General features: G+C 40.9%; 45 protein-coding genes and 1 pseudogene. 23 read left to right on the top strand and 23 right to left on the bottom strand.

Annotation, left to right across the window (positions count from 1 at the left end):
- Positions 1-1,961 (bottom strand): PAS domain-containing protein (locus AB5542_RS12750; protein WP_368243105.1); only part of this gene is annotated, 1,961 nt, incomplete at its 3' end.
- Positions 1,962-2,233: 272 nt separating this feature from the next.
- Between AB5542_RS12750 and AB5542_RS12745 the strand changes: the two genes are divergently transcribed.
- The 6 genes from AB5542_RS12745 (at position 2,234) to AB5542_RS12720 (ending at position 8,973) form a co-directional block, all read left to right on the top strand.
- Positions 2,234-2,551: a TusE/DsrC/DsvC family sulfur relay protein gene (locus tag AB5542_RS12745; protein WP_087420736.1), complete on the top strand. Its 318-nt coding sequence runs from the start codon at positions 2,234-2,236 to the stop codon at positions 2,549-2,551.
- Between the two features lie 11 nt (positions 2,552-2,562).
- The gene (locus AB5542_RS12740; protein ID WP_168044491.1) at positions 2,563-3,225 is read left to right on the top strand and encodes a hypothetical protein; all 663 of its coding nucleotides are present in this window, start codon (positions 2,563-2,565) and stop codon (positions 3,223-3,225) included.
- Positions 3,215-4,516 (top strand): (Fe-S)-binding protein, encoded by a 1,302-nt coding sequence (locus tag AB5542_RS12735; RefSeq protein WP_087420734.1) that lies wholly within the window; start codon positions 3,215-3,217, stop codon positions 4,514-4,516. Before AB5542_RS12740 ends, AB5542_RS12735 begins: the two co-directional genes overlap by 11 nt.
- A 188-nt stretch (positions 4,517-4,704) precedes the next feature.
- A complete protein-coding gene (locus AB5542_RS12730) occupies positions 4,705-5,868 on the top strand; it encodes an aminotransferase class V-fold PLP-dependent enzyme (protein ID WP_087420733.1) in 1,164 nt (387 codons plus the stop codon).
- 343 nt (positions 5,869-6,211) lie between these two features.
- Positions 6,212-7,402, top strand: coding sequence for a glycine C-acetyltransferase (gene kbl / locus AB5542_RS12725; RefSeq protein ID WP_087420732.1), 1,191 nt, complete (start codon positions 6,212-6,214; stop codon positions 7,400-7,402).
- 275 nt (positions 7,403-7,677) lie between these two features.
- Positions 7,678-8,973: an LruC domain-containing protein gene (locus AB5542_RS12720; RefSeq protein ID WP_087420731.1), complete on the top strand. Its 1,296-nt coding sequence runs from the start codon at positions 7,678-7,680 to the stop codon at positions 8,971-8,973.
- A 432-nt stretch (positions 8,974-9,405) separates the two neighbouring features.
- Here the strand turns inward: AB5542_RS12720 and AB5542_RS12715 are convergent, their stop codons facing one another.
- Both AB5542_RS12715 and AB5542_RS12710 read right to left on the bottom strand, forming a co-directional pair.
- Positions 9,406-10,083, bottom strand: a complete 678-nt coding sequence (locus AB5542_RS12715; RefSeq protein ID WP_279040175.1) for a hypothetical protein — start codon at positions 10,081-10,083, stop codon at positions 9,406-9,408.
- 84 nt (positions 10,084-10,167) lie between these two features.
- Positions 10,168-11,070, bottom strand: coding sequence for a helix-turn-helix domain-containing protein (locus tag AB5542_RS12710; RefSeq protein ID WP_168044494.1), 903 nt, complete (start codon positions 11,068-11,070; stop codon positions 10,168-10,170).
- 211 nt (positions 11,071-11,281) lie between these two features.
- Here AB5542_RS12710 and AB5542_RS12705 point away from each other — a divergent pair, with 211 nt between their 5' ends.
- The 17 genes from AB5542_RS12705 (at position 11,282) to AB5542_RS12625 (ending at position 28,643) form a co-directional block, all read left to right on the top strand.
- On the top strand, positions 11,282-11,809 hold the full coding sequence (locus tag AB5542_RS12705) for a flavodoxin (protein ID WP_270543865.1): 528 nt from the start codon (positions 11,282-11,284) through the stop codon (positions 11,807-11,809).
- Positions 11,810-11,974: 165 nt separating this feature from the next.
- Positions 11,975-12,889, top strand: a complete 915-nt coding sequence (locus AB5542_RS12700; RefSeq protein WP_270543868.1) for a helix-turn-helix domain-containing protein — start codon at positions 11,975-11,977, stop codon at positions 12,887-12,889.
- Positions 12,890-13,165: 276 nt separating this feature from the next.
- The gene (locus AB5542_RS12695; protein ID WP_087420727.1) at positions 13,166-13,813 is read left to right on the top strand and encodes a CoA transferase subunit A; all 648 of its coding nucleotides are present in this window, start codon (positions 13,166-13,168) and stop codon (positions 13,811-13,813) included.
- Positions 13,814-13,864: 51 nt separating this feature from the next.
- Complete coding sequence (locus tag AB5542_RS12690) at positions 13,865-14,251, top strand: hotdog domain-containing protein (RefSeq protein WP_279040178.1); 387 nt, start codon at positions 13,865-13,867, stop codon at positions 14,249-14,251.
- A gap of 14 nt (positions 14,252-14,265) precedes the next feature.
- A complete protein-coding gene (locus tag AB5542_RS12685) occupies positions 14,266-15,093 on the top strand; it encodes a 3-keto-5-aminohexanoate cleavage protein (protein ID WP_087420725.1) in 828 nt (275 codons plus the stop codon).
- Between the two features lie 32 nt (positions 15,094-15,125).
- On the top strand, positions 15,126-16,169 hold the full coding sequence (locus AB5542_RS12680) for a zinc-binding dehydrogenase (RefSeq protein ID WP_027201907.1): 1,044 nt from the start codon (positions 15,126-15,128) through the stop codon (positions 16,167-16,169).
- A gap of 87 nt (positions 16,170-16,256) precedes the next feature.
- A complete protein-coding gene (locus AB5542_RS12675; protein WP_118305607.1) occupies positions 16,257-17,294 on the top strand; it encodes a zinc-binding dehydrogenase in 1,038 nt (345 codons plus the stop codon).
- A 67-nt stretch (positions 17,295-17,361) separates the two neighbouring features.
- Entirely contained in the window at positions 17,362-18,606 is a 1,245-nt protein-coding gene (gene ablA / locus AB5542_RS12670) for a lysine 2,3-aminomutase (protein ID WP_087420723.1), read from the top strand.
- Between the two features lie 93 nt (positions 18,607-18,699).
- Entirely contained in the window at positions 18,700-19,710 is a 1,011-nt protein-coding gene (locus tag AB5542_RS12665; protein ID WP_279040182.1) for a hypothetical protein, read from the top strand.
- 80 nt (positions 19,711-19,790) lie between these two features.
- Positions 19,791-21,206, top strand: a complete 1,416-nt coding sequence (locus tag AB5542_RS12660; RefSeq protein WP_279040184.1) for a MutS-related protein — start codon at positions 19,791-19,793, stop codon at positions 21,204-21,206.
- Between the two features lie 15 nt (positions 21,207-21,221).
- A complete protein-coding gene (locus tag AB5542_RS12655; RefSeq protein WP_270543873.1) occupies positions 21,222-22,778 on the top strand; it encodes a lysine 5,6-aminomutase subunit alpha in 1,557 nt (518 codons plus the stop codon).
- A gap of 133 nt (positions 22,779-22,911) precedes the next feature.
- Complete coding sequence (locus AB5542_RS12650; protein ID WP_087420720.1) at positions 22,912-23,700, top strand: OAM dimerization domain-containing protein; 789 nt, start codon at positions 22,912-22,914, stop codon at positions 23,698-23,700.
- Positions 23,701-23,792: 92 nt separating this feature from the next.
- Positions 23,793-24,452, top strand: coding sequence for a 3-oxoacid CoA-transferase subunit B (locus tag AB5542_RS12645; protein ID WP_087420719.1), 660 nt, complete (start codon positions 23,793-23,795; stop codon positions 24,450-24,452).
- On the top strand, positions 24,449-25,654 hold the full coding sequence (locus AB5542_RS12640; RefSeq protein ID WP_087420718.1) for an acetyl-CoA C-acetyltransferase: 1,206 nt from the start codon (positions 24,449-24,451) through the stop codon (positions 25,652-25,654). The genes AB5542_RS12645 and AB5542_RS12640 overlap by 4 nt, the downstream gene beginning before the upstream one ends.
- Positions 25,655-25,700: 46 nt before the next feature.
- On the top strand, positions 25,701-26,840 hold the full coding sequence (locus tag AB5542_RS12635; protein ID WP_118305611.1) for an acyl-CoA dehydrogenase: 1,140 nt from the start codon (positions 25,701-25,703) through the stop codon (positions 26,838-26,840).
- A gap of 12 nt (positions 26,841-26,852) precedes the next feature.
- Positions 26,853-27,635 carry an electron transfer flavoprotein subunit beta/FixA family protein gene (locus AB5542_RS12630; RefSeq protein WP_087420716.1) on the top strand — a complete coding sequence of 261 codons (783 nt, stop codon included), beginning with the start codon at positions 26,853-26,855 and terminating at the stop codon, positions 27,633-27,635.
- Positions 27,636-27,650: 15 nt separating this feature from the next.
- The gene (locus AB5542_RS12625) at positions 27,651-28,643 is read left to right on the top strand and encodes an electron transfer flavoprotein subunit alpha/FixB family protein (RefSeq protein ID WP_118305612.1); all 993 of its coding nucleotides are present in this window, start codon (positions 27,651-27,653) and stop codon (positions 28,641-28,643) included.
- Positions 28,644-28,678: 35 nt separating this feature from the next.
- Here the strand turns inward: AB5542_RS12625 and AB5542_RS12620 are convergent, their stop codons facing one another.
- The 20 genes and pseudogenes from AB5542_RS12620 to AB5542_RS12525 all read right to left on the bottom strand — a co-directional run.
- Positions 28,679-29,881 carry an ATP-binding protein gene (locus AB5542_RS12620; RefSeq protein WP_410518820.1) on the bottom strand — a complete coding sequence of 401 codons (1,203 nt, stop codon included), beginning with the start codon at positions 29,879-29,881 and terminating at the stop codon, positions 28,679-28,681.
- A 147-nt stretch (positions 29,882-30,028) separates the two neighbouring features.
- A complete protein-coding gene (locus AB5542_RS12615) occupies positions 30,029-30,205 on the bottom strand; it encodes a hypothetical protein (protein ID WP_158572071.1) in 177 nt (58 codons plus the stop codon).
- Positions 30,202-30,831, bottom strand: a complete 630-nt coding sequence (locus AB5542_RS12610) for a hypothetical protein (protein ID WP_279040190.1) — start codon at positions 30,829-30,831, stop codon at positions 30,202-30,204. Before AB5542_RS12610 ends, AB5542_RS12615 begins: the two co-directional genes overlap by 4 nt.
- Before the next feature lie 209 nt (positions 30,832-31,040).
- Positions 31,041-31,646 carry an N-acetylmuramoyl-L-alanine amidase gene (locus AB5542_RS12605; protein WP_279040191.1) on the bottom strand — a complete coding sequence of 202 codons (606 nt, stop codon included), beginning with the start codon at positions 31,644-31,646 and terminating at the stop codon, positions 31,041-31,043.
- Between the two features lie 10 nt (positions 31,647-31,656).
- A complete protein-coding gene (locus AB5542_RS12600) occupies positions 31,657-32,040 on the bottom strand; it encodes a 3TM-type holin (RefSeq protein WP_279040193.1) in 384 nt (127 codons plus the stop codon).
- 7 nt (positions 32,041-32,047) lie between these two features.
- Positions 32,048-32,671, bottom strand: coding sequence for a DUF6266 family protein (locus AB5542_RS12595; protein WP_279040195.1), 624 nt, complete (start codon positions 32,669-32,671; stop codon positions 32,048-32,050).
- A 268-nt stretch (positions 32,672-32,939) separates the two neighbouring features.
- A complete protein-coding gene (locus AB5542_RS12590) occupies positions 32,940-33,341 on the bottom strand; it encodes a hypothetical protein (RefSeq protein WP_140402571.1) in 402 nt (133 codons plus the stop codon).
- Positions 33,277-33,555, bottom strand: coding sequence for a hypothetical protein (locus AB5542_RS12585; RefSeq protein WP_168044502.1), 279 nt, complete (start codon positions 33,553-33,555; stop codon positions 33,277-33,279). Before AB5542_RS12585 ends, AB5542_RS12590 begins: the two co-directional genes overlap by 65 nt.
- A 165-nt stretch (positions 33,556-33,720) precedes the next feature.
- Entirely contained in the window at positions 33,721-34,860 is a 1,140-nt protein-coding gene (locus AB5542_RS12580) for a DegT/DnrJ/EryC1/StrS family aminotransferase (RefSeq protein WP_279040198.1), read from the bottom strand.
- A 196-nt stretch (positions 34,861-35,056) separates the two neighbouring features.
- The gene (locus AB5542_RS12575; protein ID WP_279040199.1) at positions 35,057-36,151 is read right to left on the bottom strand and encodes a hypothetical protein; all 1,095 of its coding nucleotides are present in this window, start codon (positions 36,149-36,151) and stop codon (positions 35,057-35,059) included.
- A gap of 310 nt (positions 36,152-36,461) precedes the next feature.
- Positions 36,462-37,667 (bottom strand): NAD/NADP octopine/nopaline dehydrogenase family protein, encoded by a 1,206-nt coding sequence (locus tag AB5542_RS12570; RefSeq protein ID WP_279040200.1) that lies wholly within the window; start codon positions 37,665-37,667, stop codon positions 36,462-36,464.
- Positions 37,668-37,864: 197 nt separating this feature from the next.
- Positions 37,865-38,734 carry a sugar-transfer associated ATP-grasp domain-containing protein gene (locus AB5542_RS12565; protein WP_279040201.1) on the bottom strand — a complete coding sequence of 290 codons (870 nt, stop codon included), beginning with the start codon at positions 38,732-38,734 and terminating at the stop codon, positions 37,865-37,867.
- A 238-nt stretch (positions 38,735-38,972) separates the two neighbouring features.
- Positions 38,973-40,265 (bottom strand): ATP-grasp domain-containing protein, encoded by a 1,293-nt coding sequence (locus tag AB5542_RS12560; protein ID WP_279040204.1) that lies wholly within the window; start codon positions 40,263-40,265, stop codon positions 38,973-38,975.
- A gap of 103 nt (positions 40,266-40,368) precedes the next feature.
- Positions 40,369-41,436, bottom strand: a complete 1,068-nt coding sequence (locus AB5542_RS12555; protein ID WP_279040206.1) for a hypothetical protein — start codon at positions 41,434-41,436, stop codon at positions 40,369-40,371.
- Positions 41,433-42,521 carry a hypothetical protein gene (locus tag AB5542_RS12550; protein WP_279040208.1) on the bottom strand — a complete coding sequence of 363 codons (1,089 nt, stop codon included), beginning with the start codon at positions 42,519-42,521 and terminating at the stop codon, positions 41,433-41,435. Before AB5542_RS12550 ends, AB5542_RS12555 begins: the two co-directional genes overlap by 4 nt.
- Positions 42,502-43,170: a sugar transferase gene (locus AB5542_RS12545; protein WP_279040209.1), complete on the bottom strand. Its 669-nt coding sequence runs from the start codon at positions 43,168-43,170 to the stop codon at positions 42,502-42,504. The genes AB5542_RS12550 and AB5542_RS12545 overlap by 20 nt, the downstream gene beginning before the upstream one ends.
- A 2-nt stretch (positions 43,171-43,172) precedes the next feature.
- Positions 43,173-44,369, bottom strand: a complete 1,197-nt coding sequence (locus AB5542_RS12540) for a glycosyltransferase family 4 protein (RefSeq protein WP_279040211.1) — start codon at positions 44,367-44,369, stop codon at positions 43,173-43,175.
- Positions 44,370-44,440: 71 nt separating this feature from the next.
- Positions 44,441-45,691, bottom strand: coding sequence for an O-antigen ligase family protein (locus tag AB5542_RS12535; RefSeq protein ID WP_279040212.1), 1,251 nt, complete (start codon positions 45,689-45,691; stop codon positions 44,441-44,443).
- The gene (locus tag AB5542_RS12530) at positions 45,678-46,976 is read right to left on the bottom strand and encodes an oligosaccharide flippase family protein (RefSeq protein WP_279040213.1); all 1,299 of its coding nucleotides are present in this window, start codon (positions 46,974-46,976) and stop codon (positions 45,678-45,680) included. The genes AB5542_RS12535 and AB5542_RS12530 overlap by 14 nt, the downstream gene beginning before the upstream one ends.
- Positions 46,977-47,252: 276 nt before the next feature.
- Positions 47,253-47,585, bottom strand: a pseudogene (locus AB5542_RS12525) (hypothetical protein); the annotation flags it as partial.

Raw genomic sequence — 47,585 nt, 5'->3', positions numbered from 1 at the left:
TCCTCTGCCTTGCGCATTGCTATCGCCATTTCTTCCTCCACGATCTTGTAACGATTAATATCTATCCCCATTCCATACACGTATTTCGCCTTCCGCCCATTACTCATTTCCACGGTTTCAACAATTCCACGATTCTCCAACCAGCGATACTCCCCGGGGCACAAGTAATCCACTCGAAAAACAACAACAAACTCTTTCAGTTCATCCTTGGCAATCCCTTCCAGACAGACCGATAACTCCCTCCGGTCATCCGGATGAATATGAGACATATATTTCTCAATCGTACTCAAATCCCGATTTAAAGTCTCATCCTTCGGGAAACCCTCCCCGACCGTCATGATATTATTATCCACGTCATAACACCAAGAGTAAGCTCGCAAGGCATTTATCGAAATACGTAAGAAGGTTTGTTGCTGCCACTCTCGAGTAACATCACGCAACATAATGACTGCACCGTTCACCTCCCCGCTTTCATTCAACAAGGGAGAAACACTCCCTGTCACTTGCTGCACGGGAGCCCCGCACGAGATTAAGACCGTGTTCAACGCCAAGTCCCGACGCTTTCTCTCCCTCATCACCTTCTGCACGAAATCTTCAATTCCTTCCCCAACCCGATTCCGGTTGATCTCGCAAACCTCCTTCAAGGGTTTACCAATCACATCTCCTTCACATCCCAAACCGACCACCGAGGCATGGTTTAACTCGATCACCCGCAATTTCTTATCCACCACCAAAATACCTTCACTCATTGACGACAATGTATTAGACAATATTTCTGTCTTTTTCTTCAACATCTCGGCCATCTGCTGTGCCGCTTTCTCTAAAAAGATACTTCGATGCAGCATTTTCCGGTATCTCAAATGAGATAACACCAGAAACAGGACAAGTAACAATAATAATATAAAGGCAATTCCCGCAATCAGAATATAATTTCCGTAAGTCCGCCAAAAAGCATCCCGTTCATTAACGATCAAACTTTTAGCCGGAAGGTTCTTACGTTCTACCCGCCAACGTTTCAATTGATTTTCATCAAAAACCGGAATAGGATGAACCGTATCTATCGGTATGACTTTCGCCTGCTCGCCATTCAAAATTCTCACCCCGATTTTTCCGGCTTTTGACCCCATCTGATCGGCAAACGTCACAATTCCCCCAAAAATTCCCTTTCCCAAACCGTTATCCATCACCGTTAAAATCGGAACCGGACATTCATGAGCATACATGGAATAATAAATATCCGGATCGAGATACACTCCCTGTTTACCTTGTTGCCAAGTGGTCAAGATAACAAAAGAAAGCGGATAAACCTCTTGCAACTCCTTTAAAAAACTATTCACGCCCGAGATCGTGTCGCCTGCAAAAACAACCGGGAAACGATCCTTATATTTGGCTAATTGCCGCCGAGCCAAAACCTCATGTGCCTGCCCCGCTCCCGATTGATCCGAAAACACGTAAACTTTTCGAGCCTCCGGGAATAATTTCCGCCCCAACAGAAACACTTTTTCATAATCAACATCACAAATAACTCCCGTCACCTGATCAAAGCCAAGTTTCTTCGAATATCGCATAACTCCACAAAACACGATAGGCGTTTCCTTTACCAAAGGTATATCCAGGGAGAAAAGGGCGTTATTGGCCTCTTCATCCGAAACAATAATCAAATCTAACTTTCCCTTAACCTCCCGCAACTGTGTTTCCAACAAGGAATTCCTCACCTCCGTATTTGTCAGTCGTTTGGAATCCAGATAAATCACCCTCAAATCCACATTAAACCCCGCTCGGTCAAGCTGTTTTCTCACCCCATTCAACACCTTGCGTCCCCAGATTTGCTCCGAATGATACGAGCTGACAAACAAAACCTGCCTGATCTCGGGAGGTGTACCAGTCTCCCCTTCAGCATGTTGAACATATCCCAACACCCCGCTCAAAAAGAATAATATAAATAATAAAAAGACTTTCATACGCCAATATATTTTTCCGGGACCCTACGCATATTTTCAAATGTAAAGATAATATTTTTATCACAAAACACGCATAAATACAACTATTTTGCAATATTTACACCTAAAATACATCCAATATTCAAATATAATTCCCGAATCATTCCTCCAACCCCTTACTCCCACGCGGGAAAGCCCCCTATCGCATATATTTCTTCAATCCACAACAAAAATCATTGTTGTTTTTTCAAATATTTATTATATTGCAAATCAATCTAAAACCAATAAACATTATGGCAACACTAGAAATTCAAGGAAAGACGTTCGAAGTGGACGGAGACGGTTTCCTCACCGATCCTTCAATCTGGAATGAAGACGTGGCAAAACTCTTTGCCGAGGCAGATGGAATCACAGAATTAAATGACAAACATTGGGCTATTATCAAAATCATTCGTGATAATTTTGAAGAAAAGGGAAATGCCCCGATGGTTCGTACCATCTGCAAAGAGACCGGATTAAAATTGAAAGACATTTATGAATTGTTCCCATTAGGACCAGCCCGAGGAGCGTGTCGGGTGGCCGGGTTACCGAAACCCGACGGGTGCGTCTAATACCCACGACCATGTCTTGGTATATTTGGACCTCGTTAGCTGCACTTCTTTTTTGTGTAGTACTACTGGGGGGATATTTTGTACGACTTTTAAAACACGGTTCTCCCAAGGACCTTTCGCAAAAGTCAGGGAATATTGCCCAAGCAGTCTGTTACTCTTGTATTGGAGCTATGTCACCTATGCAAAAAGAATCAGCATACTTACACCTGCCCACTTACACGGCAGGTATATTTTTTCATATAGGAAACTTCCTGGCAATAGCCGTGTACCTTCTTTTCACGCTTGCGGTTATTTTCAACTTTCAAATTCCTATTGAAAACGCAACAAACCTCATCGTCATGATCTTGGCTGCAATCATCTTTATTGCTGCCGTTTGCGGGTTGGCTTTATTCATTAAGCGACTAGCCAAAAAAGAGTTGAGAGACTTATCGTGCGCGGATGATTACATTTCTAATCTTCTCTGCACCATCATGCTCTTCCTGACGACTTATTCTCTGCTGACCTTACAATTCGGGGCAGCGTATTATATTATAATGGCACTTCTTTTCGTGTGGATGCCCTTGGGCAAAATCAAACACGTGCTTTACTTTTTCTTTGCCAGGTATCATTTGGGCTTTTTCTACGGCTGGCGTGGAACATGGCCTCCTAAAAAAGCGATTCAATATGACAAATAATATCACGAACGAACAAAAAGCCAAAGCCCTCGCCATCATTTCAAACACGAATGACAGCAAGCTGGAAACCCATCTAAACGCTTGTGTACGTTGTGGTTTGTGTGCATCGAGTTGCATGTACTACCTCACGATGAAAGAGGGGAAATACATCCCGGCACGAAAGGTAGACCTCGTCAGTTCCATTTACCGACGCTACAAGACCTGGCAGGGAGCCATGTTCCCATCGTTATTCCATGCCCGGGAGTTAAACCAAGAGACATGCGACGAGATGGTCGACTCCCTGTTCGGAGCCTGCACCATGTGCGGACGCTGCGTGAAACATTGCTCGATCGGGGTCGACATTCCCTTCCTTGTGAAAAAAGGACGTGAAATGCTTGCCGTCATGGGCCTCGTTCCTAAAACCCTCCAAGCAACTGTCGACGCGGCAGTCAACACCGGAAACAACATGGGTATTCCCACGGAAGAGTTTGTTGACACGATCCAATGGATGGAAGAGGAACTCCAAGACGAACTGGAAGACGAGAAAGCCGGAATCTTTCTTGATCAACCAGACAAGAACGTTTTTTACACCTTGAACCCCCGGGAGCCGAAATTCTTCCCGCTTTCCATCTCTGCCATGGCAAAAGTATTCTATGCCGCGGGAGAAGAGTGGACCCTCTCGTCTAAATACTACGACGTGACCAACTACGGGTATTTCAACGGTAATAATGAAGAGGCGACTCAAATCGCCCGGAATCTTTACGATGAGATTCACCGCCTGCACGGCAAACGCCTCGTACTCGGTGAATGTGGCCACGGTTCGAGAGCCATGCGCTGGGAAGGCCCCAATTATCTCAAAACACAGTATGATTTTGACACACTCACGGTGGTTGAACTCATCGGGGAATATATCCGGAGCGGAAGAATAAAACTCGACAAAACGCTGAATAGCAAGGTTGTTACCATACATGACCCATGTAACTTGGTTCGAAACGGGGGACTTCTCAATGAAATCCGTTTCGTGGTCAATGCCGCAGCAGCAAACGTAGTGGAAATGACACCCTACGGCACGGACAACTTCTGTTGCGGTGGCGGTGGCGGAGCCCTCGCAATGAGCGAGTACAACGAACGTCGTCTCAAAATCGGCAAAATCAAAGCCGACCAAATCACCGCAACGAAAGCCGAGATCGTCGTGACCCCGTGCCACAATTGCGTGGACCAGCTAACTCAAATTAATCACACGTACAAACTGGGTATCACCATAAAGACAGTGGCGGAATTGGTCGCTGATGCCCTGGTAATTGAAAATTAATAATGAAAAAGTTTATAAAGTCCATAAAGTTCATAAGGTCCATAAAGTCTATGGACCCTTGCGGGGCTTTGTTCATGACAGCAGAGCTGTCGATAAATTTTGTCCAAAAATCTCCCGTGAATTCAACCTTATAAACTTTACGAACCTTACAAACTTTATAAACTTAAAACCTAAAATTTATAAATCTTATGAGCAAATTAATCTACCTAGACAATTCAGCAACCAGCTTTCCGAAGCCGGATGTAGTTTATGATTTCATGAACGACTTTTATCGCAAACATGGTGTAAATCCCGGACGTTCAGGATTTGATGCTGCCGTCGAGACAGAGGAAGTCGTGAACTCAACCCGTAAAATGTTAACCAAGCTATTCAACGGCGGGAATGATCACAACAGATTAACGTTCAGCTATAATGCCACGGACTCCTTGAACCTGATCATCAACGGATTGGTAGAGAAAGGGATTCATGTGGTATCTACCATGTTGGAACACAATTCCGTGTTGCGCCCGCTTAACATGCACCACCAAAACGGAACCATAGATTTAACTTACGTGCCTTTTGACGAACATGGCTATGTACACCCCGACGACATAAAGAATGCCATCCGTCCGAACACGAAATTTGTTGTCGTAACCCATTGTTCCAACGTGCTGGGAACGATTCAGCCACTGACCGAAATCGGGAAAATCTGTAAAGAGAAAGGCGTGATCTTCGTGGTTGATGGTAGTCAGGGTGCCGGAGCCGTAGACTTGGATATGCAAGCATCCGGAATCGACGTGTATTGTTTCACTGGTCACAAATGCCTCATGGGACCGACGGGAATCGGTGGTTCGTATGTACGCGAAGGTATCGAAATCAAACATACCCGTGCCGGGGGGACTGGAGTTCGCTCCGCTTATCCCGTACATCTGGATGAATATCCTTACCGCTTGGAATACGGGACCCTCAACTTGTTAGGTGTTGCCGGGTTAAACGCCGGGGTTAAATGGATTCAGGAACAAGGGATCATGAACATCCATCACCGGGAAATCCAACTCTGGGATAAACTTCGTAAAGCCTTACAAGACATCGAGGGTGTAACTACCTATTGCGCCAGCAGCATAGAAAACCAGAATCCGGTATTAAGTTTCAACATCAACGGATTCGATTCCGGAGACGTGGGAACCATGCTTGACGTGGATTACAACATCGCCGTACGTACGGGACTACAATGCGCTCCGAAAGTACACGAGGTCATCGGCACATTCGATATTCATGGAACCGTCCGTATGAGCATCGGCGCTTTCACGACGGAAGAAGACGTGAATACTGCTATCGAAGCCGTGAAAGAAATCGCTGCCATTAGAAATTGATCGACGAGGGGCTATCAAAAAGTCATTTATTTCAGAAACTCCTCCGTCACTTCGTGCCACCTCCTCTATAAACAGAGGAGGAGCTGGTGACTCTTCCCGAAGACAGGGAGTATTTCAGCTCTCCCTCTGTTTATAGAGGGAGTACCCCGAAGGGGGGGAGGGAGTTTGAAAAATGACTTTTTAGATAGCCCCAATTTATAAAGAATTCTAAGTTTTTATCCCCAAATAATAATACTTCAAAACTTATTTACCAAATAAAACACGATATATTCATTTTCGAGTACGCCATAATCAAAAAATCATTACTTTTGAGGCCATTAAAACAAACAAAAAAATTAGTTATATGTACGGAAAATTTCAAGACTTTTTAAAGACTGAATTGCAGTCCATAAAAGACGCCGGCTTATACAAGAGCGAAAGAATTATCGTTACCCCGCAAGATGCTGAAATCAAACTTGCCACGGGAGAAACTGTATTAAACTTTTGTGCAAACAACTACTTAGGACTTTCTTCTAACCCGACGGTAATCGAAGGAGCAAAGAAAGCATTGGACAGCCGTGGATACGGAATGTCTTCAGTGCGTTTCATCTGTGGAACCCAAGATATTCATAAAGAACTGGAAGCTAAAATCTCTCAATTCTTCGGAACGGAAGATACCATTCTTTACGCCGCTTGTTTCGATGCTAACGGTGGTGTATTCGAACCGTTATTCGGTCAGGAAGATGCCATCATCTCTGATGAACTGAATCACGCTTCTATCATTGACGGTGTTCGTCTTTGTAAAGCCGTACGCTACAGATACAAACACGCCAACATGGCTGACCTCGAAGAACAATTGAAGATTTCTCAAGCTCAACGTTACCGGATCATCGTTACCGATGGAGTATTCTCCATGGACGGGGATATCGCCAAGATGAACGAAATCTGTGACCTAGCTGAAAAATACAACGCATTGGTAATGGTTGACGATAGCCATGCTGCCGGATTTATCGGTAAAACCGGTCGTGGTTCTGCCGAACATCACCACTGCATGGATCGTGTGGACATTTTCACTGGTACTCTAGGTAAAGCTCTTGGTGGAGCCATGGGTGGTTACACGACTGGTAAAAAAGAAGTGATCGATATGTTGCGTCAACGTTCAAGACCTTACTTGTTCTCCAACTCCTTGTCTCCGGCAATCTGCGGTGCGTCTATCGCTGTATTCGACATGCTGTCAAAGAGCACTGAATTAAGAGACCGTGTCATGGATAATGCCAACTATTTCCGTGCAAAATTAACCGAGGCCGGATTCGATCTGAAACCGTCAGAATCAGCAATCTGTGCCTTGATGCTTTACGATGCAGTTCTTTCTCAACAATTCGCCGCCGAATTACAGAAAGAAAACATCTACGTTACCGGATTCTATTACCCGGTTGTACCGAAAGGACAAGCTCGTATCCGTATCCAATTGTCTGCCGCTCACACGCGTGAACAACTGGATCGTGCATTGGCCGCCTTTATCAAGATTGGTAAAAAATTGGGCGTTATCAAATAAAGAAGATAACACCTACATCATACAAAACAGTTTGGGAGCAATCTCAAACTGTTTTTTTTATTTCTCCCCTCACCACATTTTTTAATCTTCCGGCAACACGGCAAGCACTTGTTTCAAACCAAGATTATTCGTCTCTATCAAATAAAAAAACATAAATTTGACACATTAATTGCTAAATAGTTTGAATTTCGAAAAATAGACCATACCTTTACACCAACATTATAGCAATATAATACAATAACGGCGTCTAGTTGCAATAACAAAAAAATCTAATCATGAAAACAAAGGCTTTAATTTTGGCCCTATTTTTCTTATCCACAATTATAAGTAGTTGTGCCAAGAAAGATATTGAGCACAAGGAAAAGGAAACAACAGGATTCACGGAATTAGTCGTTCCTGCTGATTTCGATTGGAAAATGTCCGAAAACGTGACTTGTAATTTCACTTCGGAACACGTTTCTAAAGTGTACGTTTCCACGGGAGCAGACACGGCTCCTTTTGCCTCGTTCTATGTCGGACAGGATGTAGACCAAGTCAAATTGAACATACCAACTTACATTAACACGCTTTACGTCAAATACGAAACGGAAGCAGGATTATCAGCAGCCAAAGCTCTTGATATAAACAATAATACCGTGACTTATGTAGTTCCCTCTGACAGTGAAAAAGTGGAAACAGCTCTTGCTTACTCGGCAAAAACAAACTTGAGCAGAGGAAATGATCAAGCTGTTATATTTTACCCCGCCCGGGAAAATGGTTGGGGAACTTTGATGTTCGAAGACCTTTGGCCTGCCTATGGGGATTACGACTTTAATGACTTAGTTGTAAACTATAAAATGCAGCTTTATCCCAATAACAAAAACATGGTAAAGGAAATGATCCTCGGAATTCGAGTCAAAGCCATTGGAGGCTCGCTACCTTATGATTTATGCCTTGCCATAAAAGGGATAAAGGCAGGAGAAATAGACGAGTTCGAAAAACAAGAATCGAACAATGCTTTAGAAAATGCCGATATGGAATTACTTAACCCAGGCAATAGTGAGAAAAATCCTCCTATATTCAGGTTCAATAACATTAGAACCAACACGAAGGCTCCCAAAGGTTTCGCATTCCTTAATACAGATCCTGATAAAAAAGCACGAATACAAGAGGGCGATATGGTAAATATTACTTTTTACATTACATTCCGCAATTCAATACCTCAAGCAGATCTTACCCTTGATGCATTTGACTTTTTCATAGCCAAACCCATAAAGGAAAAAGCCGCCCAATGGCAAGAAATTCACACGAGAGGATACGCTCCGACAGAAGAATTCGGACAAACCGTTTACGAACAAACAAAAGAAGGGAATTCCTATATCGGGAAAAGTAGTATTTATTACACCTCCAACTCCAACCTAATATGGGCTATCAATGTTCCGACAGACATTCCCCATACTTACGAAAAAGCAGACTTTTTGGAGGCTTATCCTCATTTCAAAGACTGGGCTACTTCAGGCGGGAATCAAAACAAAGACTGGTACGAGAACTCAACAGGAAATCGCAACGATAGCTACCTGATCAAACAATGACTTCAACAATAAAAACTAAAGAGACTTTTGGGCATATCAAAAGTCTCTTTAGTTTTATTACTGATCTAATCTCTCCCTTAAACTCTTTAGCCACTCTCTATTCCTTTTTTCAAACAAGAGTGTACCCCACCCGATAGCTAATATACTACACGACACACCCGACTTGCAAATATAACCGTATCAAAAATTAATTTTATCGAAGATAAATGCAAGATGAATGCTTGTTGAATACTCCTTGGTCTAAATGAACTATCAGGAAACTATTGGGAGAATGACAAGTCGACATAACCTAAAGCTAGGGCAAAGCCAGCCTTTTCCCAGAGCAATCATCTCCCATAACCCTTTCACCTCTCATTCATCGCCCTTTCATCGCCCTTCGCCAATATACGAACAAGAACGAAAGAAACTTGTTACAAAGATGGCAGGAGATTACTACTCCGGCTCTTCGGTTACATCACCTTGGGATAACCCATAATACTTACAATGCTTATTTAGAACGCACTCCCCGCACAACGGATTCCGGCTTTTACACACCAATGCCGCATAATCCAGAATAGCCCAATTCAATTCCTTGCATCGACGCACCTCGATAATATCATTTGCCAACTCCTGAATCTCCTTATCATGACGCACGTCAATAAAATCTCCCGGTTTAAAATAACGTTTCAGCAACCGGGACATATTCACGTCTAAAAGCGGTTTGCGATTCCTCAAGATAAACAATTCAAAAGCATTGGTCACGTATAACCCGATAAAACCGGAATCCCTCAACTCGTTCTCGTTTCCCGGAATCCTCCCACCCCGTCGGCGAATATCTTCCCCCAGCTTATACAACCGTCGAGCCCGGTGACGATATAATCCCAAAGGTTTCATAATCTCTTCCAACTCTTCAAGCGAAGCATTAGCCAAAGCGTTCCAATCGGGAAATTTAAAGAAAAAAGTATCGTAGTACTTTGCCACCGTCTCCGCTTTCGTGCGCTGCAACAGGATTTCAGAAACAATTTGCTGGTACTTCGTCGCCCGATCTTCCCGCCACGGAAATATCCTCTGGTTCTCGTCAAACCACTTCAACAAACGATGTTGCAGATATTGAACCATGACTTCCCGCATAAATCTCAATTTATTCCGACCTCTTTACCTTTTACCCCAATATATCTATTATGACAAAGATAGCGCAAATCGTTTCTTCACCATCTAGTAATTCAATGCCACCCTGTACTCATTAGGAGAACACCCCTCCATTTTCTTAAACAAGCGGCTCAAATGATGAGGATATTTGAATCCCATCTCATAGGCAATTTCACTCACGGACTTGGACGAATCGGCAAAACGTTCCTTAACTTTCTCGATAATGGTGAATTGGATATACTCCTGAGCCGATTTTCCCGTTTCCTTCTTTATCAGATCCCCGAAATAATTCGCGGAAAGATTAAGTTTATCCGCACAAAAAGCAACAGAAGGTAAACCATAAGAAACCGGGGCATCCGACTCGAAATAACCGTTCAACAAATCTTCAAACCGGGTAAGAATATCCTTATTCACATCCTTACGAGTGATAAATTGCCGATCGTAAAAGCGGACACAATGATTCAAAAATACTTCAATATTAGCGGTAATGATGGATCGACTATGTTTATCGATAGCGTGTTCCAACTCCTCCCGGATCTCTTGAAAACAATTAATCACGATCTCTCGTTCCCGGTCAGACATATGAAGAGCCTCGTTCGCCTCGTAAGAAAAAAAAGAATAGTCCTTCATCTTGCGCCCCAAAGACGTCCCCAATAATAAATCGGGATGGAAAAGCAACGCCCATCCTTTCACCTGTACCCTAGTTCCATTATCATCATCCCCTACGATTTGACCGGGTGCGATAAAAACTAAAGTACCTTCCTGGTAATCGTACATCTTGCGTCCATAACGAAGATCCCCGCACTTGACATCTTTCAGAAAGACCGTGTAAAAACCAAAATTCTTACGAGCTAAACGAACCGGAGGCACTTCCGACAGGTCAATCACGCTCACCAAAGGATGCAAAGTCTTTACTCCTAAAAATTCATGATAATCATGAATCGTATTCATTTTCAATATTTCACCCATAACATTCAAGGCTTTTGTTTGAAACAAAAATAATAATTCTCGCTTAAGTTTTTTCACCGGATATTCAAAATCAGTAAAAATGGTACACATATCTGTAATTTATCTACACACAATCCCCGCCATACCCTATATATTTGTATCACAAAATAAATGGACAATTTTATAATATATCATGATGAAAACAATGTATTTTTTAATAATTGCAACAGTTATGGCAACATTTAGCATGAATGTAGAAGCACAAAAAACTTCTAACGGGAAGAAAGTACTGGTCGCTTATTTTTCACGTAGCGGAAACACCAAAGCGATAGCGAATCATATCAAAGAGCTGACAGGCGGAGATTTATTCGAAATACAGACAGCAAAACCGTACCCGGCAGATTATCACGCTTGCACGGAAGTAGCCAAAAAAGAAAGAAATGACAACGCCCGCCCCGAATTAAAAGAGAAGGTGAGGAACATGGAAGAGTATGATATTATCTTTATCGGCTTCCCAAACTGGTGGGGAACAATGCCCATGCCGATCTTGACATTCCTAGAGAGCTACAAGCTAGAAGGTAAAATCGTGATCCCGTTCTGCACACACGGTGGAGGTGGTGAACAAAACTGTTTTAAGGATTTCGTGAAAAACACAAGCAAGGCCACGAATAAAAAAGGATTCATCACCAGTGGCGGATCAGCAAGTTCAGCCCGCCCGCAAGTAGAAAAATGGCTGAAAGAAATTGATATTATAAAATAAAAAATCATTTTAAACTCCCTCTATAAACAGAGAGAGAGTTGGAATACTCACCATCTTCGGGAAGAGTTACCAGCTCCTCCTCCGTTTATAGAGGAGGTGGCCGAAGGCCGGAGGAGTTTATCTAGCGACAAGCTAAGTTTTACCGACTTTACGAACCATATCATTATGGCCAACCACGCGCAGAAAATAGAATCTATCAGTCAGCTAAACACACTAATCGGACAAAAGACATTACACCCGCTCCTAAGTGTTATTGACCTAGCCGAAGCCACACGCCTCGGTCAACTCTCTATTTCCGGCGATTTCTACGCTCTATTCTTCAAACAAGTACAATGTGGTGATTTCAGATACGGTCGCAGGTGTCATGATTTTCAATCCTGCACGTTAGTATTCAAAGCTCCCGAACAAACTATTGACATCACCCAGCACGACGCTCCGGAACAGACCAGCATTTTAGGCATCGCGTTCCACCCCAAAGTTTTCAACGAAACATCATTGGTCTGTAAGAAATCCGAATACTCGTTCTTCTCCTACCAAGAAAACGAATCCCTTCATTTATCCGAACGGGAAAAACAAATTATCCTGGGATGCATAAGTAATTTTCAGAAAGAATTACAAAGAGACATTGACCGGTTCAGCCTCCGGTTACTAGCCGTACATCTCGAATTACTCCTAGATTACTGCCTGCGATTTTACGAACGTCAATTCATCACCCGATGCAATATAAATAATGATATTTTGGCGTATTTCAATCAACTTTTGGAACAATATCTCCAAGCGGAACACGGGACAAAAACGGAATTACGCTCGATCGAGTACGTTCATGAAAGGATCCCCCAATCTCTTGCCTATCTCAATGATCTCGTACGGGTAGAAACCGGAAAAACACTCCGGGAATACGTGCGTCTGAAAAAAATAGACATGGCGAAATACCTCGTAACAAGCTCGAATAAAACAATTTCAGAAATTGCTCTCGCATTAGGCTTTCCCAATACCCAAACATTTCTCTGCCTGTTTAAAAAATTCGTAGGTTGCTCTCCAAACGAATACAGACAACAATGGAACAATAAACCCAATTAGTCCCTTCACGCTCTCTTTAAAATTGATTCTCAGAGAAATAATCATATCTTTTTTGACCAAGCCGTTGGTTTTTATCTTAAAATTTCATAATTTAATACCGCAAATTCAGAGGCGGTGACAGATATTTATTTTCGACTACGTAAAATGATTCTCAATAAAGAATTATTTCCGTTTTTGTGTTGAAAATATTTCATTTATTGCCCCAAATGATATAAATTTGACAAATCAATGCGAATGTGTTAAATATTTAACTGAAACAATATAAAAATGCTTCCTATGAGTAAATTTATTTCTATCGAAGAGGCTGTATCAAAAGTAAAAGATGGTATGACCATCATGGTAGGCGGATTCCTCGCAAACGGGACCCCTAACAAAATCGTTGATGCGTTAGCGAAATCAGGCGTTAAGAACCTGACGTTGATCTGTAATGACACGGCTTACCCGGACAAAGGAGTGGGTCAATTGATTGCCAACAAACAAGTAAAGAAACTTTTCGTGTCACATATCGGGACGAACCCGCACACGAGCGAACAAATGAATAGCGGAGAACTTGAAATCGAATTCTGCCCGCAAGGTTCATTGGCAGAGCGTGTACGTGCCGGCGGTTGCGGGCTGGGAGGAATCCTGACTCAAACCGGAATGGGTACCATCGTGGCCGAAGGAAAACAGATCGTCAACGTGGATGGCAAAGACTACTTGTTGGAAAAACCGTTGAGAGCCGACATCGCGTTGGTTGGCGCCAGCCTTGGAGATAAAGCAGGAAATCTGGTTTACCGGGGAACATCTCAAAACTTCAACCCGTTAATGGCTTCTGCCGCTGATTTGGTAATTGCCGAAATTAACGAACTGGTTGAAGTCGGTGAAATCGCCGCAGAGAACGTGAAGACTCCGTCAATCATGGTGGACTTCATAATTGAAAATTGAAAATGGGTTCTCAATTTAAAATCTAAAATCTAAAATTTAAAATCAACAAGCATGGAAAAATCAATGATAAGATTAAGAATGAGTGCAAAAGACGCTCATTACGGTGGTAATTTGGTTGACGGGGCTCATATGGTACATTTGTTCGGAGACGTGGCCACGGAATTATTAATCATGCATGACGGTGACGAAGGGTTGTTCGTGGCTTATGACAACGTGGAGTTTTTGGCACCTGTTTATGCCGGAGATTATATCGAGGCTACCGGAGAGATCGTGAAAGTAGGAAACACTTCTCGGAAAATGGTTTTCGAGGCAAAGAAAGTAATCGCATCCAGACCTGACATTTCGGCTTCGGCAGCAGATATACTGGAAGAACCGATCGTAGTTTGCCGTGCAAGCGGAACCTGCGTGGTGAAAAAAGAAGACCAGAGAAAGAAATAATCTAAATTATTATTATGGAGAAATTAATTATCACAGCAGCCATTTGCGGGGCAGAAGTTACCAAAGAACAAAACCCCGCCGTTCCTTATACAGTAGAAGAGATCGTGAGAGAAGCGAAATCCGCTGTAGACGCAGGTGCAGCTATTGTCCACCTTCACGTTCGTGAAGATGACGGTACCCCGACTCAAAGCAAAGCACGCTTCAAAGAGTGTATCGACGCTATTTATAAGGTATGCCCGGACGTGATCTTGATCCCCTCTACCGGAGGAGCCGTGGGAATGACCGCAGAAGAACGTCTTCAGCCGACAGAACTATTCCCCGAAATGGCCACGCTGGATTGTGGTACCTGTAACTTCGGAGACGAGGTGTTCGAGAATACCATGCCGATGATGAGAGACTTCGGAAAGAGAATGATCGAAAACAATATCAAACCGGAATACGAATGTTTCGAAATGGGACATCTTGACACCGTATTAACCATGGCTAAAAAAGGTCAGGTTCCCGGAGCCCCGATGCAATTCAACTTCGTTCTCGGTGTTCCCGGATGTACTCCTGCCACGGTACCGAATCTTTGCTGGCTTGTAAACGCAATTCCCGCAGGTTCTACGTGGACAGCAACCGGGATCGGTCGTCATGCTTTCACGCTTGCAGCTCCCGCTATCGCGATGGGTGGTAACGTGAGAGTTGGTTTTGAAGACAATCTTTATCTGGAAAGAGGCGTGTTGGCTAAATCTAATGGTGAATTAGTTGCCAAAGTGGTTCGTATCGCCAAAGAATTAGGTCGTCCAATCGCCACCTCCGCAGAAGCAAGAGAAATTTTAGGATTAAAACCTTTAAAATAATCGATTTATAAATTTTCAAATTTAATTATACTATGCAAAAGAAAGGAAATAAATACGGAACCCACCGTGTAATCGAACCAAAGGGAGTATTACCACAACCCGCCAACAAGATTGACAACAACATGGACGAGATTTACGACAACGAAATCTTGATCGACGTTCAGACTTTAAATATCGACTCAGCTAGTTTCACTCAGATCGAGCAACAAGCTGGTGGTGATAAAGCAAAGATCGCTGAAATCATGATGGACATTGTTGCAAAACAAGGAAAACATCGTAACCCGGTAACCGGATCAGGCGGTATGTTGTTAGGTACGGTTGAAAAAATCGGTGATGCATTGAAAGGTAAAATCGATTTGAAAGAAGGTGATAAGATTGCCACTTTGGTTTCTCTTTCTTTAACCCCGCTTCGCATTGACAAGATCAAAGATATTCGCCCGGACATCGACCAAGTAGACATCGACGGTAAAGCTATCCTTTTCGAGAGTGGTATCTACGCCAAGATCCCGGCTGATCTTCCTGAAAACTTGGCCTTGTCTGCATTGGACGTAGCCGGAGCTCCCGCTCAAACCGCTAAATTGGTTAAACCGGGCGACACCGTGTTAATCATTGGTGCTGGTGGTAAATCAGGAATGTTGTGCTGTTACGAGGCTAAAAAACGTGCAGGCGTTACTGGTAAAGTAATCGGTTTGTGCCACAGCCAAAAGAGTACCGAACGTTTACAGAAACTTGGTTTCTGCGACTATGTATTCTCTGCCGACGCAACTCAACCCGTTCCGGTAATGGAGAAAATCGAGGAATTGACCAATGGCGAAATGTGCGACGTTACGATCAATAACGTGAACATCACCGATACGGAAATGACTTCTATCCTTTGTACGAAGAACACGGGAGTTGTTTACTTCTTCTCTATGGCAACCAGCTTCACGAAAGCAGCTCTTGGAGCAGAAGGTGTTGGTAGCGACGTGACCATGATCGTTGGTAACGGTTACACGAAAGGACACGCAGAGATCACTCTTCAAGAACTGAGAGAAAGCGAAGCTTTGAGAAAGATCTTTACTGAACTTTACGCTTAATAATTTAAGATTTATGATTTACGATTGGAGATTTTCAATCGTAAATCATAATCTAAAATCACAAATCATTAAATCGAAAATCATTTGATGGACAAGGGTTGTAGATACGGAACACACAGGGTAATTACTCCGGAAGGTACACTTCCGCAACCGGCATTAAAGCTGGATAACACGATGAGCATTTATGACAACGAATTGCTGATAGATGTGCAAACATTAAACATTGATTCGGCCAGTTACACGCAGATTAAAAGCGCTTGTAACGGGGATGCGGACAAAATGAAAGAGATGATTCTTTCTATCGTGGCAGAGAGAGGTAAAATGCAAAATCCTGTTACCGGATCGGGTGGTATGCTCATTGGAACAGTGAAAGAGATCGGGCCTAATTTCCCGGACAAATCACTGAAGGTCGGAGATAAAATTGCCACACTGGTTTCCTTATCCCTGACCCCATTAAAAATAAACAAGATCAAGCATCTTGACCCGGCATCAGATCAGGTTGACGTGGACGCACAAGCGATCCTGTTTGAAAGTGGCTTATATGCCGTGCTACCGAATGATATTCCGGAAAAACTGGCATTAGCTGTGTTGGACGTGGCTGGGGCCCCGGCTCAAGTGGCTCGTCTGGTAAAAGAAGGAGATACTGTATGTATCATCGGAGGGGGTGGAAAGTCTGGAGTACTTTGTTGCTACCAGGCCATGAAAAACGTTGGACCTTACGGAAAGGTCATCGTGGTGGAATACTCGGAAGAGAACGCCCGAAGAATTAAAGAGATGAATCTCGCCACTCACGTTATTGTTGCCGATGCGACAAAAGTGATGGACGTGTATAAAAAAGTGACTGCCATTGCAGGGGAAAGAGGTTGCGAGGTAACAATTAACAATGTAAATGTTCCCTCGACAGAAATGACCTCGATTCTCGTCACAAAAGGACAAGGATGCGTTTATTTCTTCTCCATGGCGACCAGCTTTACGAAAGCGGCATTGGGAGCCGAAGGAGTAGGAAAAGATATAAATTTAATCGTGGGGAACGGATACGCCAAAGGACACGCCGAACTGACATTGAGTATCATTCGGGAGTCTGAGGAGATTCGGGAACTATTTAATAGACTATACGTGAAATAAAATCGCGATGCGATTTTATAGATAAAAGATAAAAATTAAAAGATAAATCTAAAATAAATAAACTGAGATGGCTGAAAGCAGACGAAAAGAATTTTTTCCGGAAGTAACAGATGAACAATGGAACGACTGGAAATGGCAAGTGAAAAACAGAATCGAGACTGTGGATCAATTAAAAAAATATCTTGATCTGGATCCCAGCGAAGAAGAGGGTATTCGTAAAGCATTACAAATGCTGAGAATGGCGATCACCCCGTATTATTTAAGTTTAATCGACAAGAACGACCCGCATTGCCCAATACGCAAACAAGCCGTTCCTTCTGCATTGGAGTTACACAAAGCCAGCGCAGACTTGGAAGACCCGTTACACGAAGACAGCGATTCTCCCGTACCGGGATTAACTCACCGTTATCCGGACCGAGTGTTGTTCCTGATCACGGACCAATGTTCCATGTACTGCCGTCACTGTACCCGCAGACGTTTTGCAGGACAAAAAGACAGTGCCTCCCCGACCGAACGTATTGACAGATGTATCGAGTACATCGCTAAGACTCCGCAAGTAAGAGACGTGCTGTTGTCCGGTGGTGACGCATTGTTGGTAAGCGACGATCGCTTGGAATACATCATCAGCCGCTTGAGAGCTATTCCTCACGTAGAAATCATCCGTATCGGTAGCCGAACCCCGGTAGTATGCCCGCAAAGAATTACCCCGGAGTTAGTGAATATGCTGAAAAAATATCACCCGATCTGGTTAAATACCCACTTCAATCACCCGAGCGAAATCACGGAAGAATCAGCTGCCGCTTGCGCTCGCCTAGCTGATGCAGGTATTCCGTTAGGAAACCAGACCGTGTTACTGAGAGGAATCAACGATTGTACCTACGTGATGAAGAAATTGATGCACGGATTGGTAAAAATGCGTGTTCGTCCGTACTACATCTATCAATGTGACCTTTCCATGGGTATCGAACACTTCCGTACTCCGGTTTCCAAAGGTATCGAGATCATCGAGAACTTACGCGGACACACTTCCGGATATGCTGTTCCCACGTTCGTGGTTGACGCACCCGGTGGTGGTGGTAAGACCCCGGTAATGCCGAACTACGTGATCTCTCAATCTCCGAACCGGGTTGTATTGAGAAACTACGAAGGTGTTATCACGACCTACACGGAACCGACAGATTACAAGGAAGAGTGCCACTGCCCGGAATGTGAGCGAGCTCGCAAAGAAGGTGTTGCCGCTCTGTTAAATGGCGATATGCTCTCCATCGAACCGAAACATTTGGCTCGTAACGAGAGAAATCATCACGAATAAAATAATTAAGTGATTCCGTGATTTCCGATTAAGTGATTTAGTCTCTTCTCTGGAAATCACAGAATCACTTAATCAATAAATTATCAATAACCGATGTTTATCGAGGAGATTCTAAAATACAATAGTATAGCAATCGTGGGTCTGGCAAAAAATGCCGGAAAAACGGAATGTCTGAACTATATTCTTCGGAAAGTGAAGAATACGGGAAAGCGTTTCGCCCTTACCTCAATAGGCATCGACGGGGAAAACAGGGATCAGGTTTGCCAAACGCCCAAGCCGGAAATTGAAATCTTTGAAGACATGATATTCATCACGTCGGAGATGCATTACCGATCTAAACGTCTGGTGGCAGAGATCATGGATGTCAGCACACAACAAACCTCGTTAGGACGTCTGGTAACCGCCAGAGCTGTCAGTTCGGGAAAAGCCTTGTTATCAGGGCCTGCCGACACGGGATCATTGAAAGCCCTCATCCAAGGGATGAAACGTTTTGACGTGGATACCACCATCGTCGACGGGGCTCTCTCCCGCCTCAGTCTCAGCTCTCCGGCTGTGACGGAAGCCATGGTGTTAGCCACGGGAGCCGCGGTATCCTGTAATATTCCTCAACTGGTTAGAAAAACAAAATACGTGTATGACCTCATTTGCTTGGAGAAAGCAGAGCCGGAAATCATCCGGCAACTGATTGACATCGAGCAAGGAATGTGGTCCATTGACGAAAACGGGAAAGTTCACGATCTGAACATACCTTCCGTGTTTATGCTTGAAAATAACAAAGACGAAGTTTTCAAGTACGGGAACACGTTATACGTGGCAGGTGCCATCAGTGACAAATTATTGCAATTCCTACGGCAGCAGAAACAAATCAAGGAGATCACATTGATCATCCGTGATTTTACTAAAATGTTTGCCTCCATGGAAACATACTACGCCTTCCTTAAAAAAGGCGGTATCATGAAGGTATTGCAAAAAAGTAAACTACTGGCCGTTTGCATCAATCCCCAATCTCCGGAAGGCTATTGTCTGGATTCCGACGAACTGAGAGTTGCCATGCAAGAGAGTTTGGGTATTCCTGTTTATGACGTCAAAAGAATTGAAAGTTGAAAATTGAAAATGAATTTAGAAGCGACGGCCCGTGCGGCTGAAATCTAAAATCGTAAATCATTAAATCTAAAATTAACAAGGTGTTTTTAAGAAGTGCCATAGAAGAAATTAACGGATTCAGATTCATGATCGACAAACTGGAAATTCAATCCGGTCTGGCGAAACGGATCTTGAACACATTACCTTATTTGCGTACCCCGGAAGCAATTGCCCAGGAATTGGACAAAACCGAGGTCATGCGCAACATTCTACAAACCTCCGAACTAACAGACACCATTACCAAGATCAAAGTCAAACTGATGCAAGTGAAGGATGTCCGGGGAACAGCGAACCGGGTGACGGAATCACAGATACTGGATGACATTGAACTATTTGAATTAAAAGCTTTTTCTTTGCTGGTCGTGGAGATGCGGGAATTGCTCCTATCAGCAAATATCACGGTTGTTTCACTCCCGGACTTGGAACCGGTAGTAAACATTCTAGATCCCGAAAAGATGCGTATTCCTCATTTTTACGTGTACGATGCCTATTCCCCGGAACTGGCAGCCCTGCGGGCAAAAATGAAGACGCTCAAAATGGATGAAAAAACAGAAGAACGAGTACTGGATCAACTTCAATTCGAACACACGGAATTAGAAGACCAAATCCGGGAAAAGTTATCCGAACAGATTCATCCCTATAAAAAAGAAATTAATGAAGCCCTGACAAACACGGCAACTTTAGATATCTTGTTGGCAAAAGCCCAACAGACCATTGATATGCAGTTGTGCAAACCGGAAATTTCCTCTGGCACAACTCGCTATATAAAAATATTCAACCCACAAGTAAAAGAGGTTCTTTGGCAGGAAGGCAAGAAATTCCAGGCAATTGACATTGACATCGAGCAAGGAGCCTGTTTAATTACCGGAGCCAATATGGCCGGGAAAAGCGTTATCCTGAAAACCGTAGCACTGGCACAAACTCTATTCCAATTCGGTTTTTACGTTCCGGCAGAACAAGCCGAGATTGCCTTGGTTGACGAAGTTCTCCTTTGCATCGGGGACGAGCAGTCCGAATTAAGCGGTCTGTCCTCGTATGCCTCGGAAATGCTACGGGTAAATGCCATCGTTCAAGACGTGAAAGCAGGTAAAAACGCCTTGATCTTGATTGATGAACTGGCAAGAACCACCAACCCCACGGAAGGAAAAGCAATCGTGAATGCCATGCTCGATTTCCTAACGGATAAAAAGGCCCGTTCCTTGATTACCAGTCATTACAGCGGGATCAAAGCCCATTGCAAAAAGATGCGGGTAAAAGGATTTGTAAAAGAACACGTGAAAGGTCAATTGACCATCAACAATATAAACGAGTTCATCGATTACTCGCTGATCGAAGATACTCACGACTCCGTGCCGCAAGAAGCCATGCGCATCGCCCGTATTCTGGGCGTTGACGAAGAATTGTTGGACAAAGCAGAGGAGTTTTTGGATGACGAAGAGAAGAAGAACAGAAATTAATAACAGAACAAAGATATGCAGAACAGTAAACTAGGGCTTGATTTCACCAAAGTGGCACACGCGAAGGACGTGGCCCGGAAGATAGCCGACGATGTACAGAAATTCGTGGAACAATACTCTACCGTTGCCGTTGAGCGTACGTTATGCCGTTTGCTCGGTATTGACGGGGTTGACGCTAACACCGTACCCCTACCCAACGTGCTGGTAGACGAGATCAAAGACAAAGGCGTGTTAGGTGAAGGTATTCTATTCTTCCTCGGAAACGCTATCGTGGAAACCGGTATGAACCCGCAACAAATAGCAGAGAAGGTTGCAGAGGGGACACTGGACATCACCACGTTACCCGTTCACCCGACAGATGAGATTAAAGCCGCACTGAAACCGCACGTTGACGCAAGTATCAAACGGATCAGTGATCGTCGTGCCAAGAAAGAAAACTACTTGAACACGATCGGGGAAGGTCCGAAACCTTACCTCTACGTGATCGTGGCTACCGGAAACATCTACGAAGACGTGGTACAGGCACAGGCTGCCGCACGTCAGGGGGCTGACATCATTGCCGTAATCCGTACAACAGGGCAGAGCTTGTTGGATTACGTGCCTTATGGAGCTACCACGGAAGGATTCGGGGGAACATTCGCTACACAAGAAAACTTCCGCATCATGCGTAAGGCTTTGGATGAAGTGGGCGAAGAAGTAGGCCGTTACATTCGCTTGTGTAACTATTGCTCCGGCCTGTGTATGCCGGAAATCGCAGCAATGGGAGCCTTGGAAGGTTTGGACGTGATGTTGAACGACGCTCTTTACGGGATCTTGTTCCGGGATATTAATATGCAACGTACACTGGTTGACCAGTTCATGTCAAGGGTAATCAACGGATTCGCCGGGGTGATCATCAACACCGGAGAGGACAACTACCTGACAACCGCTGATGCCGTGGAACAGGCACACACCGTGCTGGCATCCGACTTGATCAACGAGCAATTAGCCTTGATCGCCGGACTGAAAGAAGAACAAATGGGATTAGGACACGCTTTCGAAATGGACCCGTCTCTTGAAAACGGTTTCTTACTGGAATTGTCTCAGGCTCAAATGACCCGTGAGATTTTCCCGAAAGCCACTTTAAAATATATGCCTCCAACCAAATTCATGACGGGAAATATTTTCCGCGGACACATTCAGGATGCACTTTTCAACATGATCGGAATCTGGACTTCACAAGGAATCCAATTATTGGGTATGCCGACAGAAGCTATCCACACACCGTTCATGTCCGACCGTTATCTTTCTATCGAGAACGCCAAGTATATCTTCGGTAACATGAAGAATATCGGTGACGAGGTAGAGTTCAAAAAGGACGGTATCATCCAAAGTCGTGCCAAGGAAGTATTGAACAACGCTATCGCATTACTTGAGAACATTGAACGTGAAGGTCTTTTCACCGCTTTGGAAAAAGGAATCTTCGGTGACGTGAAACGTCCGAAGAATGGCGGTAAAGGACTTGACGGAGTTGCAGCCAAAGGTGCCAATTATTACAATCCGTTTATCGAGTTAATGCTGAAAGGCAATTGAAAATTGAAAATTGAGAATTGAAAATGACGACTTGTCATTTTTAGTTCCAAGTTTCAAGAGAATGAATAAAAATAAAATTTAAACCGATGCGATTGATAATTTTCAATTTTGCATTTTCAATTTTCAATTCATTATGAGTGGAGGATTATATTCTACCGAAAAAAATGATTTCGACCAGACGCTGGATCTGAAAAAAATAAAACCCTACGGGGACACGATGAACGACGGGAAAACTCAATTGAGTTTCACGTTGCCCGTGCCTGCCGGGGATGAGGCTATCGAAGCTGCAAAACAATTATTGAAAAAAATGGGTTTTGAAAACCCGCAAGTAGTATTCCACAAAGAGTTGACCGAGGGCTACACCTTCTTCAACTGTTACGGAAGCTGCACGCACACCGTGGATTTCACGAGTATTCATGTTCCGAAAGTAGAAGGAACGAAATGGGATATGCACGAAACTGACGAGTTCATCCGTGAAAATATCGGACGTCCTTTGATTGTTGTAGGTGCAAGTACCGGAACCGACGCTCACACCGTGGGTATCGACGCCATCATGAACATGAAAGGATTTGCCGGACACTACGGACTGGAACGTTACGACATGATCGAGGCTCACAACTTGGGAAGTCAGGTGCCCAATGAAGAGTTTATTGCCAAAGCTATCGAGCTGAAAGCCGACGCTCTTCTGGTATCCCAGACCGTCACCCAGAAAGATGTTCACATCAAGAACCTGATCGAACTCGTGGAAATGCTGGAGGCAGAAGGCTTGCGGGATAAAGTAATCTTGGCTTGTGGTGGTCCTCGTATCTCCCACGAGCTGGCAAAAGAGCTGGGTTACGATGCAGGCTTCGGCATGAACACCTATGCAGATGACGTGGCGTCATTTGTTGCACAAGAATTTGTTAGAAGAAAAAATAAATAGCATTTTAAATTTTAGATTTTAAATTTTAAATTACAGGACTCATCGGTAATCAATTTACAATCTAAAATTTACAATTTAAAATTGAAAACGGTATGGATAAAGATCAAGTAAGAGAAGTTATCGCAAAACGGGTAGCTCTCGAATTAAAAGACGGCGACGTGGTAAACTTGGGAATCGGACTGCCAACGATGGTACCGAACTACTTGCCCAAAAACGTACACGTGATCCTACAATCCGAAAACGGATTATTAGGTATGGGTCCGAAACCGGAAGAAGGTAAAGAAAATCCGGAATTGACGGATGCCGGTGGTGGCTACATCACGGCGATCGAAGGCGCCTGCAGCTTTGACAGCGCAACCTCTTTCGGACTTATCCGCGGTGGACACGTGGATGTCACCATTCTTGGTGCTTTACAGGTAGACGAGAAAGGAAACTTGGCAAACTGGATCATCCCCGGTAAGAAAGCCCCGGGTATGGGTGGAGCCATGGACCTGTTGGTAGGTGCTAAAAAAGTGATCCTTGCCATGGAACACACGGCAAAAGGCAATCACAAGATTTTAAAAGAATGCACGCTACCGTTAACCGCTGCCGGGGAAGTTGACATGATTATCACCGAAATGGGTGTTATGAACATCACCCCTGCCGGAATCGAACTGGTAGAATTAAACCCTGAATTTACTTTAGATGACATCAAAGCAGCTACAGGCTGTGAATTAATAATTTCCAAAAACTTAAAAGCAATGCCTCAATGACAAAAACCTATATCGTAGCAGCAAAAAGAACTGCGATCGGCAAATTTTTAGGAACAACTCTTTCAATGACAGCAGCAGACTTGGGTGCCGCCGTAATAAAAAACATTATCGCGGAAACCGGAGTCAATCCCGCCAATATTGATGAAGTGATAGTCGGCAACGTACTATCCGCCGGACAGGGTCAAGGTGTAGCCCGTCAGGCATCCATCAAAGGGGGGATCCCACAAGAAGTTCCGGCTTACGGAATCAACATGATATGCGGGAGCGGTATGAAAGCCGTGCTCAATGGTGTAACCGCTATCAAATCGGGGCTGGCAAACCTGATCATTGCAGGAGGGACCGAATCCATGTCCAATGCGGGCTATATCCTCCCGGCACGAGTACGTGACGGGCACAAGATGGGCGACGTGACAGTAGTGGACCATATGGTGTATGATGGTCTGACGGACGCCTTCGAAGGATACCACATGGGCATAACGGCTGAAAACATCGCGGAGAAATACGCGATCAGCCGGGAAGAACAGGATGAATTTGCAATCGAATCGCAACAACGTGCTATTGCGGCTATCGATAATGGTAAATTCAAGTCAGAGATCGTGCCTATAGAGTACAAGGTGAAAAAAGAAACTCACGTGTTCGACACGGATGAATTCCCGAACCGGACGACCTCCCTGGAAAAATTATCGACCTTACGTCCCGCTTTCAAAAAAGAGGGTTCCGTCACGGCCGGTAACGCTTCGGGAATCAACGACGGGGCATCATTCGTACTGATCGCATCGGAAGAGGCTGTTAAACAATACAATTTAACCCCTCTATGCGAGATCATTGGTGTCGGACAAGGCGGTGTAGACCCGGCCATCATGGGTATGGGCCCCGTGCCAGCCATTGCCAACGCACTCAAGAATGCCGGTATCAAACTATCCGACATCGACGTGATCGAGTTAAACGAGGCTTTCGCAGCACAATCACTGGGAGTCATTCACGAACTCATGGCACAACACGGCGTTACGAGAGAATGGATAAATGAACGTACGAACATCAACGGTGGTGCAATTGCACTGGGACATCCCATCGGGGCATCAGGAAACCGCATCGTTGTATCATTAGTACACGAAATGATAAACAATGAAGCAAAATTAGGTCTTGCATCCCTCTGTATCGGAGGGGGCATGGGGACGGCCTTAATTCTGAAGAAATGTTGATTTAGAATTAAAAACTAGCTTCGATCAATTAAAAACATTTATAATAATGGATTTCAGTCTATCAAAACAAGACCAACTCTTCTTACAAATGATAAGAGAGTTTGCAGAGAAAGAGGTAAAACCTCTGGCGGCGGAAGTGGACGAATCAGAAAGATTCCCGATAGAAACCGTTCAAAAAATGGCAAAACTTGGTATTATGGGTATCCCATTCCCGGTTGAATACGGCGGTGCCGGTGGTAACAACATCCTTTACACGATGGCGGTAGAGGAGTTATCCCGTGTATGTGCCACGACCGGAGTAATCGTGTCCGCACACACCTCTTTGTGCTGCGCACCGATCATGGAACACGGTACGCCCGAACAAAAAGCCAAGTATCTTCCCAAGTTGACTTCCGGTGAATGGATCGGAGCATTCGGTCTGACAGAACCGAACGCCGGAACCGACGCATCCGCACAACAGACTTTCGCGGTGAAAGAGGGAGATCATTACGTGCTTAACGGATCTAAAATTTTCATCACCAATGCCGGCTATGCACACGTGTATATCATCATGGCGATGACCGATAAATCCAAAGGGACCAAGGGAATTTCCGCCTTTATTGTGGAAAAAGACTTCCCGGGATTCTCTATCGGTAAAAAAGAGAAGAAAATGGGTATCCGCGGTTCGGCTACTTGCGAGCTGATCATGGAAAACTGCATCGTTCCTGCCGAGAACTTACTCGGACAAGAAGGTAAAGGTTTCGGCATTGCCATGAAAACACTTGACGGCGGACGTATCGGTATCGCTTCTCAAGCATTAGGTATCGCCCAAGGAGCCATGGACGAAACCGTGAAATACGTGAAAGAGCGTAAACAATTCGGAAAATCCCTTGGTCAATTCCAGAACACTCAATTCCAATTGGCTGATCTGCAAACCAAAGTGGAAGCATCCCGCTTATTAGTAAGACAAGCTGCCTACAAAAAAGACCTGAAAGTGCCTTATTCCGCAGATGCAGCTATGGCTAAACTATTCGCGGCAGAGACGGCCATGGAAGTAACGACCAAAGCCGTACAGTTCCACGGAGGATACGGATATACCCGTGAATATCCTGTTGAAAGAATGATGAGAGATGCCAAGATTACTGAAATCTACGAGGGTACGTCAGAAGTTCAGAGAATGGTGATTGCAGCAAATTTATTAAAGTAAAAGACAGTTGACATGAAGATCGTTGTTTGTATTAAACAAGTTCCGGATACCACGGAAATCAAACTGGACCCCGTTACAGGAACCCTTATCAGAGACGGTGTACCCAGTATTATGAATCCCGATGACAAGGGAGGACTTGAATTTGCCCTTCAATTAAAAGATCAATATGGAGCACACGTAACCGTGATCACCATGGGACCGCCCCAGGCTGAAGCAATCTTGAGAGAAGCATACGCCATGGGAGTGGATCGTGCCATCCTGTTAAGCGACCGCAAATTCGGTGGAGCCGATACGTTGGCCACTTCTAATACAATTGCCGCAGCCTTGAGATCTCTGGAATTCGACTTGGTGATCACCGGACGTCAGGCTATCGACGGGGATACCGCACAGGTGGGTCCGCAGATCGCCGAGCATCTGGATTTACCGCAAGTAACTTACGTGGAAAGCTTGACTTTCGACGGGAACAAGACTTTCACGGTGAAGAAATCCATGGAAGACGGTTACCAGATGGTACAGGTAGACACTCCTTGCGTGTTCACCGCATTGGCATCCGGAGTGAAACCCCGTTATATGTCTGTAAGAGGAATCGTTGAGGCTTACAACCACCCCATCGAAACATGGACCTACAATGACATCACCGTGGATGACCAGAAGATCGGATTGAACGGATCACCGACCCGTGTATTCAAATCATTCACCAAGGGTGTAAAAGCTGCCGGACAAATCTACGAGGTTGACCCTGCAGAAGCTGTAGACATTATTATCAGCAAATTGAAAGAAAAATTTATTATCTAATAAAGAAATTAGAAGATGGATAAGGCACAATATAAAAACGTTTACGTCTTCGTTGAACAAAGAGAAGGCGTTATCCAAAACGTGGGTCTGGAATTGTTAGGTAAAGCCAGAGAATTAGCTGATGCTTTAAATGAAAAAGTATATGCCATGTTATTGGGACATGACCTGACGACACAAGCTCAGGAATGTATTGCTTACGGGGCTGACACCGTGTTACGTGTGGATGCACCGGAATTGGCAACCTACGTTACCGAACCTTACGCACAGGCTATTTACCAGATCATCCGTGACAACAAACCGAGCATCGTGCTGATCGGGGCAACTACCATCGGTCGTGACCTCGGCCCGCGCTTGTCTGCCCGTGTAGAAACCGGATTGACTGCAGACTGTACCGGATTGGAAGTTTCTGAAGAACGGGATTTGTTAATGACCCGTCCGGCATTCGGTGGAAACTTGATGGCAACCATCATCTGTAAGGAACACCGTCCTCAAATGTCAACCGTTCGTCCGGGCGTAATGCGCATGGGACAACGTGACGAGAACCGGAAAGGAACGATCGAAGATGTAAAAATCAACTTCGATAAATCTAAATTCCGTGTACGTGTTCTTGAAACAGTTAAACAAACCAAGAACTTGGTTGATATCACCGAAGCTCATGTATTGATCTCCGGAGGTCGTGGAGTGGGTAATGCAGAAGGATTCGATATGTTGCGTGCAATGGCAAACACCATCGGTGCTGAAGTATCCGCATCTCGTGCCATGGTTGATGCCGGAGTATTGGGACACGAACGTCAGGTAGGACAAACCGGTAAAACTGTACGTCCCGACTTGTACTTCGCCATGGGTATCTCCGGAGCCATCCAGCACTTGGCCGGAATGGAAGAATCCGAATACATCATCGCGATCAACAAAGACAAATTTGCCCCGATCTTCAACGTGGCAGACTTGGGTATCGTCGGCGATGTTCGCAAGATCGTTCCGCTTTTAACTGAAAAGTTGAAAAGATAATACGAAAAAAGAGACTGATTATTCAGTCTCTTTTTTTACCTAACATTCATTAAAAAATCACGAATCCCCAAATATTGTATTCCCTCATAAGTATTTCCATGAAATAAATCTTGTGAGACGACAAACTTGGGATAATTATCTTCTATTTTTAAAAGATTGCCAAATTCCCGTTGGATAGTTGCCTCATCATTTAATTGTAACGCAACCTGTACATACACCTTTTCTCCCTCCCGCTCACCAATAAAATCAACTTCTTGTTTCTCCAATACTCCCACGGAAACCTTATACCCTTGATAAAGCAAATGATTATAAACAATATTTTCTAATACTTTCCCTTGATCTTGGAGTTTAAAACCTGCTATAACATTTCTAATTCCCAGATTTTCAAAATAATACTTATTTCCTACCTCAAAAATACGCTTCCCCACAATATCATACCGGTCAACACAAGAAATAATAAAAGCATTTGTAAAATGCTCGATATAAGTCAGGATCTGATTCACCCCCAGCGTGACTCGTTGCGATTTCAAATAATCACTTATCCCTTTGGCTGAAAATATACTTCCCACATTATCTGCAAGAAACAGAAGTAACCTCTCTAAGAAATCAGTATTCCGTAAAGCATATCGGCTAACCACATCCCGATAAACAATCGTGGAATATATACTCTTTAAATATTCAAAAACAATTCCATCTTCTAATTTCAAATGCATCAAATAGGGCAATCCTCCATACCTAGTATATAATCTAAAACTTTCATCCGAATTTTCAAGTCCATGAAATTGTAAAAACTCAGGATATGACAAACTATATATCGTGAACTCAATATACCGTCCCCCCAAATAAGTAGCTAATTCTCCGGACAACATTTTTGCATTACTCCCCGTCACGTATATATCGTTATTTTCATTCAAAACCAGTGAACGTAGAGCTTTCTCGAATTCACGAACCTCCTGCACCTCATCAATAAATATATAATTCTTACTCTCTTTTAAGCATTTACTCATCACGTAAGCATATAGCTCCTTTGCAGATTTTATAAAATCAAAAGCGATATCTTCCAGATTTATATAAATAATATTTGCCTCGGATTCCTTTTTCCGGATCAATTCTATTAGTTGAAATAAAATATAACTTTTCCCAACCCGGCGTTGTCCGGTCATAACTTTGATCAAAGACGTTCCCATAAAGGGCTCTATTTTCCTCAAATAATGTTCTCTATATTTTATATTCTCCATTTTCATTATAATTAAAACTCTTCCAAAAATACAAAAAAGTTTTCATTATAATGAAAACTTCAAGCAAATTAGATCAAAGTTTTCATCATGATGAAAACTCCCCCTCACTTTACAAACCAAAGGGGCAGCCGAAGCCACCCCTTTCTCTTATCGTCCGGAACGTTTCCGTTCCCATCGATCCTTACACCAAGCCACCACAACCGAGCTAATCACTCCTCCCACGATACTCAACACCCCCGTAACGAAATCATCAGCCACCTGTGAGAGGAAAGCATTAAATCCCAGCGTGAAAAATATTCCGGTAAAAAAGTACACGCTTATCATACCGTCAAATAACGACTGTCCGATGCCGCACTCCCGTTCTTCAAGGTTGCGAAACAATACACCTTCACGTTAGCCTCATCCCAATCCTCGGGAAGCGCATAACTCGTGTTACCATTCTCTCCCCGATCTCTCAACGGAACGATCTTGGCACGGTTCAACACGGTTTCCAGCAACACTCCATACACCTTGTCATCCGCCAACGCATACCCCTCCTCTTCTTCTTGCATCTCCTGTTCGAAAGAATACATCTTACTCTCCGAGGCGTACATTACAGTTACCTTAGGCGTGTACAACAACCCGGTAGCCATCTTTAACTGATCAAACACGATGGTTGCCACGTGTTTCTCGTCCACTTCCACGGCTACTTGATTCGCTTTCACGAAAGCATTCGAAGTCGTACCATTTCCCATACCCACGAAACCTTTCCGAATCACCGGAATCAATCTCCGAGACAACTGAACCAGTACCTTCATCTTCGCCCGTTGATCAAGCATCTCCGGCGTCGGGTTATCCCTCCTTGAAAAGATCTTCGCCTTCGCAATATTCTGCTTGTTCGTGTAACACATCGTCACGTTACCAACGGACTTCTTTACCTTGCCTAATAAATAAGAATTAAATTTTGCCATAACATTAAAATTTAAAAATAAATAAATCAGAAAATTTAAAATGATCCCGCACTCCCCGCATGGGCCCTACACGAAGAATGGAATTTAAAATATAACATTTAGAATGAAAAGCTTCCCCAAAACAACGAGTAATCCAACTCTCCCTCTGTTTATAGAGGGAGTACCCCGAAGGGGGGAGGGAGTTCCAATCTAAAATTTAAAATCTAAAATCAATAATACCGAATCCAGTCCGCCACCCTCAGTGCCGGTCCCGGGTCCACCTTTCTCGATGTCACGTCCGAATGTCCCACGATGTCCCCGATAGGATAAGTATCCACCAGCAAACCACACACCTCGTTCAACACCCGCATCTGCACGTCCGTGTAATCATGCCAATATGTCGGCACTTCACCCGAATCTTCCGTGTACACCTCCTTCACGGGAACTTCCCGACCACACTCTGCCACGAACTTTCCCCCTTCCAGTCGCAACTGCCCCAAATTATCCAGCTCAATCCCAATTGAATAATGATTTAGCTCACTCCTTCCCCCGTAACTACTCTTCCCCGCGTGCCAAGCCTCGATATTAAACGGCACCAATTGTATCACCTGCCCGTCCCGCCCGATCACCACGTGAGCCGAAGCCTTCACATCCGGCCTTGCCAAGAATTTTGCCGAAGACATGGCACTAGTACCTCCCGTGTAATGCAAAATAATCATATCCGGCTCTCCCAATCCTCGCCTATTCTTCTCACACACAACATGAATTACCCCACCACCCACCAAACGATGATTTACAATTGAAAATGGTGAATTAGAACTTGAAAATACCTTCATAACAAAAAATTTAAATTGATTCGTTTTTACCTTTTATCTTAAAAATGGCCTCTGCCATTTTTTCCCCGCTTCTCCCCACCACGTACCCGCCCAACCCGATCTCCAATAAATCCCAGAACCGGGAAGTTTCATCCAGAATCGGTAAACTGGTAAAAGTCCCGATCAAAATAACACTGGCAAACGTCAACATCACCAGCGGACGCCATGACCGTTGCAACCAATTCCCTCTCACTTCCTCCTGTACCGTGATCGCTCTCGCCTGTACTAATTCCCGTTCCAGTTCCTGAATCAATTTCAACAACCCGGTTTCCAGCTCTTTTTTCTCCCTCGCAGGGAGTGTTAATTGACCAATCAACTCGCTGATCGAATTAACAATTCCACTTATCGGCTTCATCCCCCATTCACAATTTAATGTACTGCGAATTCGAGAATCGTTTCCCATCCGGGGACTCGAAAAAACAATACAAATGTATCTTCACCCCCTTGCCACGCTCTAACGAAAAAGTCGCCTTTTCTGCCGCCCGCAATACCTCCAATCCCTCCAACAACTTCGGGCTAAATGAACGATTCGACGGAAGTACGATAACATTCAAACGATCTGCCGCCTCAAAATTGTACGCCTCCTCGTCATTCTCCCAATCCAACGTGACCATTCCTTGATCATCCATTCTCCCCTGCAGATTATACGCCTGTTGTCGCTTCCCGGCAGAAAAATGCAATTGCGAAAAATCACCGATCTTTCCGTTTGCCCGAAACGCCTTCAAATTCTTTTTCATAAAAAGCGCATACCCACTACTACAGATCTTGTCAGCCGAAAGATCCAAAATGCCCTTCAAGGGAGTCTCCTTTATCTTCTTGTAAAAACGCACGGCCACCCGGAAACGAGATCTCACTTCCTGTTGTTTCGGCGTGTTAGGATCAATTCTATCGGGCAAACTCCTCATATAAGACTTCCCATTCAGCTTGCAGAAAACGACATTTCCGACTCGCCCCCTTATTCCAAATTCATTACGAACTAAAGCCATAATTCTTTTTTTAAATGAATACTATTTTTATCTCATCAACTCTCGTTGATTTCCAAATGCAATATTACAACACTTCAACTCCCCGCTTGGTATACGCCACGGTTCCGTCAAACAAAATAATCCCAACCCTATGATTACCAGCATTCAAAAAAGTACTCATCCCCCCACTTTCAAGACAACAAAAAAGGGTAGCAAAAGTGTTTTAAACTCCTACTACCCTAAAATCTTACCAACTTTTTACTCTAGATTCTAAACTCTAAATTTTAATCTACTTGTAAACCTGTACCCTCAATTTCTCAATCAACCTCTCCAATTGATCCAAAACCGTCTCCTCCTTATACCGTTTCAATACCCTGCTTTTCAACTGCCGATAATTTTTGATCTGGATCCCCAAAACCTGCTCTGCAATGGCCACCAACTCGCAAAACTCCAGTAACTTTCCAGTCGGAGAATAAAATTCTTCAAGAGCCTCGAAACCAATCAACAATTCCATCACCTTCGTCTGTACATTTTCCGTCTTCCAATAGACCAACACCTTCTTCTCCTTATTTTTCAGGAACCTCGCCGGATTATCCATCCTCTCGTGAAAAAGTCGCCACTCGTCCTCAACCACTTGCAATCCTCGCCCGATAAAACATAACCGCCACGCACCTTTTTTCCCCCACTCCATCACAGTCCCTATACATCTCCGATAACACCTGCAATCGAGCTTTCGTGTAATTCAACGTCCGACACGTCGCCAAATAATCACCCCCCGAGTCGCATAGTCCCGCAACCTCTTCAACAAATTTTCCTAATTCTTCCTCTAAACATTCTTTCGTAATTTCCTCCTGCGATTCTCCTGCCAATAATGCTAAGAACCTCGTCTTAAACAATTCTGTCATAGTTTTTAAATTTAAAATAATAAAAAATCCCGGGCGTTATTACCCGGGACATATTCTTAATTTAAAAATCGGAATCAGGAAATCACATCATCATACCCCCTCAAATCTCTCAACCATTCAATCCAAAATTATCAATCTTTCAATCCTTCAATCTAAAATTTAAAATCATAAATCGTAAATCACTTTCACCACTCTCTCCACGTCCTCATCCGTCAACGTCGGCCCCGACGGCAAGCACAACCCGATCTCGAACAAACGTTCACTTGTCCCATTTCCGTAATACGGGGCATCTTTGAACACGGGTTGCAAGTGCATCGGCTTCCACAACGGCCGACTCTCTATATTCTCCTCGTCCAATGCTAACCTGACATCTTCTCTCGTGAAACCCGCCTCTTCCGGTTCCACAGTGATACACGTCAGCCAGTAATTCGAGTTAAAACCCTCCCCTTCCGGCTGGCACATCACCTTCACACCTTTCAACCCGGCTAGCAACTTCACGTACAAGTCATGAATTGCCCGTCTCCGGGCAACGTGTTCATCCAGCACGAACATCTGCCCCCTCCCGATTCCTGCACAAATATTACTCATCCGGTAATTATACCCGATCTTCTCGTGCTGATAATGTGGGGCCTGCTCCCTCGCCTGCGTGGCATAGAACAAAGCTCTTTTCGCCTTCTTCTCGTTCGGACAAATCAAGGCACCACCTCCCGACGTCGTGATCATCTTGTTCCCGTTAAATGACAGAACCCCGTACTCCCCGAACGTCCCACACTTCTGCCCCTTGTACTCCGAACCCAACGCCTCTGCCGAATCCTCCAGCACCGGAATCCCATAACGATTCGCTACCTCCATCACCTCGTCCATCTTCACTGGCATCCCGTACAAATGTACCGGAATAATCGCCTTCGGTAACTTCCCCGTCTTTTCCAACCGATCCTTGATCGCCATCTCCAACAACACCGGATCCATGTTCCACGTCTCCTTTTCACTATCCACGAAAACCGGAGTCGCTTCCAAGTAAGCAATCGGATTCGCCGATGCCGCAAACGTGAACGACTGACAAATTACCTCATCTCCTGGTTGTACCCCTAGTAATATCAACCCCAAATGTAATGCCGCAGTCCCCGCACTCAATGCTACCACCCGCATCTCTTCATTTTCAATTAAAAAATCTCGTAGAGATTTTTCAAAGGCATTCACGTTCGGTCCCAACGGGACCACCCAATTTGTGTCAAACGCTTCTTGTATAAATTCCTGCTCCCGCCCACTCATATGAGCTAATGAGAGCCAAATTCTTGACTTCATAAATTTTAAATGTATTTCAGTTTTGTATAAGACTACACGAAAGAATATACAATTCTCATTTTAACAGTTCATCTATCATTCTATACATTGCTGGTTGATTGCATAAATTCAAGTTTTGGGATTCTGTAGCAAATATCACGAGCATAACATATTGTTACAAAACGCCAAAATTAGACGTATCACCTAAATCATGTTATTAAAGAATAATTGTATTACAACAACCATATCGAAGACGCCATAAATTTTGGTCAGATGCATCTTTAAATTGTTCTTTTTTATCTTTAAAACTCATTTGAAAATTACCATGACGAATAAATCCTAAAAGTTTTAATCGCTTTTCCGTATTTTTATCACTAGTCACAGTCGTAACATGAAATGTATCCGACGAGAATGTAGATATCGCCATCAAAACAATATCGGCCTCGCTGAGTAAATCCGTATCAGTGGTAGCCCATTCTACAATAGTACCTCGAATAATATTTTGGTATCGCCCAGCTCGCTCTTCAAAACGTTCCTTTGTCATAAAAAAACCTTGCGGTTTCCCTTTTTTATCATAAATTGCGTAAAATGATTGTTTATCACGCATATGCCCCATCAAATTATAATCAAGATTCCATTGCAACCATGATCTATCATGCAATTCCATATATTTATGACCATCGCTTGTTGCCATCCGACCTGCCCATTCTGGAATAATTGTTTCTTCTTTCGTGTTGAATTTCTTCTTTAATTTATTAAGTCTAGAACGATTCATAAAATCAATGCATTTAATTGGTAGATTGGCTATAGCAGAACACAATTCTAATAATACGCCTTCCATTCCCATTGATTTTAACATTGCGCGCAAATTGCAGAACTTTACAAATTGAGGGATCTCAAAAATGTAATTATTCAATTTCCTGAATATAGGCAATGCCATTGTTGAATAAAGCGAACCTATATATACGTCATATTCTGTATTGGTCATACAATTCATAATAAGCCCAACACCTAGACCTTTACGTCTATATTCATTATGTACCTCGATTGCACCTCCAGTCTGTACCATGATAATCTCATCCCCAACTTTTATTCGAGTCCCTAACATCATCATTCTTCCCACAGCAATACCATCATATAATTTGAAGTACATAGCCGTTTTTGAATCATCATTGTTATTGGGACAAGCCAAAAGTGTTTGTCGAACCGATTCTGTCATAAAAGCGGCAATGCCATAGCGGTCATCTTTTATAACATATGATCTATCACGAAGTTCCTTGTAGGTTATTTTTTGCGATATTATCTCTGACATAATTTTAATCTGATATTTACAACCCCCAAGCGTATTTCCCACATTTACTTATACGAGTATATTTCTGTTTTCTTATATCAATTCAATATTAGAGGGAGTTGTCACCAAATAGATTTCTCCATGAATCTTACCAAACAATCACCAAATGTCTCTTGAATACTTGTTTCCATTAAAGGTGGAAAGATCACCTTATCAATAGTAAAATTTCAACAAACTATTTTAAATTGAAAAACATTGTATACATTTTCATTATCACATCAATAATAATCCGTAAATATCCAATCTTGCAATCTTTAAAGCTACTTTTTTATTAATCAATACAATCTTCAATAGTATTAAAACCATAAAAGCATGGAATACCAGCTTTCAAGGGCTCATTCAAATCGGGGCTATTTAACATCAAATGATTATCACCATCAATAATATTTTCCTGACGAATTATCTGAGCCCAATGAAGAATCTCGTCAATAGTAGGAGTAGTTATGTTCAATTGTTCTGCCATCCATTTTGCAATGCAATTACCATAATAGATATCATCTAGGAAAAAACGGTGATTACGATCAACCTCCCAAGTTCCTTCATTATTTTGAATGACAGGAGTCTTGATCGAAACTAATGTTTGAGAAGTAACAAATGACTCTTTTATGTCTGTATTATGTGAATGATAAGAAAAACGTTCCAATGCAAGATAATCAAGCATATAACTATAATCCTTTTCCGGATGCAATTTCTTTATTGCATTACGAATATTTGTATAATCAGTATCAAGATCTGCCAACAATTTTGCTGAAATATCATCATAATCTTTATAGAACCACGGAACACTCTTTTCATTCTTCCAAGTCGTTCCATATACCTTATATAGGCCTAGACAACGAGATGTATGGATAATTTGATTATCAACAGATAACGTTAGAGACAAGAAATTATCACTCTGTTCAACCTTTCCTTTACCGAACCATTTATAACAAATACATTCTAAAAGTTCCTCATTAACTTGGTTAAAATAATCCATGGGATAAGTTGCTGCATAGTTTACAGCTTTGCATCCATAAGTAACACCAGTATGTCCATATTCTATAATACGACAAATCCAAGGAATTAGTCCAAAAGCAAAGGTTACAATTTTAGTTAATTCATATTGCTTCTTAATTTCATCAACCATCCAATTCCATCCTCCTTGACCATAAACCGTACCTACAAATACCGTTTTATCTTTATTAATGAATGGTGCAATTTTTTGAAGTGCAACTCTGTATTTATGAACAGGCATACAAAACACAATATAGTCCGCATCCGGGAATAAATCTTCTGGATTATTTGATATCGTTTTTAAATCACCAGAATAAGTTCCTAACACTTTACCTGAAGGATCATGCCATTCCAAATTAATTGTTTTTGCCCATCGCTCAGGACGTGAAGTATACACTGACACTTCAAATATCGAATCTTTCAAAAAAGGAATTAAAGCGTGAGCACTACTCCCTCCACCACAAATTACTAGTTTCTTTTTCATTATACACATCTATTAAATTTAATTTTTTTTCACACAAGGTATGGCATTAACTTCAAAATCAAGAATTAATACCTCCATTAGAACCAAGCACAAGATTATTTACGATAAAGCAATAATTCATCTAAAGGAATAGTCCCATAAATAACAACAATTCGATATAGCCCTAACTAATTCTATTAAACTTACCAACACTCACTTTATTCATCCCATAACGAACAAATTTCATTCCTAAATTCTTTAAAAAAAGTTCCAGAACACAGCTGCTCACCTACAACACCAACATTCGTAAGATTTATTTCAATTATTCTAACTTTATCTTTACGATCTATAAATATATCCCAACCGACAACTCCACAATTTGGGAAGTACTTTATATGATATTCTTTAGCAAATTCCACCATTTCAACAAAATGAGGTACTTTCATCCCTTCAAACTTAATACCGTTATCTGTTGTTTGAATTTTATTTAGTTTATTATCATAACCGTTACCATGCAATGTCCCATCTTTATCCATACCAATTAAATAACTACAATTCCAATTATCTTTTATTGCCCCTTTTTTCCCAACTTTCAAAATAGAAGAATAATCAAATTTACCATTAATATAAATCGTCGTTACTCTACATGTATTCAAGGAAGAGGGATTAAGCTTTTCAATTTCCGCATTTTGGTACAAAACTTCTTGGACAATAAAATTCCCACTCTCGCTTTTATAGGAAGATAATAGTTCTAATAAGTATTTATCACTATCTTTATTAACCATGATTTTCTTAACTCCTTTCCCTTGTGAAGTTTCAATTGAGGGTTTTATAATAAACTCTTCCTGTTGTTTTAATATATCTATTGCTTCATCAATAGATATAACTTTCATCAATTTATTATAGAACACATTTGAAATACAACGCACAAAAACTTCAGGCAATGGTAATTTATCAAAATAAATATCAAGCATTCCTTTATTTTCCAATGCAAAAACTCGAATCGGTAGATTCGTTTTTTTTAAAATTTGCTGCATTTGATAGTCACAAATAAAATATGGATCAAATCCATATTCTTTCTTGTACATTCTTAAATATATTAAATCAAATCGTTTCAAACTCAAGCAAGGCCATGTTTGCTTGACAATACTCATCTCATTCTTAGATAATTTGGGCAAGTTATACATTTTAATAAATGCTCTATCACGAAAAAAATAAACACATCTTAAATAATATAATCTTAGACTGCTAAAAAGAGAGATAATAATTCTATACATATCACAAATTTATTTAGAACAAACCCTATTAACACAATTAATTAATTATTCACTCAAATAATTGTTCTGGATCAAACTTATTAATAAGGATTGACTCCCCCCTCTCATTTAGAACGTCAAATACATTATTTATGTATGCAACATCTTCTTTTACTTTTATCATATTATCCACTACTATTTCAGCAGTAAAAATAGGTTTATCAACTGTTCTATCTTTAGTATAATGATAACCCACTTCGTGGTACTGAATAGTTGAAATACACGATGGAAGATTCTTGACTTCTTCTATTCCTTTAATTTCAGAAACAGTTTCATCAGAACCTTTTAACAGATAATTACAATCCAAAGCGTACTTATGATTATATTTTGCGATATCTTTATCTATCACATTTATATCATAAACCATTTTCCCCGCAAGAGCATACCTAATAATCATATCCACAGGATCATATCCAATACATTTTTTCTCATGATTATAAAAAGAGCCACCTAATCTACAACCCATTTCAAAAAAAGTGATTTGATTACCTTCAGTATATCCTTGCATAAAAAAAAGCCCATCTTTAAAACCTAAATCTTTAAACATATTAATGACCTTATCGTTAATACGATCAAGATAAATATCAATTGCTTTTGATGGAGCCATACTAATATTTGCATAATTCACTGCACTCCCTCTATCAGATGTCACATACCTATCAAACATAGAGAGTAATCGAAATTCTCCATCAACGGCAATATAATCCAATAAAAAATCTCTCCCCGTTATATAATCTTCAATAATTGCTTTGTTTGTTGAAGAATAACTAACTGCCTCTTTGAATTGAATCTTCAATTCTTCTTCATTATTACAAACACCAGCACCACGCGAACCACTCCCATCTAACGGCTTCACAAAAACAGGATAATTAATCTTGTCATACATTTCGACAGGAATTAAATCTCCAACAAGATAAGTTTTAGGAACTGGTACATCATACCTGTCACAAGTATCTTTGAAATCTATCTTGTTAGTCGACATAGTTAACATTTTAGGCGTAACATAATAAGGTAATCCCAAACGTTTGCATACTTCATAACAAGGAGCCAAAAGAATATCAACAAACCCTGTTGTTATGCCATCAATATTTTCTAGTTTACACAATTCAACTATTGTATCAACATCAAGCGCATCAATTAATACCGCCTTATCTGCTATTTTTTTTGCAGGAGAATTTCTATCGTAATCTGCAACGACTACATAGACACCCATAGCTTGAGCATGCCTAACGATATCACAAGCAAGTGTTATGCCTCCTAACACTAGCAATTTTTTCCCTCTAAATTCTTGATTATTTCCCATTTTTCATTTTTGGTTACGGCAATTTGCCACAGATACATTACAATAAGCTACATTATTGTTAGGTTTTACTTGAAAAGTTGTGATAACTTATCAAATTCTTGATTTATAGACGATAAAATATATCTTCACTTTCCAGAACGATAGGCTCTGTATCAACGTCTCGAAGAAAAACATACGGTGAGTCATAATGAAAAAATGGTGCCTTTTTTATACTATGTACGTCCCCGTTTTCCATGATTCTAATTGTATCTTCAATCAAATCAAAACCTACTTGAGCCATAACACCCGTGTATGCCATGTGCCGAATATTCACTTCCGTAACCTTCATATTACCATTTCGATCCTCTTTAAGATCAAAAGATAAAACCCCATGTGCCACCACATTCAGTTTCTTACATAAATATTTTATGCATTCATCGCAGAATTTATTGATACGATCCTCATTCAAAAATCGACCATATGCAGTATTACCCGTCACATGAGATGGAGCAGTATTTGCCATCACGTACTCGGCACACTCAAGAGCAGCACCTTTCACGTATTCGTTATTATAATAAAGCATTTCATTGGCTAAATGTCGACCTGGCAAAAATTCACTAACGGTAAACTCAGGTATCTGATTATTAATAAAAAGCCAACTCTTGTAACTACTGAGGTTTTCCAATTTAAGAGACCCTAATCCACCAGTACCTTCGGTTGCGCGAATCCAACAGGGGAAGCCTATCTCTTTTTCCACTTCTTCAAACCGAGGGTCATCCTGTGTTACCTTAATGGTTTTAGGAATAAAATTCGTATCTCGCAATAATTCAGCCATGATAGACTTATCTCTCAACGATTCGGATAATAATTTACATCCCATAAAAACAGGACATGGAAAAACCCTATGTTTTTCAAAATAATCTCCCCACATAATAATTTCACTCTCTGGCTGAACAAATGCATAATCAACTTTTTTGTCTGCCACCAACTTCTCTATGAAAAAAAAGTATTCTGGATCAGTACATTTGGGACATACCGAATAATCGTCCAATAGACCTTTTATGAAAAAGCCAATAGCTTTTTTATTTACATCTATCCCAATTAACTTGTAATCAGGATGATTTTTCCGGATTATCTTCGCTATTGAACGAGGAGTTAACCCACCAATCCCCGTTATCAAAATTGTTTTCATATGTTAATTCTATTACAATAATTCTTTATCAATTCCACCACCCTTTTCATTTGCCCCTCACCATACCGTTGATCACAAACCAGTGATAATTCACTATCATAAAAAACATCTGCTTGTATCGAATTAGATAATAATTGGCTTTTAGACCAATGAACAGGACAATAAACGTTATTATCAATCAGGTATTTTCTTAACGAATTTCGAATCTCTTTTTTGACAAGAATTGGCACAAATAAAGGTACACACCCATTACCATATTGAAACATCATTGATATATAATCTAATCTAGATAACTCTTCATATAGCAATTCAGCATTTCGCTGACGACAAATTTTTATTTGCTCCAAATCTTGTCTGTTCAATAACTGTAATGACGTTTTATCTATCAGGTAATCTTGGTAGTCTCTCGACAAATTCTTATTGAAAGAAGTGAATAGGCGAAAGAAATCTTCTTTTACAATAGCAGAATCACCTTGTAAATAAAAATATTTCATTCTCATTCCATCACGTTTATCTTCCACGAAATCACACTCTTTCAATAATGATCTAAAGAAATATCCATTTTTTTTAGAAACAATAGCCCCGGTAGGGATTCCCATCCATTTTCTAAGACTACAGAAACAATAATCTGAAATCAATACAAACGGCTCTCCATTATTAAAAAAGTCATGCGTCTTATCGTAAAGAATGATTACGCCTTTTCTCCGCATATTTGCAACGATCTCAAAATCAACACCCGTACCAAAACCAAAATAATTACAGATGTATAAAATATCTATTCCTAAAGTTGTATCTATATCACACTTAATAGCACCCTTCTCGTATCTAACATCATAGAAAACAACATTAATATCTCGATTTTTAAAAGGATATATCATTGAATCACAGCAATAGGCAGGCATATATACCGAGACTATTTTTCTGTCGCATGCAATATCCTGACAAATATAATCTATAGCAGTTCTCCCCGATAACACCAATCGATTATCCCCACTAAAGCCATTCTCCTTAAAATCATGATATATATCATCACTTTCATAGACTACATCATCAATCCAAAATTCACTACCTATTTCCTCTTTCACGTGCCTCATCCACTAAATCTTGTCTACCCATTGCTTGCCATTGAGCAATTCTGTAATCATCAAAATCAATAACATCTATCCCCACACCCACATTTTCTCTTTTAAAAACTTTATAAACGGTAAGAAAAAATATTTTCACATCCATCCACAAACTCATGTTACTAACATAATCAATATCATAAGCTAGCTTCTGTTCCCATGTAATAGATTTTCGACCGTTTACCTGTGCCCAACCCGTAATTCCAGGACGGACATCATGTCTATGTTGCTCTTTTTCATTATAATAAGGAAGATATATTGTAACAAGAGGCCTCGGCCCGATCAGAGACATATCTCCTTTTATCACGTTGAACAATTGTGGCAACTCATCCATTGAAGTAGAACGAATGAAACGTCCTATTCTTGTCAATCGCTGATTATCAGAAAGTAATTTCCCATCTTTATCTCGTTCATCCGTCATTGACTTGAACTTGATCACTTTGAATATTTTACCATACTTCCCGGGTCTTTCTTGAAAAAAGAAAACTCCAGCTCCTTTATTAGCAAAATGAAGCCCAACCATAATAACCAAAAACAATGGCCAAATCACTAACAACACGCAAAATACTATAATAAAATCTAACCAACGTTTCAAAAATCTTCGATACATGATTACTTCTCAAAAATTTCTACAATACTTTCATAAGTTTTTCTACGATCGAAACGTTCCTTCGCAAGTATACGAGATTGTCTACCCATTTGTAGCCTAATTTTTTCATTCAAAACTAATTTTTCTATAGCTAACGCCACATCTTCCGAATTTCCTACTTCACAATTTATCCCACAATTATACTGATCAATAAGCATACGATACTCCTCACATTCTTGTGTATTAATAACAGGAAGCCCAGACAAAGCATAATCACCTACTTTATTAGTTATACTTTGTGCAGCCCCTTTATTTATAGGGTTTACAACAATATCACAAGAACACAATAATCCAACCATCTTTTCATACGAGAGTCTCCCCGTGAATTCTGCATAAATTTCTTTTTCATTTGCATAACAAGTAAATTTTTCTCGCAAAGGTCCATCTCCAATTATCATAAATTTAATATCACACTTTACTTGTTCCCTCTTTTTCACAACATCCAAAGCATCTATAACACACTCGATATCATAGCTATAACCTAAAGAACCTATATAACATAACCAAATTTCACCATCTGGCTTATCAACATGATATTTCAATTTTGCGGAATCAAAAACGACCTTATCATTTCCTAAGTAAATACACAAACCTGTAGCATCATTTCCCTGTACAGACATAGCTCTATTTTTATAAGTCTCTGAAACAGCTATCACCTTATCCGCAAGTTCATAAATACGATTAGCATATAATTTAAAAGGAAATAACAACATATTTCGTAAAAAACGATTTTTTATTACCAATCCAAAAGCTTCCGGCCACAAATCTTGAACATCTTCAATAAACTTCACATTATGCCGGCGAGCATATTTTCCTGCTTTTAATGCAACTGTTAACGAAGGTATTGCACAATAAATATAATCAGGAATAGGGTGCGAATTTAAATACTTTCCCACATTCATTCCCCATTTCCAATGACTATACAATCTTTTAAAACTAATATTAGACTGATAACCAGGCTCATGCACATAGGTAATTATAGATTTATAAGCATCCACGGGTGCTTCTTTAAACTTTTTCATCCCATGACTGAAATCACTTGTGATCAACTCAACACAGAATCCTCTATTGGCTAACATTTCTGCTAAATAAAGAAAACGTCCATTGATAGTTCCATCGAATTTGCGACAAAAATTTGCAATAATAATTATTGACTTCATGTTGTAAATTTTAAAACATGCTTAAACAAAACAAGAATGATGTAAGAATATACTCTGTACAATATCACTATTCAATAAGAAATTAACCAACGATATTTATCGGGTTCCATATTATTGACCAAAAATGGCAATGTGATACAATTAATTGTAAAAAAAATATCCACATAACCAAGGGAGAAAAAAGACACACTCTCATTCATTCCCATTAACAAAACTGCCAACAAAAAAGCTTTAAAACTATTCCGAAGATTTTTATCTTGACATTTCCCACACGCCTCAAATGCTTTTTTATAAATAATCAATAATAGTATCAATTCTATTATTCCCCCACCAACTAATGTATCTATGTACAAATTATGAAATTGTCCAAATTCAAAGCCGTTCTTTATTGCAAGGTCGATTCCAGTAAAACTTCCAATCCCATTAATTATATTATGCGATGCAACATTTAATCCCATTAACCAAACATCTATTCTACCAGCAGTACCTGTATCTGCTCGAATAACCATCGTTTTCATGAAATTCTCAATCCATGGTACATACAATATAATTATCAAAACAACCAAAGTCATTATTATCATAATCTTCAAATATTGTTTGATATTTTGCAAAATATTGTGATTATAAGTATAGCGTACAATATAAAAAAACATCACAGAAATCATTGAACCCCTAGAAAATGTTAACAGTAAATTCGTTAACAACAATACCAATACAATTTTTTTATACCAACTCCTATTAGTAGAAAAAGCAAATTCAAAAAGAAATATGCTTACAACTAAAAACATCCCGAATTGATTTCGATTAACAAAAAAACTACAAAGTTTTATTTCATAAGAGGAAGAAACTCCTGCAAATCCAGATGTAAGTATTGAAAGATTTGAAACAATATTGTAAATACATGCAATTATTGCCAAATCAATCATTAGTTTAGCATATCTTTTTAATGCTAAGCTAGAAAAAACTAAATATTTTGGCAAAGCATAAAAAAGATATATACTGATTGACTTTGCAATCATATTAAGGAAATCAAGGGAGTTTATTTTCACTCCACTAATTACATCAATAATGATGGCACATCCAAAATTACACAACAACACAAAAATTATTAAAAACGACGCAATTTCAACTTTTGTTTGAATAACAGGAAAAGTCCAAAAAGAAAATAAACATACAAACATAAATGCAATTCCCATCGCTATTGCAAAATTTGACAACATGCCTAAAGCATTCAATACCACAGGAAATAACATTGTCAATATGATACAAAAAAAAGTATTTGCATTTTTATTTGCAAGTAACTGTTGTTTAATCACACGCATTAAATTTATGTTTTCTTGTGATTAATAAATACACAATGAATAAAAACATCAAATAGGAAATAGACGAGATGACATACGCTATTGCAAAATAAAAGGCAGCATTCTCTCCACTATTTCTTTGAATTAATATATAAGCCAGTACCAAAAGCAATATATCTCGTAAAAAACGTATCCCGAAAAATTGCCAATTTTTCCCAATCGAAATAAACTCTGCCCTAAACACATTCGAACAACAATTGAATATTGCTGCTAATATTACAACATTTAATACTGAAGCCATCCCCGTAAATGTAGCGCCATACCATGAAACGATCCATCTGGAAAGGCAATAAACAATAATAAAAGGGATTAATGTACAAACGAAATTAACTAGTAGCATAATTTTCATCGTTCTATTATGACGTACACGATCGTTTGTACTATTAGATAAATGCGACAATATTACATTTGACAATAAAACCGGAATAAACGTGATAAATATCTCCCATTGGTTTGTTGCTGAATATATTCCCAATTCACCTAATGAAGATAATTTAGTAATCAAAAAGACCCCTCCTAAATTACAAATATTTATACTAATCTCTTGTAATGCTATTGGCAATGAAAAACGGAACAATTCTTTAACAAAATTACATGTATGTTGCCCTGGCAACTTTTTCATTATGTAATGTAATGACACATAATTTTTACAACAATTAAATGCTTGAGAAAAAAGCAATGCACCCAACGCTCCTTGTAATCCACCCCAATAGGCCATCGGAATACACATCAAGAAGAAAACAACTCCCGACCACATACTATTCTGTGCAATAATTTTAAACACTCCAAAACCAGCCAATATACCAGATTGAGTTGTTACCACTGCTTTTAATACAATAATAATACCTAAAACTTGAAAGGCTATTTTCAAGCGAGGTGCATCAAGATAAATTGCCAATGTTTGTGCATAAATAAATAATAAGATTGCCAATATTATACCCGTAATCAAGGTGATACTTAATGCCCCTTGACATATTGCTTTCAGTCGAGACTGGTCATATTGTTTGAATTCTGCAATATATTTTGTCGATGTAAAATTTAATCCAAAAGTTGCCACAGAAGCGATGTTAAACATCGTTGCTTTAATTACACCGTATTCTCCATACAAATCCTTACCAAGAAAACGAGCAATAAAGATTCCACCCAATAGTAATAAACCATAACTTATGCCATTACCCCCAATGGCCCAAAATGAATCTTTAAAAAGTTGACTTTTCTTTATTCTATATAAAACATTTACAATCATTTCATTTATTCATATAAATAACAAATTATCTCCTAACATGTACTTTACAAATTATTGGAATTTAAATTCTGAAGATAATTTCATTTACGGATATATCTAAATTTTTGAATATCCTTTCAATTAGGTCAACAATTCTCCTCACTCACTCCAAAAATCCAATATCTAAAACAACCTATACAAGAACCACATGGAAGTTATCTACTTTCTCACATCGTTAACAAATTGTACATGAGAAGATAACCATCTATTTATTTTGCCCATACATTTTAAGACTCTTTATCTCCCAAAAACCTCATTACATTTAATAAATTCATATTTTGTCCAAATACTAAAAATTTTTACAATCAAACTTGTATCATTTTTATCTGTTTCCTCAAAATACTGAATCATCTCATCTTCTTGCTGTTTCACAATAACCATCAGCCGCATACGCTCTTCTGCGAATCGTTTCCTATCTTTTACTGAAATTTCTACATTTTCACAAAATTGAATGGCCTCCCACCAATCGCCTAGCTCCTTACTATCAAATTTCCGACTCAATCCCATAGCTTCAGTCACAAGTCCCCCTGCCAATAAGGCACATTCTCCCTCCCCTGTAAAATAATAACA

Origin of the sequence: Butyricimonas sp. RTP31003st1_G1_RTP31003_210430 (assembly GCF_040920905.1) — a bacterium.
Taxonomy (GTDB): Bacteria; Bacteroidota; Bacteroidia; order Bacteroidales; family Marinifilaceae; genus Butyricimonas; species Butyricimonas paravirosa.
The sequence above is the reverse complement of the archived record's forward strand: the minus strand, read 5'-3'. Positions and strand labels throughout refer to the sequence as shown.

Excerpts from the sequence above, each read along its gene's own strand:
- AB5542_RS12745 (WP_087420736.1), top strand. The coding sequence starts at position 2,234 with ATGGCAACACTAGAAATTCAAGGAAAGACGTTCGAAGTGGACGGAGAC.
- AB5542_RS12740 (WP_168044491.1), top strand. The coding sequence starts at position 2,563 with ATGTCTTGGTATATTTGGACCTCGTTAGCTGCACTTCTTTTTTGTGTA.
- AB5542_RS12735 (WP_087420734.1), top strand. The coding sequence starts at position 3,215 with ATGACAAATAATATCACGAACGAACAAAAAGCCAAAGCCCTCGCCATC.
- AB5542_RS12730 (WP_087420733.1), top strand. The coding sequence starts at position 4,705 with ATGAGCAAATTAATCTACCTAGACAATTCAGCAACCAGCTTTCCGAAG.
- kbl (WP_087420732.1), top strand. The coding sequence starts at position 6,212 with ATGTACGGAAAATTTCAAGACTTTTTAAAGACTGAATTGCAGTCCATA.
- AB5542_RS12720 (WP_087420731.1), top strand. The coding sequence starts at position 7,678 with ATGAAAACAAAGGCTTTAATTTTGGCCCTATTTTTCTTATCCACAATT.
- AB5542_RS12715 (WP_279040175.1), bottom strand. The coding sequence starts at position 10,083 with ATGCGGGAAGTCATGGTTCAATATCTGCAACATCGTTTGTTGAAGTGG.
- AB5542_RS12710 (WP_168044494.1), bottom strand. The coding sequence starts at position 11,070 with ATGGGTGAAATATTGAAAATGAATACGATTCATGATTATCATGAATTT.
- AB5542_RS12705 (WP_270543865.1), top strand. The coding sequence starts at position 11,282 with ATGGCAACATTTAGCATGAATGTAGAAGCACAAAAAACTTCTAACGGG.
- AB5542_RS12700 (WP_270543868.1), top strand. The coding sequence starts at position 11,975 with ATGGCCAACCACGCGCAGAAAATAGAATCTATCAGTCAGCTAAACACA.
- AB5542_RS12695 (WP_087420727.1), top strand. The coding sequence starts at position 13,166 with ATGAGTAAATTTATTTCTATCGAAGAGGCTGTATCAAAAGTAAAAGAT.
- AB5542_RS12690 (WP_279040178.1), top strand. The coding sequence starts at position 13,865 with ATGGAAAAATCAATGATAAGATTAAGAATGAGTGCAAAAGACGCTCAT.
- AB5542_RS12685 (WP_087420725.1), top strand. The coding sequence starts at position 14,266 with ATGGAGAAATTAATTATCACAGCAGCCATTTGCGGGGCAGAAGTTACC.
- AB5542_RS12680 (WP_027201907.1), top strand. The coding sequence starts at position 15,126 with ATGCAAAAGAAAGGAAATAAATACGGAACCCACCGTGTAATCGAACCA.
- AB5542_RS12675 (WP_118305607.1), top strand. The coding sequence starts at position 16,257 with ATGGACAAGGGTTGTAGATACGGAACACACAGGGTAATTACTCCGGAA.
- ablA (WP_087420723.1), top strand. The coding sequence starts at position 17,362 with ATGGCTGAAAGCAGACGAAAAGAATTTTTTCCGGAAGTAACAGATGAA.
- AB5542_RS12665 (WP_279040182.1), top strand. The coding sequence starts at position 18,700 with ATGTTTATCGAGGAGATTCTAAAATACAATAGTATAGCAATCGTGGGT.
- AB5542_RS12655 (WP_270543873.1), top strand. The coding sequence starts at position 21,222 with ATGCAGAACAGTAAACTAGGGCTTGATTTCACCAAAGTGGCACACGCG.
- AB5542_RS12650 (WP_087420720.1), top strand. The coding sequence starts at position 22,912 with ATGAGTGGAGGATTATATTCTACCGAAAAAAATGATTTCGACCAGACG.
- AB5542_RS12645 (WP_087420719.1), top strand. The coding sequence starts at position 23,793 with ATGGATAAAGATCAAGTAAGAGAAGTTATCGCAAAACGGGTAGCTCTC.
- AB5542_RS12640 (WP_087420718.1), top strand. The coding sequence starts at position 24,449 with ATGACAAAAACCTATATCGTAGCAGCAAAAAGAACTGCGATCGGCAAA.
- AB5542_RS12635 (WP_118305611.1), top strand. The coding sequence starts at position 25,701 with ATGGATTTCAGTCTATCAAAACAAGACCAACTCTTCTTACAAATGATA.
- AB5542_RS12630 (WP_087420716.1), top strand. The coding sequence starts at position 26,853 with ATGAAGATCGTTGTTTGTATTAAACAAGTTCCGGATACCACGGAAATC.
- AB5542_RS12625 (WP_118305612.1), top strand. The coding sequence starts at position 27,651 with ATGGATAAGGCACAATATAAAAACGTTTACGTCTTCGTTGAACAAAGA.
- AB5542_RS12620 (WP_410518820.1), bottom strand. The coding sequence starts at position 29,881 with ATGGAGAATATAAAATATAGAGAACATTATTTGAGGAAAATAGAGCCC.
- AB5542_RS12615 (WP_158572071.1), bottom strand. The coding sequence starts at position 30,205 with ATGATAAGCGTGTACTTTTTTACCGGAATATTTTTCACGCTGGGATTT.
- AB5542_RS12610 (WP_279040190.1), bottom strand. The coding sequence starts at position 30,831 with ATGGCAAAATTTAATTCTTATTTATTAGGCAAGGTAAAGAAGTCCGTT.
- AB5542_RS12605 (WP_279040191.1), bottom strand. The coding sequence starts at position 31,646 with ATGAAGGTATTTTCAAGTTCTAATTCACCATTTTCAATTGTAAATCAT.
- AB5542_RS12600 (WP_279040193.1), bottom strand. The coding sequence starts at position 32,040 with ATGAAGCCGATAAGTGGAATTGTTAATTCGATCAGCGAGTTGATTGGT.
- AB5542_RS12595 (WP_279040195.1), bottom strand. The coding sequence starts at position 32,671 with ATGGCTTTAGTTCGTAATGAATTTGGAATAAGGGGGCGAGTCGGAAAT.
- AB5542_RS12590 (WP_140402571.1), bottom strand. The coding sequence starts at position 33,341 with ATGGAGTGGGGGAAAAAAGGTGCGTGGCGGTTATGTTTTATCGGGCGA.
- AB5542_RS12585 (WP_168044502.1), bottom strand. The coding sequence starts at position 33,555 with ATGACAGAATTGTTTAAGACGAGGTTCTTAGCATTATTGGCAGGAGAA.
- AB5542_RS12580 (WP_279040198.1), bottom strand. The coding sequence starts at position 34,860 with ATGAAGTCAAGAATTTGGCTCTCATTAGCTCATATGAGTGGGCGGGAG.
- AB5542_RS12575 (WP_279040199.1), bottom strand. The coding sequence starts at position 36,151 with ATGTCAGAGATAATATCGCAAAAAATAACCTACAAGGAACTTCGTGAT.
- AB5542_RS12570 (WP_279040200.1), bottom strand. The coding sequence starts at position 37,667 with ATGAAAAAGAAACTAGTAATTTGTGGTGGAGGGAGTAGTGCTCACGCT.
- AB5542_RS12565 (WP_279040201.1), bottom strand. The coding sequence starts at position 38,734 with ATGTACAAGAAAGAATATGGATTTGATCCATATTTTATTTGTGACTAT.
- AB5542_RS12560 (WP_279040204.1), bottom strand. The coding sequence starts at position 40,265 with ATGGGAAATAATCAAGAATTTAGAGGGAAAAAATTGCTAGTGTTAGGA.
- AB5542_RS12555 (WP_279040206.1), bottom strand. The coding sequence starts at position 41,436 with ATGAAAACAATTTTGATAACGGGGATTGGTGGGTTAACTCCTCGTTCA.
- AB5542_RS12545 (WP_279040209.1), bottom strand. The coding sequence starts at position 43,170 with ATGTATCGAAGATTTTTGAAACGTTGGTTAGATTTTATTATAGTATTT.
- AB5542_RS12540 (WP_279040211.1), bottom strand. The coding sequence starts at position 44,369 with ATGAAGTCAATAATTATTATTGCAAATTTTTGTCGCAAATTCGATGGA.
- AB5542_RS12535 (WP_279040212.1), bottom strand. The coding sequence starts at position 45,691 with ATGCGTGTGATTAAACAACAGTTACTTGCAAATAAAAATGCAAATACT.
- AB5542_RS12530 (WP_279040213.1), bottom strand. The coding sequence starts at position 46,976 with ATGATTGTAAATGTTTTATATAGAATAAAGAAAAGTCAACTTTTTAAA.